General features: G+C 40.4%; 29 protein-coding genes. 6 read left to right on the forward strand and 23 right to left on the reverse strand.

The genetic code is table 11. The features are described from left to right. Window positions 1-360: 360 nt before the first annotated feature. From ACESQI_RS20075 to ACESQI_RS20185, 23 genes are all read right to left on the reverse strand, one after another. Window positions 361-3,201 carry a glycoside hydrolase family 2 TIM barrel-domain containing protein gene (locus tag ACESQI_RS20075; RefSeq protein WP_195660504.1) on the reverse strand — a complete coding sequence of 947 codons (2,841 nt, stop codon included), beginning with the start codon at window positions 3,199-3,201 and terminating at the stop codon, window positions 361-363. Between the two features lie 241 nt (window positions 3,202-3,442). Further along, entirely contained in the window at window positions 3,443-6,517 is a 3,075-nt protein-coding gene (locus ACESQI_RS20080; protein ID WP_373126918.1) for a LamG-like jellyroll fold domain-containing protein, read from the reverse strand. A 4-nt stretch (window positions 6,518-6,521) separates the two neighbouring features. Continuing rightward, the gene (locus tag ACESQI_RS20085) at window positions 6,522-8,234 is read right to left on the reverse strand and encodes a RagB/SusD family nutrient uptake outer membrane protein (protein ID WP_002559069.1); all 1,713 of its coding nucleotides are present in this window, start codon (window positions 8,232-8,234) and stop codon (window positions 6,522-6,524) included. Window positions 8,235-8,252: 18 nt separating this feature from the next. Then, complete coding sequence (locus ACESQI_RS20090) at window positions 8,253-11,339, reverse strand: SusC/RagA family TonB-linked outer membrane protein (RefSeq protein ID WP_373126920.1); 3,087 nt, start codon at window positions 11,337-11,339, stop codon at window positions 8,253-8,255. 69 nt (window positions 11,340-11,408) lie between these two features. Beyond that, entirely contained in the window at window positions 11,409-13,031 is a 1,623-nt protein-coding gene (locus ACESQI_RS20095; protein WP_373126922.1) for a fasciclin domain-containing protein, read from the reverse strand. A gap of 11 nt (window positions 13,032-13,042) precedes the next feature. Further along, on the reverse strand, window positions 13,043-14,596 hold the full coding sequence (locus ACESQI_RS20100; RefSeq protein WP_373126924.1) for a fasciclin domain-containing protein: 1,554 nt from the start codon (window positions 14,594-14,596) through the stop codon (window positions 13,043-13,045). Between the two features lie 16 nt (window positions 14,597-14,612). Further along, window positions 14,613-16,097: a RagB/SusD family nutrient uptake outer membrane protein gene (locus ACESQI_RS20105; RefSeq protein ID WP_007483744.1), complete on the reverse strand. Its 1,485-nt coding sequence runs from the start codon at window positions 16,095-16,097 to the stop codon at window positions 14,613-14,615. Window positions 16,098-16,113: 16 nt separating this feature from the next. Continuing rightward, on the reverse strand, window positions 16,114-19,380 hold the full coding sequence (locus ACESQI_RS20110) for a TonB-dependent receptor (protein WP_279209429.1): 3,267 nt from the start codon (window positions 19,378-19,380) through the stop codon (window positions 16,114-16,116). A 16-nt stretch (window positions 19,381-19,396) separates the two neighbouring features. Beyond that, complete coding sequence (locus tag ACESQI_RS20115) at window positions 19,397-21,649, reverse strand: fasciclin domain-containing protein (protein ID WP_122201006.1); 2,253 nt, start codon at window positions 21,647-21,649, stop codon at window positions 19,397-19,399. Window positions 21,650-21,660: 11 nt separating this feature from the next. Further along, complete coding sequence (locus ACESQI_RS20120; protein WP_122201118.1) at window positions 21,661-24,576, reverse strand: LamG-like jellyroll fold domain-containing protein; 2,916 nt, start codon at window positions 24,574-24,576, stop codon at window positions 21,661-21,663. 170 nt (window positions 24,577-24,746) lie between these two features. Continuing rightward, window positions 24,747-26,741, reverse strand: a complete 1,995-nt coding sequence (locus ACESQI_RS20125) for a T9SS C-terminal target domain-containing protein (RefSeq protein WP_373126928.1) — start codon at window positions 26,739-26,741, stop codon at window positions 24,747-24,749. A gap of 673 nt (window positions 26,742-27,414) precedes the next feature. Next, window positions 27,415-30,417 (reverse strand): LamG-like jellyroll fold domain-containing protein, encoded by a 3,003-nt coding sequence (locus tag ACESQI_RS20130; protein WP_373126930.1) that lies wholly within the window; start codon window positions 30,415-30,417, stop codon window positions 27,415-27,417. Between the two features lie 240 nt (window positions 30,418-30,657). Further along, on the reverse strand, window positions 30,658-31,956 hold the full coding sequence (locus ACESQI_RS20135; protein ID WP_007483735.1) for a glycoside hydrolase family 105 protein: 1,299 nt from the start codon (window positions 31,954-31,956) through the stop codon (window positions 30,658-30,660). Window positions 31,957-31,976: 20 nt separating this feature from the next. Continuing rightward, window positions 31,977-32,786 (reverse strand): rhamnulose-1-phosphate aldolase, encoded by an 810-nt coding sequence (gene rhaD / locus ACESQI_RS20140; protein WP_002559058.1) that lies wholly within the window; start codon window positions 32,784-32,786, stop codon window positions 31,977-31,979. Window positions 32,787-32,938: 152 nt separating this feature from the next. Further along, on the reverse strand, window positions 32,939-33,970 hold the full coding sequence (gene rhaT, locus ACESQI_RS20145) for an L-rhamnose/proton symporter RhaT (RefSeq protein WP_195660566.1): 1,032 nt from the start codon (window positions 33,968-33,970) through the stop codon (window positions 32,939-32,941). A gap of 121 nt (window positions 33,971-34,091) precedes the next feature. Next, window positions 34,092-35,351 carry an L-rhamnose isomerase gene (locus ACESQI_RS20150; RefSeq protein WP_182416605.1) on the reverse strand — a complete coding sequence of 420 codons (1,260 nt, stop codon included), beginning with the start codon at window positions 35,349-35,351 and terminating at the stop codon, window positions 34,092-34,094. Next, window positions 35,345-36,802, reverse strand: a complete 1,458-nt coding sequence (gene rhaB, locus ACESQI_RS20155; RefSeq protein ID WP_007483728.1) for a rhamnulokinase — start codon at window positions 36,800-36,802, stop codon at window positions 35,345-35,347. Before rhaB ends, ACESQI_RS20150 begins: the two co-directional genes overlap by 7 nt. Window positions 36,803-36,819: 17 nt before the next feature. After that, entirely contained in the window at window positions 36,820-38,244 is a 1,425-nt protein-coding gene (locus ACESQI_RS20160; RefSeq protein WP_196039443.1) for a glycoside hydrolase family 28 protein, read from the reverse strand. A gap of 96 nt (window positions 38,245-38,340) precedes the next feature. Beyond that, the gene (locus tag ACESQI_RS20165; RefSeq protein ID WP_195660565.1) at window positions 38,341-39,870 is read right to left on the reverse strand and encodes a glycoside hydrolase family 28 protein; all 1,530 of its coding nucleotides are present in this window, start codon (window positions 39,868-39,870) and stop codon (window positions 38,341-38,343) included. A 45-nt stretch (window positions 39,871-39,915) separates the two neighbouring features. Then, the gene (locus ACESQI_RS20170; RefSeq protein ID WP_373126933.1) at window positions 39,916-42,957 is read right to left on the reverse strand and encodes an endo-1,4-beta-xylanase; all 3,042 of its coding nucleotides are present in this window, start codon (window positions 42,955-42,957) and stop codon (window positions 39,916-39,918) included. Window positions 42,958-43,262: 305 nt separating this feature from the next. Next, complete coding sequence (locus ACESQI_RS20175; RefSeq protein WP_373126935.1) at window positions 43,263-45,095, reverse strand: silent information regulator protein Sir2; 1,833 nt, start codon at window positions 45,093-45,095, stop codon at window positions 43,263-43,265. Further along, window positions 45,088-47,841, reverse strand: a complete 2,754-nt coding sequence (locus ACESQI_RS20180) for a glycosyl hydrolase (protein ID WP_373126937.1) — start codon at window positions 47,839-47,841, stop codon at window positions 45,088-45,090. Before ACESQI_RS20180 ends, ACESQI_RS20175 begins: the two co-directional genes overlap by 8 nt. A gap of 86 nt (window positions 47,842-47,927) precedes the next feature. Continuing rightward, complete coding sequence (locus ACESQI_RS20185; protein ID WP_373126939.1) at window positions 47,928-50,456, reverse strand: glycoside hydrolase family 88 protein; 2,529 nt, start codon at window positions 50,454-50,456, stop codon at window positions 47,928-47,930. A 224-nt stretch (window positions 50,457-50,680) separates the two neighbouring features. Between ACESQI_RS20185 and argR the strand changes: the two genes are divergently transcribed. The 6 genes from argR (at window position 50,681) to ACESQI_RS20215 (ending at window position 55,386) form a co-directional block, all read left to right on the forward strand. After that, a complete protein-coding gene (gene argR, locus ACESQI_RS20190; RefSeq protein ID WP_002559040.1) occupies window positions 50,681-51,154 on the forward strand; it encodes an arginine repressor in 474 nt (157 codons plus the stop codon). A gap of 36 nt (window positions 51,155-51,190) precedes the next feature. Further along, complete coding sequence (locus tag ACESQI_RS20195; protein WP_002559039.1) at window positions 51,191-51,748, forward strand: GNAT family N-acetyltransferase; 558 nt, start codon at window positions 51,191-51,193, stop codon at window positions 51,746-51,748. Window positions 51,749-51,763: 15 nt separating this feature from the next. Continuing rightward, entirely contained in the window at window positions 51,764-52,969 is a 1,206-nt protein-coding gene (locus ACESQI_RS20200) for an argininosuccinate synthase (RefSeq protein WP_002559038.1), read from the forward strand. Between the two features lie 6 nt (window positions 52,970-52,975). Beyond that, a complete protein-coding gene (locus ACESQI_RS20205) occupies window positions 52,976-53,188 on the forward strand; it encodes a PspC domain-containing protein (protein ID WP_002559037.1) in 213 nt (70 codons plus the stop codon). After that, complete coding sequence (argC, locus tag ACESQI_RS20210; protein WP_373126942.1) at window positions 53,181-54,149, forward strand: N-acetyl-gamma-glutamyl-phosphate reductase; 969 nt, start codon at window positions 53,181-53,183, stop codon at window positions 54,147-54,149. The genes ACESQI_RS20205 and argC overlap by 8 nt, the downstream gene beginning before the upstream one ends. Before the next feature lie 115 nt (window positions 54,150-54,264). Then, on the forward strand, window positions 54,265-55,386 hold the full coding sequence (locus ACESQI_RS20215; protein ID WP_373126945.1) for an aspartate aminotransferase family protein: 1,122 nt from the start codon (window positions 54,265-54,267) through the stop codon (window positions 55,384-55,386). The last annotated feature ends 342 nt before the right edge of the window (window positions 55,387-55,728 follow it).

The following is a 55,728-nucleotide window of genomic DNA, read 5'->3' on the forward strand; positions in this document are numbered from 1 at the left end:
TGATTTTGAATCCCATAGAGCCTACTTTGCAAAAGTGACTTATCAAACACGGTTCAACTAAATTGAAGAAGAACCACAAAAGTGTACATTTAACACATACTTAAGTACGTACTTTTATAGCATAAAGAATGCACTTTATTAATCAACTGTCTTTCAATAATATAGACAGAGATAAATCTAATTTTAAAAGAAGAAAAGACGTGGTGAGCATATACAATGAATGAGAGATAATGTTTATTTCGATAACTAATATAAATCTGAAGTATTGGATCTGATTTTCATTGCAATTAGTACATCCTAAACGATTCTCAAAATATTATACCCATTGGTATAAGGTACCAATGGGCACAACTTTCAATACTACATAAAGTCAAAAACCAATCTGATGCTTAGTCCTTCATCCCCTTTTTTAATACGCACAATTCCCGGCTGGCTGTGTGGTCCATGTTGTGATATCGGTTTAAATGAACGGATAGCGGGAATATCTAATAAGAAAGAGATGTCTCCGGAAGGAAAATCGGGCATCGTATTAATCCCATCCTGCCTACCGAAAGGCTCTTGTGGAGTAAACATACGGAGAAATAGTCCATCGGTAGAAGAATAAACAGTAAAAGGAGCAATGCGACTCTGCACTGTAGCCCAATAAAAATTAGCGTGATATCCTTTAAACTCTGGATAAACCAGATTCTCAAAACTCTCTCCGGTTATCGTATTGTTATACTCTTTTTGCCAAACAGCATAATTGGTTCCTTTCACCCGGTTCTTCCATACGCGATAGGGACCACGTCCAAACCAGCGCATCCCGGCACAAGCTGTCTCAGGATAAGAAAAGGTCAGACCAAGATTCAATACAGCCTCATCCATAAAAGCATCATCAAATCCACCCCCGCCTGAAGCACGATTGAGCAATACAGCATCCATAGATAACAGACCGGAAGCCGAGAGGCGCCACTGTATAGAGTCAACTCCACCCCGGTAATAAGCACAGAACACCGCATCGTTTCCCTCCAAACGAGTGGAATAACGGACCAATTCCATTTTCATACCTACCGGAAGGGGGCCATTAGTGAATGGAACGTCGACATGTGTTTCCTCTTTTACTACCTTAGCAATAGTGGCATTACTCTTCCGAAAAGAAACAGCAATCCCATTATTACTTAATGTCACCAGCGAATCACACTGACTTAAAGAAGCCATATTCTTATTAGCAGTTAGAAAGGAAGACATTTCACGCTTCAAATACTCATCAGCATAACGCACAGGCCATGTCCAGTTACAAAGGCTCTTACCATCCGGTCCGAAAGCTTCCAATTCCAACACATCTGCCTCCCAAAAGCAGGAAGGCAACTGCATGTGTGCATATCCGGTTTCACCGGGGGCGAGAGACGGTAAACGAACTTCTCCGCTATCAATGCAACAGCCATCAACCTCCTTTTGCAAAGGTGAAGGGTAACGATGAAGACGGTAATTCATCCGGCAATCACGGAGATTAGTATATAAATAGGTATTGGTGATAGCAAATTCTCCGCGAAAAGAAGGAGTGATATACAATTGCCGGAACTGAATGGGAGCCCAGACTTCGCGTACTGTATATACACTTCCTTCCCGCTCACGATAAGGTCCAACAATCCCATCGGGGGCATTGAACCGATCAGAATCCAATCGTCCGCCCTGATCTGTCCGGCGGACAGCTTCATCGGAAAATGCCCACATAAAGCCACCGGCGAAAAGAGGATGAGAAGTGTAGTTTACCCAAAAATCTTCCAGTCCGGCTCCATGTCCCTGATCGTACTGACCATGCATAAATTCGGTAGGCATAAAGACATTATAGCCATTAGTAAAACGGGCTACGCCGGTGAGATACGCCGGATAGTGATGTGTATCCAGCCCGTTAAAATCGGCCCAGGGATGAATTACATGCCGTTGCTGAGGATCATAATCCGAGAAATGCTTATCAAGAGTAGAATTCCAGCCTCCTTCGTTCCCATTACTCCAAAGTACAATAGAAGGATGATTTACGTCACGGACAATCATCTCCCGTTGTAAACGTTTGCCTACATTTTCATCATAAGCATTTTGCCAGCCAGCCAATTCATCAATAACAAAAAGCCCCAACGAATCACAAGCATCCAGGAAATGTGTATCAGGCGGATAGTGAGAACGGACAGCATTCATATTCATCTCTTTCAACAACAAAGCATCCCGCACGCTAATCTCTTTATTCGTAGTGCGTCCACCATCCGGGTGGAAAGAGTGACGGTTGATACCTTTCATTACAATCTTCACACCATTGACATAAATTCCGTCCCGAGGACGAAACTCTACCGTACGAAACCCGATGCGTTCCTGGTGTTGATGTAATAGTTGCCCGCTCCGATTGAGCAGTTTTAATTTAAGAAGATAAAGATTCGGAGACTCAGGGGTCCAGGGAAGAATATCCTCCCATTGAGTATCCAACCGGTAAAAAGTAGCACTATCTGTCAGTTGGAAAGAATGTTCTTTGAGTAATTCGCCACTCTTTAGATTCTCAACAGTTGCCAATAAACAATAACCGGATTTTGCTCCTGACAAATAGACATCCGCCAACAAATGTCCATCACACAAAGCATTCACTGCAACCCGATCGATATGTTCTTTTGGTTTTATTTCAAGCCATACCGGACGATAGATACCGCCAAACAGCCACCAGTCAGCTTTACGCTCGGCAGCATTTACCGATTTATTGGCAGAATGCTTACTGACGCGTACTTCCAACCGGTTCTTGCCCCCAAAATTCAGGAGCCTGGTTATATCATAGGAGAAACGATAAAAACCTCCTTGATGAATCGGTCCTGCTACACAATCGTTCACCAGAACTTCAGTATCAGTCATTACCCCATCAAAAACGATTTGCACTGTCTGTCCGGTATATTCCTTCGGTACCTTAAAAGAGTGTCGGTAAATTCCAGTTTCCATACTCGGATTCTTCACCCCTTTTTCTTTGTACCACCGTCCGTAGGTATAAGTACCAAAGCCTTGTAATTCCCATTGTGAGGGTACTTCGATTTTACTCCACCGACGGCTATTATTCCCATCGGAACAATAGAAATCCCACATCACGGTGTGATTCAATCCCGTACCGGAAAGATAGCGGCGATGTGTAGACTGGGCAAAGACCGCCTGAAAGAGAAAAATAAACCAGAAAGCTAATATATACTTCATCTCAAATAGGAAAATTAACAGTGTAAATCAGTTTACTACAGAAAGCACAGAATTTCAATTGTTTTAAACTCTGTATAGAACAATTAAAATTCTGTGTTTTTATATAGCACAAAGATAAGACAGAAAAGGCAGAAACAACGGGGATTTTATTTATTTATTAATCAAAAGTAGAGAATCTTATCCGTCGTCATCCGTCCTCTATCTGCCTTATCCGTGTACCATAGAAACAAATCAAATGTTATTACTTTAATAGTTTCTTCACAAACTTCGTTGTTCCTGCTTCCACTACAATAAGATAAGTACCTTTCGGCAAACTGTCCAATCCGCTGATGTACAGTACTGCTCCTCCGTCTACCACATAGGCAGTGCGGTGAACAAGTGTACCCGTAGAAGAGTACATCGAAACTGTAGTACATCCGGATATCTCTGCCGGGAACTCAACCGTTATTTCATCCTTGAAATAAAGCGGATAAATGTTCAGATCAGAGTGGAATGCCGTTTCTTCCGAGATGCCGGTTGGTTTATTAAGCTCATAACGTTCCTTTGCTTTGGCGGCACTCATGGCTCCTCCATAGACGTGAAGCTCATCAATTGCCCCGGTAAAGGGAGTATTGAAGTTCACATTACAGTTACCAATAACAAATAATTCCGACTCTGAAATATCACCGGTTTTGTCAGTCACCTCACCTTGGAAAACTCCATTAATATACATTTTCAACGTTTTGGTTTCACCATCACGAACACAGACTACATGATTCCACTCACCATTGAAATATTGAGTAGCAGGAATATCGAGATTGGATTTCGTAACATCATCGTCAATACCAAAGGTAAGATTTCCATTCTTGTACTGTAATCCTACCCATTTCCCGGTAGCACCGGTCGAAGCATTCTTCGCATGGCTACCTTTGTGGAACAGATACCAGTCTACCCCATCGCCTCCGTTGGAACGAAACCACAGTTCAACACTAAAATCCCCGGTGCCCAGTCGTAATTGATCGTAAGAGGGCTGTTCCATTCTACGGGTTGCAGGAGTTGCAGGCAGTTCCAATGCCTGTTGGCGAATCCCGTTTATCCATGTGGGAACGAAACCTACAGCCTCAGCCTTTCCATATACCGAATTGACAGCGGATGTACCGGTTGTTTCATCAAATGAGAAATAAGCTAACTCATTCAATACCACCGGAGCTTTCACTTTAATCGATCCGGAGAGAGTAGCTACGGTAAGTCCACCAACACTCTCTATGGTATACGCATACGTACCTGTTGCCTGAGGAGTTCCCTCAATCGTGAAGAAACATTCCTTCTTATCTACGACAACGTTAAGCCCTTCCGGCAGTCCTGCTATTTTTACATCTTCCGCATTCTTCCATGAATATGAAATCGGTGAAATCGCTTCACCCAGGTCTATCGACTGGCTCAGATAACCAATACCCTTCTTTGCGAATGAAGCATTTTCCGTATCCTGATCTCCCAGATAGTAACCCAAATGAGGAGGTTGGTTATAAGCCACATTTTGCCAGGCTATTCCCATGCGATAAACAGGGTCGTGCATCAAAGTGGTTATCTTATATTCAGTAGGAATAATAGTGGTAAAGACCAACAGATCGGAACAAGTCTTTGAATCCCATAAGATAATTTCTTCACGCCAATCCCCCAATATGTCAGCACTCAAATTGGGAGTGGCTTTGGTAGAGTTACAGGAAGCGGCATTGCTGTAATCGGACAGAGTAATCATACGGTTCGCTTTCGTGCCGTTCCATTTATCAATCTTAACTCCATCCAACAGTTCGTCCTGCAAATCACCGTCCCAATACACCCTGAAGTTAACTGAAGGGCGATTCTTACTGGCTATGATATTCCCTTTGCAATCGTATACATTACCATTGGCAGTCGACCACATTTCAAACCCACGGTGGGCAGGATCTATATCCGCAGCAATCCCACGTCCGACGTCCGTTCCGGTTTTCTCACCAAATATAATCTCGCCTGTTGCGGCAGAGTGCATCTCATACCCATAAGCTGCCGTTTTTTCTTCATGAGGAGAAAACACTTCCAAACCATCTAAATCGGGATCCAAATCGGACAAGTGAATAGCATCTCCGTGTCCTAAACCGGTACGATACAGTGTTTTCCCATCCTGATCGATGACACACGCTCCGTAAACGATCTCGTCACATCCGTCGCCATCTACATCTGCTACCGACAAGTTGTGGTTTCCCTGTCCATAAGCTCCCGAACCGGATACTTTAGAATCATGAGCCCATCTCATTGTCAGTTTTGTTCCGTCAAAATCATAAGCGGCCAGTGCTGTACGTGCATAATATCCACGGCACATCACTAAACTTGGTTTTACTCCGTCAAGGTATGCCACACATGCCAGATAACGTTCCGAGCGGTTGCCGTACCCATCTCCCCAATCATTAATGTTTCCACGAAGAGGACTGTAAGCAATGGTCGAAATCTCCGCTCCTGTCTGTCCGCTAAAAACAGTCAGATACTCAGGGCCATTCACCACAATTCCCGCTTTACTACCGGAAGAGCGGTAGTCGGCATTGGGATCATCACTCCCCATAATTACAGATTTTCCCTGCCCATCAATAGTTCCCGGCGCCGTTTTACAGGCTACTTCGGCTTTACCGTCACCATCAAAGTCATACACCATGAATTGAGTGTAATGGGCTCCGGCACGTATATTCTTACCAAGATCAATCCTCCACATGAAAGTTCCGTCCAACTTATAACAATCCAGATAAACATTGCCTGTGTATCCATAGAAAGAATTATCGCGTGAGTTGGTCGGATCCCATTTCACTATAATCTCATATTCCCCGTCTCCGTCAACATCCCCCACGCTGCAATCATTCGGAGTGTAAGTATATTCCTGCCCATCCGGATAAATTTCACGCGTTTTATCTTTATCCGTTTGAACAACATCGTAAGGTAAAGTCACTCCACCTCCCGGACGCTTTAGAGGAATTCTTTTATATTGTTCCGCCCAGACGGACACTTCTTTTGTAGTTTCAGTCTCTGTACCATCCAGTATCCCTTTAAGCATATAGCGAGAAGCTATAGTACCGTCTTTATCTACATAATTGGTTGTAGTTACCACAGGAGTAGTCGTGATTTTGACTCCATCCCGATAGATGTCAAAGCCTAATTTTCTGGCATCAGTAACTAAACTACGCCAGGACAGAAACACTCCGTCGGAAGATTTTACGGCAACTACTCCTCTATCCAATTTTTCCTGCCCCCACAGAGGTATCATGATACCTCTAAGAAGCAAAAAACATAATGCTATACTTATTTTTTTCATTTGATTACTTATTCAGCTTCAAATCATATTTAATAAACCAGTTCTCATCAGAAGTCTCTAAATTACTACCCACAGAAGTAGCAGTGACATACTTTTCAGCGATTTTATCTGCCCATATCTTACGCGCCTTATCCCCCCAGCGCCTTGCCGAACGCAACATCGTATAGTAAGTACGTGCTTCACCGGCAGACTCTAACCTTGACTCTTCAACCAGTAATGAATCTACCATCCAATGGGCATACTCCGGTTCAACGATCACCTCGTTGGTTTCTTCGTCTTCACCTAAAATCCATTCACCCAAAGCCGGAGCCGCAATACGTCCACGAACTCCCTGACAGTTCAACTGGCTCTCTTTGCCTACACATTGATACAGGCAAACAGGATAGTCAGAGAACGGGGGTGAAAATGTATTAGTAGCTTTATTATAGAGCGAACCGAAATTCTGTCGGGCAGAAGACTGACCATTAAGGAACTGTAATGCTTCACGATAGCGTCCCAATCCGGCACAGGCCTCTGCCAGCCACAAATGAATATCAGCAGCTTTGTAATAACATAAAGGCACATCATTACGATAAATATAATCACTGGTAGTATGAGCTCCCAGGAATTTATAAAAGATCAGTCCTTCCGTACTTTCTTTATAGGATTTATTAATTCCTCTATTTTTCTGATCATTGGCACCACTTATTTCCCACCGGGTTACAGATGTCGCAGCCGGACGCAAATAATATTTATTTGGATAAGTATTAGAGAAGTACTCAATTACCCGATTCGTTTGTTTTTTACTATAATCATAGAAAGCTACAGAAATATGATCCTGCCGATTATAAGTTGTTGTTGAGAACAATTGGCTCCAGGAACCCTCGTACTTCGATTTGTTAAGTGTAAAACTTGCTTCTTGCTCTCCACCGGTACGAATAATACTAACACAGTTGTCCCATACTTTCTGATAATAAACGGCATTTTCGTCTGCAGAGTTTTCCTTCTTTGTTTTATACAAATAAAGCTCAGCTAACAAACATTCGGGAGTAGGGCAAATACGATTCCACTCTAAAGATTCAGGGGAGTCACCCTGCCCCGGGTACAACACAGTAGACCAACGTATGTCTCCCTTACCATTAATACCATTCATCCCATTTTCAACCAAACTGATACACTTATCTATCAACTGATCGAATTTTAGTACGGGATATTGTGACAAGTCCTGATAAGTAGCCAAAGGATCGTCCAGATAAACGGCTTCACCATATATCTTGGCAAGCATCAGATAAGCCCATGCTTTATATCGTAATGCACCACCAATAATACCTTTATAATCACTATCGGACAATACTGTCGGATACAGCTCTCTGTATTCAAACACATGCTTCAAATAATCATTACTATTCATGATAAGAGCGTAAAATCCTTTGGGATCTGCCAATTCATTATCAGTAAACGGAGTTTGCAAATCTTTGTAATTATAAACATCCCACATATCTATTGAAGCATTGGTAGTAGGTTCCAACAAGTCCCCTCTCAATCCTTCCAAAAATATGGCTTGGTCCACTACATCTTGTACACAAGCAGCCAATCCCATGTAACCTGTATATAGCTCATAAGAAGTTCCTATATAGTCTTTTTCCAGCAATATATCATCAGTGTTCGGCGTAAAAAAATCATCACAACCCGTCAACAAAGGAAACAATAATGCCAAAAAATATATTCTTTTTTTCATAACTTACCTTTATATAATTTAGAATTGAACCTTAAAACCTAATTTTACTGTACGCGGATTGGCTACCTTTCCATAATCAAAACCACGTATCGAGCTATCATAAGAATACATTGTTTCGGGATCTAATCCGAGATAGTCGGTAGCTGTAAACAGGTTTTCAGCAGCAGCAAACACGGTAGTACCACCAAACAATTTAAATTTATAGCTTACCATCAGTTCTTTTAATTTTAAATAAGAAGCATCTTCAATCCAGCGATCAGAGAAACGACTATTTTCCATAGGATCATCATAAACAGCACGAGGCATATCGGTGATCTGACCTTCGGCCATCCAACGACGGTTAACGGAAGTCAACTGATTAGAAAAATCGGACATAGACTCCATAGAACGCCTTACAGCATTGTACATTTTATTACCCTTACTATAGCCGAATGTGAGTGACAGTTGTATTCCCTTATATTCCACAGAAGTAAAGAAACTACCATAAAAATCGGGAAGTGGACTTCCTAAATTAACACGATCATCCTTATCTATTTTTCCATCATTATTCTGATCTACAAAGTGCATATCGCCCGCAGCGAAAGGTACACCAATCGCATTAGTCAATGCCTTTCCGTCCTTTCCTGCTGTTTCTGCCGCAGCATCAGTAGCAAATACACCAGCTGTCTGATACCCATAAAAAGAATACAAAGGTTGGCCAACCTTGGAAATCACAGCCGAACCGTCACTCATAGAAAGAACAATCTCACTTTCCCCTCCCAATGATTTCACTTCATTTTTGCAAGTAGAAAGTGTTCCGCCTATATACCATTTAAAATCACGATTCTGTATTAATCCTATTTGTGCCCCAATTTCAAAACCTTGATTCACAACTTTTCCCATATTACGATACATATAATTCGAACCATATACAGACGAAATCTCTACCGGCATAATCAAATCCGAACTTTTACTATTGAAGTAGTCTACAGTCAACATCACGCGATTATTGAACATGGCAAGATCCAAACCGACATTGAATGTATTGGTTAACTCCGGAGTGATTTTCGTATTGGGGACTCCCGCACGTACCAACCCTGACAATCCCTTGAACACACGGTTCAGATAGTAGTATTCTCCGATAGTAGAAGCAAAACGGCTATTTCCGGTCATGACATATTCAGCACGTACATTCAGATTATCCAGTTGTGGCATATTTTTTAATAATGAATTACTCACACTCCATGCTACATTTACAGCCGGATAAATCTGTATACGAGAAGCTTCGGTACCTACAGATGACGAACCGTCAGCTGAGAGATTAATACCTGCAAACAACTGATGATTATAATTATACTTAGCAGAAACATGATAATTCATCCAGTTCCATTTATTTATATAACCATAATATGAACGTCCGATGGTCTGCACATTATTCAATGTTTTATAATAGTCATTTGCTGTATTCCATCCCGAACCGGCATTATAATCAATACTATTCATTGCAATTTGAGCACCTGCCGTTGCAGAAACTGTATGTATACTTGCAAGTACTTTCTGATAGCCCAGCTCAAGAGCATAATAAGTATTTAAAGTCGTTCCTTCCGCTGAACGTATCGTATTCTCTGCCAACCGATTTTCTAACGGCATAATAGTAGTAATACTTACCCCCGGAACAAAAGCATCTTCTTGTGTCAAATTATAATTTAAACCAAAATCGGCTTTAAAGTTCCAATTATCATTTATGGTATATAATAAACCAGCATTCATCAAGACATCATAAGCGTGCTGTTTCATTTCTACATCATTGACTACAGAAAGCGGATTGCTTACACTATTATTCTCTATCAGGTTGCCATCAGCATCACGAATGGAGGCAAAATCCGGTAACAGATTATTCTTACTGTCTTTATTATAAGGAGAGAACAAAGGCCCCTTACGCAAAGCAGTCAATATCGGATTCGTTTCTGATATCATTCCCTGTTCTGCCACACGGCTGTTTGTATAACCGAATGAAATCGTCGAAAATAATTTCACGTTTTTACTAAGATTCACATCGGCATTCATACGGGCATAATATTTGGTCGAGTTTGTCTCCTCAACCACTCCTTGCTTATTCTTCACACCAATAGAGAAATCATATTTAGCGATCGCATCACCACCTTTGATTTTTAACACATTATCAGTGACAAAAGCATTCCGATAAATCAAATCTTGCCAATCAGTATTATTATTGTAGAGATAATTGTAATAATAATCCGGATCTTCTTTTAAAAAAGGAAAAGCCGCCAATGCATCAGACATATCTTCATATTTTGTCAAAGCTATATTCCCCATCAGACTCTTGTAATCGTTTACTCCTAAAACCGGTAGTGTAGCACTGTTCCATGAAAGCCCGTATTGCCCTATAAATTCGACTTTTGTATCAAGATCCGCAGCTTTATCTGTTTCGATCATAATAACCCCATTTGATCCCAACGAGCCATATAAAGCTGCATCTGCCCCTTTCAAAACTGTAATATTCTCAATATCCTGTACGTTCACTACACTGAAAATATTCTTAGAGTATCCGCCAATAACCCCAGATTCGTTCATATCGGGCATATAAGGTATACCATTTATTACAATCAATGGAGAAGAGTTGGCTATCATCGTATTAGCCCCCCGTAACTTGAAATAGTTTCCTTCACTATTCTGTCCCCCTTTTGAAATGAGTTCTATTCCGGGGATGTTACGAAATCCTTGTTCTACATCTGTTAGAGCTAAATTAAGTTCATTTTTACTAACCGACGTAAGATTGGTTTGTTTCACATCTTGTCTCACCAAGCCCACAGAGGGTAACGTAACTTTATCGGTGTACCCTTTCATATCGTCCGGTATCAACACAATATGTAGTTCCGTACGTCCTGCTACAGGCTCTTCTTTCGTATAAAACCCCGGACACCATACGGATATAGTAGCTTTATCAGACACATTATTAACTACAAATCGCCCGATACTATCACAAGTAACCGTCTCATCCATACCCGATAATGTAATCACCGCATCGGATAAAGGCTGATTATCATAGGAACTGACCACTGTACCCGAGATTTTCACTCCACCTTTTTGTGCTTTCAAACTCATAAAGCAAAAGGTAGAAAGAAATATTATCAATATTATTTTATATTTATTCATTATTCTAATGCTATAGGATTAATAATTGTTTGCCGAAGGCTTCAAAGCCCAATGGTAAATGCGCAATTTCTTACTGTCTCCTTTGTAAAATTCCACACGGATACGGAAGGAACTCATACCTTCACCTTCTATTTTTACAGTGCCAACCGGACCACCAAGTCCATCCCATTTCACCACTTTATCTCCATACAAATCAGCAGTTGTCTCATTTACACGATCAAAATTCCACGGATTAGATGAAACGACAGAGAGATTAGAACCTATCAATTTCATATTAGCATCCAATGAAGGACTTTTCCCATCGGTATTACCATCAAAATAGACATTGACATACGGGTGTCCACTACTATGAAATCCCATGTATAGATCATATTCACCACAAGGAACCTGCATCACCCTCGCTTTATAAGGATCATTTTCTTTTTCTCTATACCGTTCCAATGGAGGAAACTCAACCCAAAAAGGAGAAGCGTCTTCATCGCCATTTAAATCCAAAATATAATAGTTTGACAGAATTTCTGGTTTGGGAGTAGCAGAATCTTTAAAAATAGCAATCTTGGTCGTATTCATAAAGCTATAATACGATTTCTGTTCTTCTTCCGTAAGATATTCATAATAATGCACTAACGACTTAATGCGTGTCAGAATATAGTTAGTTGGTATCTTCACATCCGTCATTTTATACATAATACCATTACTCAACTCTTCCTGACTGCTTTCATCTATTTTTTGAACCGTAGTACGCCAAATTCTATTAAAAGAAGATTTTATATCTACGGTACTAAAATCTTTCAATTCTCCGCTATAAAATGCAGCTTCTTTAATCCACGTCATAGCTGTAGCCGAATCCAACGCTGTCAATGTTTTTCCCATGGCCTTATATTGTACCTCCAATTTATCGAAGCAGCTCTTCATCACATTGTTATCCGGTAAGAAAAGAGTAAACTGTTTAAATTCCGAATTGAACTCCGCTTTCTCAAACAACGGATTATACACATAGAAAACAGAATCATACACTGTATTACCAGTTATATCTACCCCAGTAGGAATAGAATTTACTTTATCGAAACGCATTTCATTATTCTTCATAACAGAATCACGAAATATAGAATACTCATCCGGAAGATTCTTTATGTAATCGAACATATTAATTTTTGATTTCATTAATTCGTCAATCACGTGAACAACCCCGTTCTTCAAACGATAGGAGCGTTGTACTTTAGACTTATTAACGTAGGTATCTTCCCCCTGTTTGGTTATTTGAAGATACACCCCATTCAGTGTAGGAATACGCAAACCATTTTTCAAATCACTCTGCAGAAAAGGCAAATAATTAATATGATACTCCATTCTTAGAGTGTCCTTAGAGTCAATTCCCGAAGCAATCATTGCAGCATTATCTACTACCCAAAAAGTAAGTTGTTGTTGCTCCTTAGTTAGCTCTTTATCAAGACCACATGCTTTAAGTTGATTGTAAAATTCACTATATTCAGGATTTCCGTCAAAAAACTCCCTCAAAGTCTCATCCAAAATTTCTTCTGATAATTTATTACTCCCATGATAATATTCATCCCATTTATCCGAACAAGAAATAAAAATCAGGGTTAGCAATGCACATATAGATAAGATATACTTATTCATAATTCCTCCTTTTAATTAATTGGTTCAAATATCAAGCAATCCAAATAAGAGTAATAATCATCACCCGCCATAAAACGTACTGTATGAGGAATCGATTCTGTGAACTCCACCTCTCCTATGGTTGTGGTAATCATCTCACTTTTGGAAGTACTATTTCCCCAGGTAGTAACCTGTACTCCCACATATTCACCGTCAACAATTACTGACCACCGCCCCTCCTTAGTCTTGAGAGCCTGATTGTAATGTACTAAAGACATTTTATATTTACCGGCAATGATCATCGGACTTTCCATCTGTATCCACCCATATTTTCCGAGATTCAGAAACATACAATCGTGATTCGAAGCTTTATACATCACCTCATTCTTATTAGCCAAATGATAAGTGTAGTCACTACCATATCCACCAGAAAGTTTATAACAGTTCAATATATCATATGCCAGACTACGAGTGTATGTTTTAGACTGATTTTCTAACTGATACTTCTCACATACACCTGCCAACTCCGGATAATCGGTCAAATCCCAAGTGACTTTAGTTGCTTTCGGTTCTGTTATTTCCATCATCCCATCTACCACATGAATGACTCCATTCTTACAATTCAGATTTTTTCGAGTGATACTGATACCCTTCTTTGTTTCTTCATTATAGTTCAGAAAAAACATCTCATTTACCAATCTCATACTGATAAGGGTATTAGATGCCATCATAGAAACATTTTTCGATGTATTATTATCTATATCAGTATTCATATCGGCAAATGAATAAGCAGAATTTGCAATATGATAACCTACATATCGATTTACCTTATTGGCTGGGTCAGTATAATTAGTATTTGTTTCACCCAAATAAGCAGCCAACGATGCTACACTATTTATACCGGCTTCGGCAAACACATCATCCGGTACAGCAAAAAGAGTGTAACGGTATTTTACACCATTCATATAAATACTACTCAATAGCTTCTCATAACCTGTTTTATTAAGTAAATCAAGCATTAAAGTATAATTCTCATCCAGATTATCAACAATAGTACCTGTCACAGGCGTTAAAACACTTTCCAAAAGATGAATCACTGCATTGGTAGCTGTAATATTCAACTCCTTAATACGTGCTTCATCATTAATATAGAATGCCTGAAACCCACCTTCACGCATTTCCAGACTTAAATAATCTCCACTTGCTGTAGAATCCGGAAACATACCATCAGGAAAATCCGAAGTTGTGTATTGTTTAGAAGCTATCGTATGATAACGAACCAGGTTAGAAGCTTCCTCCATATCCAACTCCCGTACTGAACTTTTTCCTTTTGCCTGAAGATATTTGTGCATCGCTTCATTATCAGGTACAAAGCAAGTATAATCCATATTCAGATTCACTGTATTAAACAGTCCGGTATACTTCAATAAATCCACCCATAAGGAATATACATCCTCATTAGCTTCCATAAAACTGGCAGCGGGCATTTTATCTGTATCTTTGAACACCTGATCGGCATACGGGTCGGAACAAGCCCCCCACATAAGAGTAAATGCCGCCGCTAATAGAATTACTACGCGTTTCATATTGTCCTTCTTTTTTTTAATTACTGATACTTTCATAATATTCACTTTGTACTAACAATGGGTTTTTCTGTAACTCAGACTCTGAGAACGGCATATACCATGACCCTTCGTTGGACAACGTAGCTCGTCCCAATGATTGCGACGTGGCAGCCACAGCTTTCAGAGCTTGTTCTATGAATAAGTTTTTATACCGTACATCTGATAACTGTTGGCTTCTTAAACCGATACGTAACATATCAAACCAGTTTTTACCTTCAGCAAAGAACTCTTTCTGCCGCTCCACCAATAAATATTCCAACATGATTAATCTGTCTTCACTTAGTGTCATCTTTTCCAAGCCTGCACGTTGACGAGTTTTATCTATAAGCTCGCCCGCCATTTCATAATTATCTTGCATGATCAGTGCTTCTGCTTTCATTAAATAGACATCAGCTAAACGATAAATCAAATAATTCTGATCATTTTCTGAGGCAACACGTGCCGTAGCATTATCTACCCCAAGATACTTCCAAATATAACCAGCCTCATTATATGAATAATTCAATCCACGAGATTCACTCTCGTTTTGTTCAAAAAGATTAGTCATATAATCGGAAGCTTTGTAATATCCGTCAGTACCTGCTTTAAACCAAGTCAGGAAACTATTCGTTTGACTCTTCGGATTGCTATATTGTATTTCAAAAATTCCCTCATTACTATTTCCCGGATAATAATTCAAAAATCCATTACCAATCAGTCCTACACGTCCGGAATTAATTACTGAGTTACAATGCTTTATACTATTTTCATAGTCACCTAACCAAAGATACATATCAGCAAGCAGAGCATGAATCCCCCAGCGTGTGGCACGTCCTTTCGTATTGATAGGATTATCATTATCTACTTCAGGAAAAAACTCCTTTGCATTAGGTAAATATTCTTCCAAATCAGCTATACATGATTTTAAAATAGTAATACCATCCTCCTTTGGCATAATATAAGGAGCACTATCATCTACATACGGCTCCGTAACAAAAGGGGCATCTTTAAATGTACGAACGATGTAAAAGTAAGCAAGCGTCCGCTGAAAGAAAGCCTCTGCCATAAACGAACGGCACATATTCATATCGAAAGACGGATCTTTATCAACTACATCCGGTGCGTATTTAATAACTGCATTAGCCATAGCAATGGCTGCATAAGGTTTACTCCAATCAGCCAATCCATTTGTAGGCAAAATATCGAAAGCACGCAACTTCACCGCTGCTTTCTGTAAATCTGAACCAGAAGTAGACCAAAAAGAGAGCCCATTCCCCCTACCTTCTCCCCAAAGCAGGAAGGTTTCTACCGAGCTTCTCAAATTAATATACCCAGAAGCAAGAACCGCTTCCACTTCTTCTTTGGTTTCCCAATATTCAAAGCTACTCTGGTTATTTTCCGGTAACACAGTCAGATAATCTTCACACGATATTTGAGATAACGTGATTAGAAGTAGCAAAATATAATAACTTATCTTTTTCATTTCCTTCTTTTGTGAATTAGAATCTCAAATTCAAACCAAATGCAAAACGCATAGCTTTCGGAGTATTATTACTATCAATAGCTACCTGGGCTGCAGAACCATCCGGATTCTTCAGATTTATTTCCGGATCTTGTCCGGTATATTTCGTCCAGACAAAAAGGTCATAACCCGTTGCATAAATTTCAAGCTTATTAATACCTAACGGCTTCATCCAATTTTCAGGGAACTGATATTTTAAAGTAATAGTCTTCAGCCGAAGAAAAGAAGCATCCTCCACAAAACGGTCGGATCCTAAATAATTGTATCCTTTATCATACAATGCACGTGGAATATCAGTATTATCTCCTTCACTACGCCAACGACGTAATACAGCTACGCTCTGATTGTTTTTACCATACATATTTTCCATATTAATGCGTGACTCATTAATAACCTTTTGCCCAGCACGTCCATGAAGTGCTGCTACTAAACTCAACTTCTTATAACGAAGTGTAAAATTCAAACCACCAGTCAACGTAGGATTACTATTGCCCAGATAAACGATATCGTTTTCATCAATTACCCCATCACCGTTGACATCTTCATATTTAGCATCACCTGGATATACTTTTTGATCACCATTCTTTACAACTACCGGTGCCCCATTTATATCCATGATCTGTTGTCCTGTTTTATCAACCGCATAAGTTTCCTCTACATTTTGATACACACCTTTATAACGATATCCATAGAATGAACCTAAAGGATCGCCCATTAGCACACGATATGCATATTTTTTATTACCGAAAGTGTAAGTTTCATCACTTTGATTTTCGGGGAGTTCCAAAACTTTATTCTTATTTTGTGAGATATTGAATCCAAAATTGAACCCCCAGTCTTTTGTACGAACAGCAGCTACATCAATATTAAATTCCCAACCTCTATTCTCCATTTTACCAGAGTTATACCAGGCTACAGTAGACAGACCTGTTGAACTGGGTACTTTAATTTTCTTTTGCAACATATCATCTGTTACCTTCGTATATAGCTCTACAGCAAAAGTTATTCTATCCGAAAAAAGCCCTACATCTACTCCAATATTATTTGAAGTGATCGTTTCATATTTTAAATGTGTCAAATCCGGACTTTCCGGCTTCACGGCACTCATATCTCCATAACCGGGTGTGACTGCCGAAAATTTACCGATATAAGGTGATGTTCCGGTAGGCGCATTACCCGATTGTCCCCAGCTATAACGCAGTTTTATTAATGAGATAAATCCTAATCTTTGGATAAACTCCTCATCACCTAAATGCCACGCTACACCAAATGTGGGAAATCCACCCCACCGTCCACTGGCATCCATTGCCGAACTTGCTTCCCAACGGTATCCCGCATTAAACATATATTTCTCTTTAAAGATATACTGCCCGTTAAGAGTTAAGCCCATATCTCTATTAATCGTTTTTCCAGAACCTCCTTTAGCTGTAGTAGAACCTGCAATGGGAGAAGTTATACCGGAAGAAGCCGTATTAGCGGATCTGCTACTATATGTACTCGTTGTCTTATCCGATGTCTGAAAAATACCACTAAGTAACAATTTATGGTTATCATTAATAGACTGATTATAAACCAGACGATTTTCCGTAGTCAAATAAAGAAGGTCTTTACCAATGTCATAATTCAAAGCAGATGATTCATGCTCATAAGCAACCCCTGTTACGCTTTGCGGAAGGAAACGATTTATTTTTGTGAACTGTCCGTTAAAACCAACTGTACCAAAATAGTCTAAACTTTTAAAAGGTTTAGCATGAAGAACGAAAGTCATACGACTATTTGTAGCAATCGTTCTGTTCTGTGCCTCATTTGCCATTGCTACGGGGTTGTATACCTTATCATTTGAAAAGGTCATACCAAACGATTCATATGGAGTAAAATACTCACCCGTACGTTGTCCATTTGCTCCGATCACATAAGGACTCATATTAGGCATCTTAGTTAAAGCGTGTCCACGAATCGAAGCTTTCTTCAATTCATCTGTATCATCTACGTAATTGGCATCCGTAACTCCACGTGTGAAACTGTATTGCAATGCAATATCAAGTTTATCTGAAAAGCGATAATCTGTATTGAACGACGCATTAAAACGTTCATAACCCGTACCTATTGTAGTACCCTCCTGATTCAGATACCCAAGTGATAAACGATAATTCGCTTTGTCACCCCCACCCGACACAGAAAAAGAATTATCAGAAATAAAACCAGTCTGGGTAATTTCATCCAGCCAGTTCGTATTTTGATTATATTCATCAAAATACTGCCAGTCCGGATCAAACCCAATTTCTTTCGTATTATAAAGCAGCTTAAGGTACTCCTGAGATTTGGCTGCGCTCGACCCCAAATCAGACACAGTATTATAAACAGCATCCTGAATCATAGATATATACTGGTTAGCATTCAGCATAGGGATTCCGGAGCGTTCCTTACTGAATTCATACTTTGTATTAAAATTAAACTGCAAACGTCCTTTGCTACCTCTCTTTGTCTTTATGATCAAAACGCCATTGGCACCTTTTGATCCCCAAACAGCTGTAGCCGCCGCATCTTTTAAAACTTCAATAGATTCAATATCAGCCGGAGAAATATTCAACAGAGACCCATAATCATCAGAATTTGCAGAAGCAAAACTAAAATCATCTGAAATATCAACAGGTAAAGGTACACCATCTACAACGAACAAAGGTTCATTGGAAGCATTTAAAGAAGCTGTACCGCGAATACGAATTGAACTTCCGGAACCAGGATCAGCGCCTGTAAGAATATCCACATTAGCCATAGCACCTTGTAAAGCTTCTGTTACAGAAGTCACCGGTGCGGTTTCCAAACTACCAAGAGTAAGTTTCTGAGTAGCAGAAATCATCTCTCTGGCAGATTGTCCCATAGAATTCCGCTCTATTTTTTTAGCAGTCACCTCCACAGTTTCTAACGCCATACCTTCTTCGTCTAACGTGACATTAATCACTTTCTGACCCGTATATTTTATGGTTTGTGTTTTATAACCAATAAAAGAGAATACAATAGACAGATCTTTTTGATCAGGTATCGACAAACGGTAATTACCATTTACATCGGCAATGCTACCACCTAAAGAACGATTAGATGCATTTGCAACATATACGTTGGCTCCCACCAAGGGTTCATTAAAAACTTTATCCATCACCGTACCTGTCAACACATGTTGTGCCATAATCATCTGCGCACATGCTAACAATAATAGTAGGATTATATTGCGATTTCTTTTCATCTTTCTTTATTCTATATTAATTCAATAAATCCAATACGCCGTCTATTACATAAGCTGCACCATCAGCATAGATATAAGGAAAATAAGAAGTCACATTTACTTCATTTCCTTTGCTGTCTCTTAGTTTCATCGAGCCATCCGCTTTATTAATAAGCGTAATTGTTATATTTTCTTTCTTACCATTCACTGTTTTAGTGCCAAATGTAGTTAAGACTTTCTCTGTATTTTTACCAGTGGTTGCAAACGGATAATCAACCAAACCACTGGCTGACATATCGACAAAAAGACTTTTTACAAACATATCTCTCTCCTCCTGAGGAGCCTGTCGATCAAATTTAGGATTACTTCCTATAAGATCAGCTAAAACAGATGCCTGTGTTGATACAAATACAATAAAACGATTACCTTGCAGGAAATTAAAAGCCGGTTCCGTATCATCTACAGAGGCCATTCCTAAATATATACCGAAGCCCGAATAATCATTTGTGCCTTTAATCTGTTTTACACGATCCTTAAAATTACTCTGGTCAGCTATTAACGAGGTAGTTCCTTTATCACCTTTCAATGCATACGCATTTCCCATGTTATAACTCTTGATTAGCTCTATTTCCGCTACAGAAACCTCATTATCAAATCTTTCTGAATTCCAGGTAGCTGAAGAATATATTTTATTCCCCTTACGATAGAGATATTCATAATCATTATAAGTTGAATATATCATTTCTGTTTCTCCCTTTTGAGCCATAATACCATCCGCAATATGTGCACCGGCAATGGCTTTCGCCTGAGAAGTTGTAGCATTACTCATTGTCCCATCGGTACTGTTAGCTACTTGTACCTGTTCATCAGTAATGATATAAGGATTCCCTTTCAAATACTGAATGTAATCACCATTATATTCACTACCCAATAACATTTCATCGGTAGGGAAAAACACATCAAAGTCTTTATCCAGTGATTTACTAAATATATCAAAAAGAGAGCCTTTATGACATAGTAATGCAAACACATTGTAATCTTTATTGCAAAGCGCCGGTGCAATAGGTGTTTCAAATACTTCAGGAGTTATCACATTATCTTTCATTCCTCCTAAAATACCATTTGAACATACTTTCACATCAGTAGGCATTGCTAATTGGTGGTCATCCCAGATGTCATTATTGACAATATAACTTCCCAAAGCATAAGCTCCAATCATACCACCACCATATCTGATAGCATGCTCATTCATAAAATGATAGAGTGGCACAAAATTCACTTCCTCTAATGAACTAAATGAAGCAGACCAGTACTTCTGGAAGAATTGATTAATAGATTTATTATCAGGAGCAAGTACTGCATATGAAACACTTGTCAAATAATTCATTTGAGCATAATCTGGTGTAGATAAATTGTAAAAGTTCGTCCATTCACATGCAATAGGTGGTAATATGTTGTGTGAATGTACAAATAGAGAATCCCCATTACCATAATCTCTTGTTGCATCCTCATCATACTGATAAACCACAAAACGATCATACATCTTGGCAAACTGTGTGTAATCCGAATTCTCCTTATTCATCTCTGCATAAATCGTTTCCAATGGCTCAATCACTTGATTTATGGTATATAAATAACCATTATCCGTCACCACTTCATCTCCGATAACAGATGCATTAGCTACATTGAAGCTTCCGGTTCCACCTGTATAAACCGATCCCGGAAACATCGTTTCATAATCTTCTTTTTGGGATGCACTAATACTGCTCAAAGAATATTCCGAAATGATCGGAATAAAACGTTCTTTATGCATTATTTTACGTACAACGTCATTGTTCGCACGATCCACTACCGTAGAAATAGCATCACGGCTCTTTGTCCTGAATTTAAAGTAATGACCAGGCTTCTGTATTTCATTATCTACACCATTCGGATTATAAAACAGAAAATCACGTTTGCTATAAGAATAATACACCAGATGATATCCTACTAATTTATTCAGTTCCACTTCCGGAATATCATCTATCGAGCTATAATTATGTTTAGACAGATAGGCAGTAAAAGCCTCATCAGTAGGTGCCATAACAGTCACAATACCTTTCCCTTTTACAAGATCAGCATAACTACTTCGCTCTACAGCTCTCATGAAAGTAGAGAATGTCCCCTTATCTTTCATTACTTCATAAGCATTCCCTTTCAACCAATCAGGAATTTCATAGTACTTATCCATTTCCGACTGACATGCCGCCAGCGAACAAAAGAAAAGACCTATCAGAAAGTATTTCTTCATCTTAAATTATATTATTTCACAATTTTACCAACCAATATCCTTTGATCAATTTTCAACGTATAAACATAGTATCCTTTAGGCAGAAAACCGACGTTAGCCACATGTGCTATACCTCCTTGAATTATTACTTGTGCCTGATAAACAGTTTGCCCAGCAGTATTCATCACAGACACCTGGGCTGTCAAATCTTCGGCACCCATTACAGATATGTAGAAATCATCTGCAAAAGGCATCGGATAAGCACATCCTGTATTTGGAGTAATGATATTCTCAATATGAGTACTTGTACCTTGTTTATAATGATCACTTACCTCTTCAGCTGTTAACGCTTCATTATAGATCGTTAATTCATCCATTAATCCTTGAAAGCCATTCTCATAAGCTGTGTTACAATTGCCTATTGCCATCCTCTCAATAGTACCAATATCTCCAGTTTTATCAGCACCGGAAGCTACTAATATACCATTAGCATACATTTTTAGCTGTTTTTCTTCCACATCACGTACACAAACTAAATGTACCCATTCATTATTAAAATATTTAGTTGTCGCCCCGGTCACATTGATATCTGTCTTCGTTACATCATCGTCAACAGCCCAAGTCAAACGATCATTCTTACTGTTCTTCTGATACTGAATACCAAACCATTTACCAGTAGCTCCCTCATAACTATTAGTAGCGTGACTTCCCTTATGGAGCAAATACCAATCGACAGATCCACCTGCAGATTTAAACCACAATTCAATGGAAAATGATTCATTACCCAAAGTCAATGCATCATAATGTTCCTGTACAAAAGCAGCATTCGCTTTATCAAACTGCGCAGCATTATTTTGAATACCTTTCACCCATAGTGGAGTGAAATCTTTGGCAGTAGCATTTTCACCATACATATTTTCAAGTATAGTACCTTCTGTTTCATTGAAAGAATAATAAGCAACCTTACCACGCTCGGGTTTTGTTCCGGTTGTAAAACTCCACACATCTCCTTTACAATCCCCTAACAGATTTTTTGCATCTACGCGCCAATAATAAGTAGTGGCAGCCTCTACGTTAACCGTTACTACATTTGCAGTAGATGCTGTCAACACAACATCCATATCCTCTACAGATTTTCCTAAATATACTGTATACGAAAGAGCTCCTGCCCAAGCACCAGTCTTGTTCTCCCATGAAAGGCGAACAGATGTATAATCGGTAATAGTAGTTTCGTTTCCAGGTATCGGATTAACAGAAGCAATTGGAGGTGCAGGAACACCACGTGTAGCAAATTCCTGGGTGGAAGTATATAATGATTCCTTCTCCCCGTTCACTGTTTTTAGGCGAATGTAATAAGTGGTATTAGGAGCTAAGGACTCCAATTTATGAGTAGTTGTACCGGGGGCTAAAGAAATTGAAGTAAAATCTTTATTATCGATGGAATACTCAAGAATTACTGAAGTAGATTCCGGAGCATTGTTCACCCACTTAAATGAAAGATAGTCTGTGCTCAAAGAAGTCAGTTGCAAATTAGTAGGATATTTAACATATGGCATTGGTGCCGTAATACTATTAACATAATTCTCAATATTCAAATATCCATTTTCAGCCATTAACAAAGCATCATTCGGGTTATTTTTATCCAATCCATTGGCATCTTCCCAAACGTCGGGCATACCATCATTATCGGTATCCAACATTTTTTCACCATCAAAAATATTTCCAACCCCATTGGGAAGCCCCAACTCTGATTCTCCACTAAGTAAAGCTCCTTTAGTTCCTAATGATAGGAGTTCATCAATCATATAATTATCAGCTTCATCACGTACCGGTAAAGATGCTCCTACCCTATTAATAATCCAATCATAAGCCTCAGCCGCTGTTGTTTCTCCTTCAATAACAGGATGTTTTTCTGGTATCGTTGTAACTACTACTTTCTCACCATCGACTAATTTTCTTCTATCATAGTCCGAATAATCAAATTCATCAATCGATTTTACAAAAGTAACATTCTCACTTTCCGGATTGGACGCATCACGGCGATAATCATCTTCTGTGGCCTCATATCCATTAAGTATCCCATCCTTATTGTAATCAATCATATTACCTTTTTGGTAAACCTGAAAAGCTGCTTTTGCACGCGTAAAAGCCTTAGTACCTTCAACCGGACCTTTAATAAAGTAATTATTAGTAATAACTCCCCATGAAGAGGCTTCCGTATCTCCTAAAATATAGGCACCACCTTCTCCCCAATTATAAACCACATTATTGACAAACTGATTCAATCCTTTTACTTTAGGATTACGAGTTTTATTATCAATATAAAGATTACGATACAAAGTAACTCCCCCATTTGTCTGGATAAGACCTCCGCATGCATGTACCATAATTCCTTGCCCAATGATAGAATTCTGAATAGTAATATTATAAGGTTCAAAACCTTTACTATCCCAATTTATTGAGAAATTCTCATCCAATCCCCATGTAGCAGATACATGATCAAATATCATATTACCACCATTAGCAATACCCGCAGCATCGGCCCCACTAGTACCGCCAATGCCCATTCGTATACGCAAATAACGAACAATGATATTCTCGGCAGCAGAAAAAGAAACTCCATTACCATAAACCACCACTCCTTCTCCTGGAGCCGTTTGTCCGGCAATTGTAAGATTCTTTGAAAATACCAGACGAGATTTCAATTTTATCACTCCTGCCACATCAAATACGATAATGCGATTGGGTTGACTTACAGCATCACGTAAGGAACCTTTACCTGAATCATCAAGATTGGTTACATGGTATATTTCCGGAGATTCACTAGCTCTTGCCCCTTTGGCAAAACGTCCATAGCCTTCAGCACCAGGAAAGGCCAACTGTTGTGCATACATTGTTCCCATACAGAGTGGGAGGAGCAATGTAGTAATAAGTTTCTTATACAACATAGTTTTATCATTTATTTGAAGGTTACGCAGGAAAGAAATCAAATATCTCTCAATAGTACGTAGTAAGATTAATTTTTAAAGGCAATTAAGAATAAATATCAAAATTAAGAAGAGAAAAACGGTTCTTCTTATCGAAACCGTCTCTCTTCTTTTCCTTTTAAACAAAATGTTTATAAAACAATCTTTTTAACAACTATCCCCTTAGATGTTTTAATTTTTACAATATATAAACCCTCCATAGCATTCATTGGAACAACAGTTGAGTTGGAGTTGGCAACCGGTATACCTTGATTATTCACTACTACAACATTCTCAACATCGACACCGTTCACCACAATACTACCATCTTGTGCATAAACCACTACTTCTTCAGCTGTTTCGGCTACTTCAATGCCAGTACCTGTACCTGATCCGTTAGCAGTCAGTATAATTTTGTAGCCCATTACCGGAACCTCCGTAGCTTCTTCACCTTCACCCTCTATTTTTGTACCAGACTGATATTCTTGTCTTTCAGCAGTAAACGTAAGTCCGGCCGGGAATCCCTGATATTCAATCTCATAAGTATCACCTGCAGAGACAACCGCAGCATCTAAAATAGTAAATGTATCACCATTCTTTATATCAAAAGATTCAGCTGCTTTCACAATAATCTTGTTGCCGTTGAATGTAGCTACATTATTTGTAGTCAGTTTATCATAACTTGTTGCAGAGGCAAGTTCAAATTCAACTATCCCCCCATCTTTTACCGTTAACGGAGATTTCTGAGTTTCACCATTAATATCAGCCAATACCAGTTCGCCAATACCCATATAGCCTACTTCAAGTTTACCACCTTCTACAGCTATACCACCTACAAGACGCCCGTTACCACCACCAACTGCATTAGCATAAATAGTCATGGCAGCAGGAGCTTTTGTTACTCTATCTAATGCCACTCCAGTTTCAGTAACAGGAATATTAATATAAGCACGCCCAGAGTTTACGAACAAGCCCTTGAATACAGCAGCCGGACTTTCATTCACATGAGTAAAAGTATAGGTTCCTGTACCTGTCTTTATCAGACGAACCCAGTTATACGATTTTTTTCCGGGATCAAAGATAGCGACCGGTGTTGTTACATCTGTATTAGAATAACCCACAGCATAAGTAATATCCGGAGAAGTTGAATTCTTCACATATCCACCAAGCCATCCGCCTTCTTCTGCATTCAATTCGCCGATTGCATAGCAACGGTTTCCACTACCACTTGTAAATCCAGCTCCTTCCAGCAAAGTAACTTTCGTGTACACAAATGTAGAATCTACTCCATATAAATCTCCGCTAAAGTTTCCAGCTGCAACAAAATCATCAAATTTCTTTGTAGTATTCAAGAATACAGCTTTATATCCGGGTGAAAGAGCTTCATTGTTATTAGCACCTATCAGCAACTCACCTTCAAAACCTGTTAAACCTGCCATATCTGTTTTCCCTGCAAAATCTTCAGTAAAACCTACACGTTCACCACCGGAGTAGATAGTCAGTTGACCTTTACCGCCAAATTCATTTAATAAATATACATAACGTCCGGCTGTTATAGCTCCTGTGCTTTTATCTGGGACTACAATTGACGCAGCAGAAAATTTGAGGGTATTCTTATTATCGCTTATAGCCATACCTATACCTCCACCTTCTAGTGAAACTTTACGACCAAACGCATTAGGGGAATCAGCTTTTTCCATAATAACACATCCGCCACGTACCACCGTTCCACCTTTCAATTCATTGAGAACATTTAAAATAAAATTTCCACTACCCTCTTTCAAAAGAGTACCTTCACCAACAATCTTATCAGTAGTCTTTTCTGCCTGATAAGAAATAGAGTAATTCTTATCTCCACTTACCTTTATATCAGCCACTTCCATTTCACCGGTTAACTTAATGGTTTCTGTATTCACATCATTCCCATCAGCATCCTTAAAGTGGCCTCCGCCATTAAAAATAGCCGTAGAACCATTATCCCATCCGTTAGGAAGCAAAAAACCACCTCCGTAATCTTTTCCCCACTCTGACGATGAAACTCCCCAAACACCTGTCCCATACGAATTTTGCCAAATAAGTTCCTGTGCATTGACAATTGATACAGACGCTGCTAAAAGCGCTACACTAAGAAAAGTATTCTTTCTCATAGTTTTTAAATTATTAGTTTAACAACAGTTCAATATTAATATATTAACACCGATGCAAAAATACGCAGTTATCGAACACGGAACCATGTAAATTTTGGCTGAATTGATACAAAAATTGATTTTTATGATTTGAAATTAAGAAGAAAGATAGCAAACTATCTAAAACTTCTTAATGAATTTTCAACAACAAAAATTGTTTTATGCCGGAATAGGTAGTTCTAATACAATTTAATTTAAAAGTTATGCTTCCTACACAGAGAAGGGAGAAAGTTACATTTGGCAGTTATTTTGCAACATCCCTCACACTATGATAAAACATACAATATGCAGAAGATACATAGCGTGAGGGAAGGAAGGTAAAAGTATAACGACATCAAAAAAAATAAAATGATTGTCAATCTATTAGGGTATACTTTGTTTTATACCGGAGTACATTTTATATCTTAAAACACTAAATATCCTACCAAGATCAATCTGCTTTCCTGTAGAATATCGCCCTTCCCCTATGAGGAGATACAACAATCAATGATTATTCTTGATACATAGGATCAATACAGATTTTCGCAAAGAGTAATACAAATAATGTACCTACCGAATTATCATTCCGTTTTTAAGTACTTAGCAGAAATTCCGTTAAAAAATAGCCTAAAGTAAACCAACGAAGTAAAGTGTGTCATTTTTTCAAAGCTGTCTTAGTTATTACACCTGTAGAAGTTTCTACAGACACAACATAAATACCGCCAGCCAATCCATTCAACTCACCGATGTAAGCTGTACCATTATCAGCCTTTACTTCACGGGATAATGCCAGCCGACCGGAAGCATCGTACAGGCATATCTTAACCGAAACCTCTTCTTGCGGAACTACTATATAAAAGTGATTGAAGAACGGAGAAGGATAAATGCCCAGTTCACTGTTTATAGCGAGTTCCTGGTTGATACTGGTAGGAATACCTGCTGTATTTCCTGTTTCAAACAGATTGGCAACTTCCTCTGCCATTAAAGTTCCACGGAACAGCTTAAGTTCGTCTAATGTTCCAGCAAACGGTTCATTGAGTTTTTCCATCACATTACCAAAAACAATGCCCACTTCAGAATTCATATAAGCACGATTGGAATCTCTTTTTCCCAAGAGTTTGCCATCACAATAAGCAATCAATGCCTGTTCCTCATGGCTACGTACAAATACTAAATGATGCCACTCATTATTAAAGATATTTTTGAATACATCACCCGATACCAACTTTATCTCATGCTTTGTTCCGTTCTGACTAACTGCAAAGTAAAGTTCATTGTTACGTATTTCCGCACCGCACCATCTTGCCTTGCCTTTACTATCTTTAAATGTACCTTTATGGAATAAGAATCCTTTTCCATCTACGGGACAAGAACCATCAGACTTCACCCACATAGATACAGAGAACGAAGCTGCCGGGTCTGCCGTACCACTCCCCCCTTCAAATTTCATTCCTTCATAATAGGGTACAGAGATACAAGAGCCGGTCACCACGTTTTCCAACAAAAGTCCCTGTTCATTTTTTCCTGCTACGTAAGTTGGCTCCAATTCAACCAATTCGGCATCCTTTGCTCCAGCAACATCCGCAAAATTCTTTAATGTCCCGTCTAATGATAAATACATGACCGGTTCTTTTGCATCCAATGTTTGAGTCATGAAACTCCAAACTGTACCTGTTGTTACTTCGTTTTTCACATTAAGAGCATCAACACGCCAATAATAAGTCTTTGAAGGATCAGCTTTCAATGTTAATGAAGTAGCTTCCTGTGCTTCTGCACCAGAGATACATTCCAATTTATTCTTTTCTGTACCGGCATATACCTTATAAGTAGTAACACCATTATCAGGATGCGTTTCGTTCTTCCAGGAAAGTGTGATATCTTTCGAAGCATTAAAAGAAAGGATAGCATCTATCTCCGGAAATGGTTCAATACATTGATCAGGTGCTACAAGCAAGCGCTTTGTTGCTACTTCCAACACATCGGAATATACCGACTCCGTTGTAGTATTATAAGCCTTAAGACGGAATGCATACAGTACGCCCGGTGTCAGATCTGAAACAGTATGAGAAGTAGTATTAACCGGTAATTTTGCCACTTCTGCAAAGGTACCCTGTGCATCACGTTGCTCTAATATATAACCCTCTTCTTCATCTGAATAATCTTTCCAGGAAAGTGTAATAGTAGTATGATCCGCTGTTGCTTCCATCGTTGAAGGGCATGCCAAGAAAGGCATCGGTGCATCAATACTATTAATGTAATTTTCAATATTGGCATAACCGTTAGCTGCAATCTTCATAGCGTCTGTCGGATCATTCTTGTCGAGACCATTCTGCTCCTCCCAAGCATCAGGTATACCGTCACTATCAGTATCCGGAAGTTTTACGCCTCTCAAGATTTCACCCGGGCCACGGGTCGGCAATGACATTTCCGTATCTATTATCTGCCCTTTAGTACCTAAAGACGTCAATTCATCAATCATATATGCATCCACCTCATCACGTACAGGAAGAATCGCTCCTACGTTATCAACAACCCAATGATAAGCTTCTTCAGCGGTCATCTTAGCACCAATTACCGGATGTTTCTCTGAGGGTCCATCCAAAAATGTAGGTGTAAGTTGCTGACCTCCTTCAGGGATAGCACTGTCTGGTTGATAACGGTTACAATCCTCACGTGTCAATAAACGTCCATCCAACTTACCATCTCTGTTATTGTCAAAGTAATTACCTGCAAAATAAGTTACAAAAGCAGGTTTAGCACGTGTAAAAGGGACAGTCGGTCTAAAAGACTGGGTAACGGGATTTTCAGGAGTCCCTCCATTATAACGTACCAGATAGCGTTCACTCTTACCTTCAATAAAATAATTATTCTGAATATCAGCAAGTGAAGCCGCATCTGTATCCCCCATAATATAAGCACCACCATCACCCCAGTTATAGATTACATTATTAACGAACTGATTAAGCCCTTTCACTTTATTATTACGTGTTTTGTTATCAATATAGAGGTTACGGAAAAGTGTAATACCATTCTCATCAGAGGTCTGCATCAAGCCACCGCAAGAGTGGTCCCACAACCCCTGACCCATAATTGAGTTCTGAATAGTGATATTACGGGGCTGATCATCCGGACGTTTAGAGTCACCATTGATGGAGAAACATTCATCAGTACCCCAGGTCACCGACAAATGATCAAAAATCATATTTGAACCAAAAGCAACTCCAGCTGCATCTACATATCCACCCGGAGATTCCTCATAACCATAACGTACTCGCAGATAACGGCAGATAATATTATCTGCTCCCGAAAAAGAGACACGATTTCCATAGATCACAATACCATTTCCGGGAGCTGTCTGAGCTGCAATAGTCAAATTCTTAGCAAAAGGAATAACTGATTTGGCATGGATTACACCCGACACATCGAAAACCACAATTCGATTAGGTTGGCTCACTGCATCACGCAAAGAACCTTCACCCGAATCATTCAGGTTAGTCACGTGGTAAACCTCGCCATAACGACCACCAACAGCATAACGACCAAATCCTTCTGCACCTGGAAAAGCTAATTGTGGTTCGGTAACAGACTGTGCCGTCACAGGCAAGAGAGGAAAAAGAGCCAAAGCAAAGGTTCCCACGATTGAAGTAAAGTTTTTCATATTATTATATATTAAATGACGAGGCAAAAATAGGCAATGAGAGAAAAGAACATATTATTGTTTTTGGCACTTTAGATATAAATTTTGATTATCACCATACAGACACTAAATTCAAAACCAAAACAACACAACAAACAATAATTAATAAATACAATACTACCCCCTTCTTATAAGTATATTACACTTATAAAAAGAGGGTAATAAATAAAAAAGTAAAAAGCTATTTATTTAAAATATATATTACTTTTTCAATACTATTTTATCGTACTGCTCTTCCGCCTTTATTTCAGAATATTTCGGTGCATCAATCATTTCAATCAACGCACGAAGTACGGGGCCTTCCCCCATCGGATCATTCTCTTGAGTTGGACGATTGTAATAATAAGAGATAGAAGGCATAATACCTGTACCTACACAAATAGCAGTCACATCTCCCTCATCCGTTATCTTCTTCATCATGCCTTTCAAACCCTGCTCTGCTACATAAATAAAGTCAGGATGTAACCAACCTTCTTTTACACCACGGGCAATACCAAAAACAAACATAGCTGTCCCAGTGATCTCTTCGTACGAATCTTCTTTATCAAGCAACTGATGCCACAAACCATTTTTCCCCTGATAACGGGCGACACCGCTGGCCTGTTTACGGAAATTCTCAATAACCGCCTCACGCATCGGATGATCTTTCGGCATCATACTAAGCAAATCGGCCTGTGCCATAAACACCCACCCATTAGCACGACTCCAGTGAGCAACGCCATGTTCTTTGTTATCGGTATGGTAACAATGATAGTAGATATTCTTTTCCGGACACCACAAATAACGGGTGTAGTTCAACACCTGATTGGCAGCATCATTGAAATACTTTTCATCACCAGTCATTTTTCCCATACGTGCCAGGAAAGAGATAGCCATGAAAGCATCATCTGCCCAGACTGTATTCACGTGCGGCCACAGACGGGCAATCGTTCCATCTACCAGGCGAGGCTCGGCATAATTCAAATGATCTGCCGTCTCATTCACATAGTTAAGAAAGGCCTCATTAGGGTGACGCATCTGTAAATCAATCAAACTGGCACCCATCGGCCCATTATCATCCAAACGTTTAGCACGGAAAATCATATGCCAACTTAATTTGCGAATCGCACTCCAACCTCCTTCTTTGAAAGCTTGATCATACTGGCGACGGAAAAAATCAAGATTACCTTCATTGAAGACAAAATTCATATTCTTCAATACATACTTGTCATATTTCTGGTCGCCTACTTTATCGGCAAGTTCCATCAATGCGATATTAGTGACCCCATTCGTGTAGTGCCAGTTATTGTATTTACAAGCCACTTTCACATCCATTGACAGAGGAAGTTTTTTTACAGATTTGTAAACCTCTCCAGTCTTGGTGTTCTTAAATTCGTACGTAGTACTATCAAGTATCCGATCGGCAATTTTCACAGCAGCCTCTTTTGCACTCATTTTAGTCTGAGCGGAAAGAGAAATAGTACACAAGAAAAGAGCACAAGATATAAAGATTCGTTTCATGGATATAACTGCTTTGATGATTATTTAGGTAAATTGAACGCTGTTGTCATTTCACGCATTTGTTCCTGACTCATACCATCAGGAACAAAGCCCATATTACGTGCATTAATATAGATCTGAGCCGATTTGCTTAATACATCAATCTGATCAAACGCATCCATAATATCTTCACCAACAGCACAGGCACCATGTTTTTCCCACATCACTACATCATAATCGTCTAACTCTTTAATTGTGGCCTCAGCCAATGCTACAGAGCTTGGCAATGCATACGGAATAATACCCAAACCACGCGGACAGAAAGCCTTTGTTTCGGGTATCATACTCCAAAGCAGATTGGTCAGCACGTCCTTCTTCAGGAAAGGTTCATGATGCGTCATAGCAATTAGCTCAATAGGATGCGTATGAAGAGATGCTTTATAGGTAGATCCTTTACTAATCAGATAATTGTGCATGCACAAATGTGACGGAAGTTCAGAAGTCGGTTGTACAGGTTGGTCGGCTATAATGACATAGCTGGCACAATCATCGAGAATACGAATGACAGAACCGTGTTCCATTGGCCAACGAGCCAAATCACGCATACGCTTGTTGGTTCCTTTGCAATAAAAATAACACCCCTTCAAATAAGGAAGTACAGTACCAATAGCCTTCACTTCACTAATAGGAGCCAGAGCGCGGATTTCATCATCAACAAATTCAGTAATATTCACTACAATATTACCACCATTACGTTCGGCCCATCCTTTTTGCCAGAGGTATCCGGCTACCTCAGCGGCTTTGTTCACTTCATTTGTAAGAGCCGGACGATTTTCTAAAATTGATTTCATCTTTATTATTTACGATTTAACGATTTACGATTGAAAAACAAAATGATTTACGATTTGACGATTTACGATTTGACGATTGAAGTTACCTGATTTATTATTGGTTACAGACATTTTTCGATCGTAAATAGTAAATAATAAAATCGTAAATTCCTTTAGACTTGTGCCATAGCAACCACTATAATGGAAGAGATGAGTATCGCCAACCCTAAAATCAATGTCCCGATTGTTGAACAGCTTGCCCCTTTCCATTCTTTGAGAATAATCCCCCAAACATTACTGAAAGTAACATTTAAAGACATCAGGATACTCCAGGAGAATGCCAGCAAAACAGGACTATCTACCAGAAAACTCTTTCCCATTTCCAAACCAAAGAACTGAGAATACCATAGTACTCCAGCCAATGCACAAAATAACAAATTATTAATCAACTGACCTCCTTTAACAGAGAAATATTCTTTACCCGTTTTGTTTTTAATATTCTGTTGAATACAATATGCAGCATTAGTGCAGAAACCACCTAAAGTAACAAGGAAGATAACAGGCAGCCCTGCATACAGAGCTTCTACACCACCGTTAAGAGCTGCTTCTTTAATAGGAGTTCCCGCATCCAGCCCGAGGGCAAAACAAGCACTCATTACACCTGCCAGTAAAGCGACCAACAGACCTTTAGTTAATGCAAAGTCCTTTACGGCCACTTTTTTCTCTTCCTCAGTCATATTTTTGGAACGTAAACTACCGGCATAACCGATTACCGCAATACCGGCTAACGTGATACAGACCCCGATAAGCAACATCAATCCATCACCATGAAACAAATCCTTTCCGGCAAAAATAGCAGGGAAAAGAGTACCGAAGCCGGCACAAGTCCCTAACGCAATACTCTGCCCGAGAGCTATACCAAGATAACGCATACTAAGTCCGAACGTAAGTCCTCCAACACCCCACAACACCCCGTAGATAATAGCAGGAAGAGCTCCTCCTGAGCCCCATAACTCAATAAGGCTACTTCCCCCAGGAACAGCCAACAAAGCCCCTAACAAAGGAAATAAAAGCCATGCAAAAATCCCCTGCACCAGCCAAAAACTTTCCCAAGACCAGTTTTTTACTTTATTTATAGGCACATACGAGCTACTCTGTCCGAAGCTTCCAATGGCAATAATAATGAGTCCTATCAGTGTATTCATGTATATTAGTGATTAGTTGATTAGTAATTAGCGATAAATAAGTGACGAGTGACGAGTGATAAGTGATAAGTAACAGCGAAACCCGCTAATCACTCATCACTTATCACTAACCACTAATTCACTACGCCCCTCTTTTTGAAGTTACTTCTACCTCGTATTTCTCTATTTCTGCGATAAAATCTTCACCTACAGGAACATTATTCTTCAGACAGAACATATCCCAAACAGCATTCCACGGAAGTGATTTCGATTCTTCGAGCAGAGCAAGGCGCTGAAATAATTTATCGTCAGCTTCGTATTCACGAAGTTTAGCAATCGGTTCAAGTAAACCTTGCAGAAAACATTTCTGTGTGGCACGGCTACCAATAACATATGCTCCGATACGGTTAATGCTGGCATCAAAGTAGTCCAGACCGATATGTACACGATCAAGTGCATTGCAACGTACAACTTCTTTTGCCAGATCCAATGTTTCATCGTTCATGATAGTCACATGATCACTATCCCAACGAACAGGACGACTAACATGCAACATAATTTCGGGTGTGTAAAGCAGCAAAGACGAAATCTTGTCGGCTACACTCTCAGTAGGATGGAAATGACCGGTATCCAATGTTACCATTTTATTACGACTTGCCCCGTAACCAATATAGAAGTCATTAGAGCCTACCGTATAACTCTCCAGGCCAATACCAAATACTTTTGATTCAATACAGTCCTTCATATGCTTATAGTCAATGGCAAAAATCTGATCCAGAGAATCTTTCAGCAATTCACGATAACGTAAACGATTCACAGTAATATCTTTACTACCATCGTGTACCCACAAATTCATAATACAAGGATCACCCTGGCGTTTACCCATCTCCTCAGCTATAGCACGACAACGCTTAGTATGCTCTATCCAGAAGTCACGAATTTCTTTGTCCGGATTTGACAAGGAAAGGTTTCCACTTTTTGGATGAGAGAAAGAGGTAGAATTGAAATCCAATTTCATTCCATGTTCTGCTCCCCACTGTATCCAACTTTCAAAATGTTTCGGTTCTACCTGATCACGGTCTACAAACTGTCCTCCAAAATCACCATAGATTTCGTGCAAATTCAGACGGTGTGTACCAGGTATATATGAAGCAGCTTTCAGAATATCTTGTCTAACTTCCTCTATATTACGTGCTTTACCCGGATAATTACCAGTAGCCTGGATACCTCCGCTCAATGATCCGTTTGATTCGAAGCCAGCCACATCATCTGCCTGCCAGCAATGTAAAGACAATGAAATTTTCTGTAAATCCTCAAGAGCTTTATTAGCATCAACCCCCACAGCCGCATAACGTTCAACAGCTACGTCATAAGCTTTTTTAATCAATTCTTCTTTCATGATATTATATGTTTAAAGTGAATATAAGCCGTATCCCAATTCTCTGAATTTTGCGGTTTATAAGTTTTCAAAGGAATAGAGTTGTGAATAAGTTGTCGCATTCCTTTAATATCTTCCGCCTCACCTGCTGTCATAGCCTGTATCATAACATTTCCAATGGCAGTAGCCTCCGAAGGACCGGCTATAACCGGAATCCCGATTGCATTGGCAGTAAACTGATTCAATAGCTCATTCCGGCTTCCTCCGCCTATTACATGAAGCGTCTCTATAGGCATAGGAGACAAATTACGTAGATTATCCAATACCTGACGATAGCGAAGCGCCAGACTCTCAAAAATACAACGTACAATTTGTCCGCGTGTTTCCGGTACAGGCTGATTGGTTTCTGCACAGTACCGACAAATCGCCTCCTGCATATCAGCAGGATTGGCAAAACAAGCGTCATCCGGATTAATCAGACTACGAAAAGGTTCAGCTTTCTCGGCTTCAGCTATCAATTCCGGATAAGAAATGTTTTCCCAACCTGTACGACAACGCTCGAGTAGCCACATACCACATATGTTTTTCAACAGACGAATCGTACCTGCTACTCCACCTTCATTGGTGAAGTTCAACCGTTCTGTCTCTTCTGTGATTACCGGAGCATCTGTTTCTACTCCCATCAGTGACCACGTACCACTACTTAAATAAGCAAAGTTACGATTCAACGCCGGAACGGCAGCTACAGCAGAAGCAGTATCATGTCCTGCTACAGCGATAACCGGAATAGCTCCCAGGCCAGTGAGTTTCTGTATCTCTTTTGTCAACACTCCTACTTGTTCACCCGGATAAACAAAGCGTCCAAAATGTTCTTCAGTCAGTCCGACCACTTTCAACAATTCCGGCTCTAACTTCCGGGTTTGGGCATTGACCAACTGTGCCGTACTGGCGATAGTGTATTCTGTCACCATTTCGCCTGTCAACATATAACTCAAAGCATCCGGAATAAATAATATTTTATCGGCAACAGCCAACGCACTGTCACTATTGCCACGCAGCGTATCAAGTTGAAACAAAGAATTAAAATTCATCACTTGAATGCCTGTCAAACTATACACCCGGCTGCGGGGAACGCGGGTAAAGAGAGCTTCCGGCGCTCCATCCGTATGAGGGTCACGATAAGCATAAGGCTGACGCAGCAAATGTCCGTCTTTACCTACACAAACAAAATCAACACCCCAGGTATCAATGCCAATAGAAGTTATAGATACATTCCGTTTCGCCACCAGTTTCAGTCCATCTATAACAGACTGGTATAGAGCATAAATATCCCAATAGTAATGTCCTCTTACTTCAATAAGCTGATTGGGAAAACGATTTATCTCTTCCAGCTCCAATCCCTTATCCGAAAAGGAGCCTAAAATAGTACGTCCGCTGGTAGCACCCAGATCGACCGCAAAAAAAGAGTTCTTCATGTCTGTATTATACGTGTTTATTTTGTGATATCTACATTCTTGTTATGTTCAAGTTTCAGTTTACTTTTAGCATTTACAGAAAAGTTATTCATCTTCCAGTCTTTTGCCCATGAAATGGTTCCTGCGTTCTCTCCACTGAAATGTACATTATCAAAGTCAAATCCATCAATTGTACTATTCTCTATACCAGACACCTTGATACAGGTTTGTGCGTTAGTGGCAGTAACATTCATAAAATGTACATTACGGAATTTGGGAGTTCCTTGTTTAGGATCTACCGGAGTCAACATCTTAATCCAGTGTGTCGGAACATTTTTTTCATCGTAACCTTCAGGCAACTTTGAAGTACTGTAAGCCGGATGCCAGTTTAAATCAACCACAAACGGATCGCGTACTCCAATCATTTCAATGTTACAGAGATAGATATCCTCTATTACACCACCACGCTGACAAGTACTCTTGAAACGTAATCCGTATTTTGTGCCCATACCTGTCATATTATAAGCCACAATATTGTTGATACCACCCGAAGTTTCGCTGCCACAAGTAAACAATCCGTCTCCATGTCCGGCAATGCAATCACGAATCACGACGTAACGGCAAGGACGATTCACCCGGAGACCATCACTGTCACGGCCTGCTTTCAGACAAAAATTATCATCATTGCAATTGATATTCGAGTTTTGTACCAATATATATTCTGAAGAGTCGATGTCTATGCCATCTGTACTGGGACCACGACCTTCAATATTATTACTAATAATAATTCCGTCAACAGTAACATATTTACTATATAAAATGTGTAAACTCCAGAAACCCGGCTGATAAAGCACTATGTTTTCTACTGTTACATTCTCACATTCGGCGATAAGAATACCTCGCGGACGTTCACAATCATAGTCAACAATCCAGCGTAACCCTTTCGGATCGTATTCTTTCCGCATCGAACGATACTTATCCCAGAAAACTTTGCCGCGACCGTTAATTACTCCATCACCGGAAATCGCGGCATTCTTCTTACCTATTATATTGACCAATGCCGAAGGCCAGTTCATTTCTACACCGGCCACCCGGGTATCTATTTTCTTATAATCATCAATGTCCTGCGAACCGATAAGCGTAGTTCCTTTAGGGATATTAAAATTGACATTATTACCTACAAAGAGAGCACCGGTCAGATAAATTCCCGGACTAAAAGTAACAATACCTCCTCCTGCCTGCTCAGCAGCGTCAATTGCTTTCTGAATAGCAGTGGTATTCATTTCCAATGCATCTCCTTTGGCACCGTAATCGGTTACATTATAAACGGTTTGTTGTACAGGAAAAGTCTTAGCGCCAACCTCCTTCATCCAAGGGAAATCGGGGATATTAGCAGTTTGTGCTGTAACGTTGAAACTTATAACAGACAGAAATACTCCTATCAGGCAAGTCAGGTTCTTCATGGTATACATTCAATTATTGTGAGTAATACTTTTAATGATACAAAAATAGGGGATTCCTCCCCTATTTGTGCTGCACGTTTTGATATAAAGGGTATCTTATTTGACAATTTGGCTCACTCCTTCACAAAAGCGGATAATGAACTTTTCACCTTCTTTATTATGTATTGTCACATTCTTCAAAGTAATATTGCGACTATAAATAAATTCGGCTCCTATCTGAGAAGTAATATCCAGATTCTCAAGCGTTATACCATCAATTGGCATCTCTGGTATACCATTAAAAAACAGCGCCCGGCGTGCATTGGAACATACCAGATTCGAAATATGAATATTACGAAAACAAGGAGTAGTATCGTCTACCGGCAACGGGTCAACTTTAGCAGGAATCTTCTCACCACTCTCTAATACTTCAACAGCAGACTTACCTCCATAGTAAAGATTGAAAGTCACAGGTTCCGTCGGAATATCCATCATAGAAACGTTACGTATCCAGATATTCTCAACAACTCCCCCGCGTCCCCGCTTACTCTTGAAACGCAGTCCGACATCCGTCCCCAAAAACTGACAGTTACTAACGGAAACATTACGTACTCCACCACTCATCTCGCTGCCTACAACAAAACCGCCATGTCCTTTGAATACCGTACAGCCATCTACTACAACGTTCTCACAAGGACGGGCACGACGACGTCCGTCTTCATCCTTTCCACTTTTCAAGCAGATACCATCATCTCCTACATCAAATGTAGAATTCACAATCAGTGCATTTTTACAGGATTCCAAATCAAGCCCGTCGCCATTCTGAGCATAACTCGGGTTACGTACCTGTATATCCTCTATCAAAACATTCTCACACATCAGAGGGTGTAGGTTCCATGCCGGAGAATTTTGAAAGATCACCCCTTGGAACCAGACGTTTTTACACTCTATCAGACTTACCATCACCGGACGCAGGAAATGACGTACGCTCTGCCACTCTTCCTCCGTCTTTAAATTCTGAGGTACATTCATATTGCTGATAGTATCTCCTTTAAGTGTTTGCGGATATGGAAACCAATAAGTAGGACGTTTATAAACTCCTCCCCGGGCAATGGTTTGTTTCCAGACACTTTCTGTCACTTTCTCACGTTTCAAAGGACGCCAATAATGACCGTTTCCATCTATTGCTCCTTGTCCGGTAATAGCTACATTAGTCAGATTACGTCCCGAAATAGGCGACTGGCAACGGCGAGTGTCTAATCCTTCAAACACAGTTTCTACCAACGGATAAAGTTCAACATCCGGAGAGAAGAGAATCACAGCCCCTTTCTCAATATGAAGATTAATATTACTTTTCAGAACAATAGGACCGGTCAGCCAAATACCTGCCGGAACAATCAAGTACCCACCTCCACGAGCCGATAATGCTTCAATAGCCTTTGCAAAAGCATCAGTACAAAGTTCCACCCCATTACCGACAGCACCAAAATCCGGCAGAAACACCTTCAGACTAGGAAACTGGGGTGCTTCTACTTTTGGCATTGTAAAGGGAAGTTTTTGGTATATTTCTTCATATTTATAAGTTTGTGCCCAGGACGGCAATACCGTCCATGCACAAAGAAACCAAACAATTAAAATTCTCTTCATTCGACTTTATTTATAATTCATAGGATTCACGTTAATTATGGTATGCTATTTATACGTTTTGATAGTTTCTATACTACCATCATCATAAAATCTCCTTTCGATCCTAAAACCTGTAGGAGAGGTCGTTTCTTGTCCCATTACATTATAATAAACAGTGCGTAACAACCTTGCCGATGACTTACCATCTGTCTTTGGGCTTTCAAGACCTGTGGACAGTTGTTCCACTGCCTTTCGCAGTTGCGCATGTACATTATAATAAGCAGGCTTTGCTTGCAATTCATGGTTGAATAAAAGTGGTGCGTTCTTTCTCCAAGAGTGGTTATCCGAAATACCCCAAACCAACATCGAGGAACAATTTTCATTTCTTAAAAATATTCTTGTAATTGCACCATATTCTTTCGCTTGTCTCTCGAGTGCATCCTCCGCTGTAGGATCAGCAAGGGCAATATCCAACTCTGTAATGATACACTTGAGCCCAAGATTGTCATAACGGCGGATATTCTTCTCCAATTTCATGGTATCAAGTTCACCTGTAGTGAAGTGGCACTGCAAACCACATCCTTCGATGGCCAAACCTGATTCTTTCAGGCGCTTAACAAGGTTGTAATAAGCTTCCGTCTTTGTTTTTCCTACCATCTCTGCCCCATACTCGTTGATATACAACTTAGCATCGGGATCAGCCTGATGTGCCCAAACGAAAGCTGAGTCAATAAACTCTTCACCGATATAAGTAGCCCAGATAGAGGGACGAAGTTTATAGGCTGTAGGATCAGAACGAACAATCGACTGGTCATCATCGAGTACCTCGTTGCATACGTCCCATTCCGTAATCTTACCTTTATATCTGCCAACAACATTGAATATATGATTTTTCAAGATATCCAAAAGTTGACGTTTGGAGAAATTGTTATTATTCTTCTTTCCATCCGAACTTACCCACGATGGAACCTGCTGATGCCATGCCAAGGTATGACCACGTACCACCTGCTCGTATCTGTCTGAAAGCCATAGAATGGCATCAGAACCTCCGTAATTGAATTCACCTTGGTTAGGTTCAGTGGCATCAAATTTCATCTCATTTTCACCAACAATCATATTGAATTCCTCCCCCACAAGACCAATCTCACCGTTAGTCTGGCTGAAATCATATCGATAACTGGCAGCTGCCACACCAATATTTTTTCCTAATTTCTCAGCATAGAAACGAAGTGAGGTAGTCATATCCATATCCTCAACCCAGTCGTCATCAGGATAAACAGTCTCCCCATCATCTGGTTCGTCATCGTCCTCCTGATCACCTTGACCACTATAGGCGAGCGATGTCACTTTGGCCACTACGCAGAAACGACCGTCTTCTGCTTCTCGTTCATCCACTACCCATGTATAAGACTTGGGATAACGGATGTCGAAATCCCAACTATCCACATCCTCCTTCATAGCTGAAAGCAAGACAATCTCATCACCCACATGCAGTTCGGCATCTTCTGTCAACGCTATCTTCAAACGAGGCTGCTTATCAGAGGTTTCAAAGTCTTCAGTTATCGTACTAAAGACAAGTGTACCTTTGATGTCAATCGCCGAAAAGTTTTTCGCATCTTTAATATATGCAATAATATTGGCTTCGGGATGCAAAGTTACTTTCACTGCCAACGCTGCTTTAGTATAGTCCGCAAAAGTGAGTGTACCCAACGCTTGGTCAAGTGTGAACGGGTCTCCCCCCGTCAATGTGCCATACACCTCTGTAGCGGCAGCAATATTCCCATTTCCACAGAGTGTAGCCCTATGATATACCATCACAGTACTACTATTACCAGTCGCACCCGATAAATTCTTTTGTAAAGCCACTCCTTTGTCATTTGCAACTATGATACCACCTTGAAGAACGCACAATCCTCCGTTGATATCGTTCTCGTTGCCTGTCAGATAATAATTACCAATACCTTCCTTGAGGATGCCCACTTTGTTACCCGATGCTTGAGGGGCAATCAGACTGCCCAACACGCCATCAGTACCTTTGCCTCCAATGACATAATAAGAATTGGCTGTACCTTTTTTATAATACCCTCCCAACCAAGAGTTTTTACTACTGTGGATTTCACCGATACGGACGCCACGCGTACCAGACTCCAATGCCAACATCGTACCGTCTCTCATGATGAGAGTCTTGTCGGCAAGAAGATTATTGCAATTCGATGCAGCCAGATTATCGGGTTGAAAAGTACCACTACTCATAACCAGCCCATAAAATCCACAACTGCTATTCACATCTTTATAAGGATAGAGTTCGATACTTCCTTTAAAACCACTCCAATCCGGCGTAGTGGTTCCTTTACTGGCAGAGGTTCCCAAATACGAACGTTCACCTCCAGCATGTATTTTGAGCGTGCCTTCACCTGCCAACTTACCCGTCCATTCCGAATAGCGTGAGGTTAGCACATTGGCAATTTGTCCCGCAGAGATATAGATATTGTCAGAAATATTCCTATAGGAAGAAGCTGTGTTGTCCACACAATAATCGAAGGTACCATTATCTTCCACAGACACAAAATCATCATAGGTCCCAACCAATTGTATATCATCAATGTAAAAATCCGAATTGGCGTGATGGATGCCCAAGCGAAGTTTGTCGGAGACATTGTCAGGAGACAATCCCTTCATCGTATAAGTTTTCACTTGCCATTCGTTGTTATTACCCTGTTGGGGATAGCCTTCGTCACGATATACTTCCGTGTCACCTATAAAAGCTGCAAACTGCTTCCAATTGTCGATGTCGGTGGCACTGCGATACAAGCGATAACGTATGGAACCATAACGATCCGTTAATTCGTTGCCACGCAATGTACTGTTGATTATAAACTCAGGATGGCATCCCCAATCTTTCAACACGATATGGAGAACTTTGTTATCAGGGTTTGTTGGATCAGCTTCTACTATGGCAGTCGAAGTGATAGATCCACCGTTACTCTGCCATAGTTTCCATTCCGTTCCAATGGGATAATTCTCGAAATCGCACACTGTAAGGGGAGTGGCAACAGATACTACAGCCATTGTAGCTGTAAGCAAAAAAGCACAAATTTTCTTTTTCATCCTTAAATAATATATCGTTAAAAATTTGATTTACCATATAGGTTGATTCATGCAGTACATGCTACTGAAGCATCTATTTTATAAATTTTGTTCAGTATTATTTTAAAGTTATCATCGAGGACCTTTTACATTTCCAAGAAGAAGGATAGCGCACTATCTGACAAATAAAAACAGAAAAATGGCCCAAAAATAAACTCTAAATAAATCGAGAAATACTTTTAAGAGGAAGATTAAAACAGACTCTCAACTTCGTGGTATATTCCTTCAAAGCATCACTGCAAATATTCTTAGTTTATGTGACTCAATTATTCTCCAAGAAAATAAGAGGTTACCGGTGCCTGCGGATATCCCATACTGCGATGAGCCACATAGCTACGATAGATGGGATCCTGCATAAGCGTAATACGACGATCCTTTGCCGGAATAACAGTATGGTAAATGCGTAACTCTCCCGGAAGTGCAGTAATTAGCTCTTCACGCCAATCTCCTTCCATATCAGCCATCATCAGAATATCTCCCTCAATACCTTTGGTCAGGTCTTCGCCTTTCCACTTCCAGATACTCTGTTTCTTACCATTGGAAGAAGAGCCTGCTCCCCAACGATTATCATCGCCACGAAAGGTTTCACGAAGCAGATCGGCATCCCACCAAATCCAATTACGACAACCCGGAACCTCTTCACGGGTTACATTCAGTTTCTTTCCGCCTGAAGTCAACAAATACTTATCAGTACTCCCTCCTTTGCGGTCTTCACTGGCAAAGCACTCTAAACCGGGATATTCCGGATCAAAATCGGCTACCATACCATCACCTACGTGATAAGTTGTATGCCCAATGTCCCATATTAATTCTCCGGTACGGGCACTCACAACAGATACCCCACGTCCATCTTCTTTTTTGGGTTCACTTACCATGAATACCTGTAATCCTTCCATATCCGGATGTAATTTACACAAATAGGCCTTATCGCTATGTCCCAATCCCGATGACCAGAGTAAAGTCCCATTATCATCAAGCATACAAGAACCCAGCAGTATCTCATCACGCCCATCACCGTCTACATCTCCCGTCACCATACTATGAGCTCCCATACTACGCACAACCGGATTTTCTTCGTCTCCATCCCAACGCCACATACGTTGTAGCTTACCTTCTTTTAATTGCCAGGCGTCTACCACCATCAACTTATAAGTACCACGGGCAGCGAGTATACAAGGTGTTTTCCCATCCAGATAAGCCACTCCCATCTGGTTGCGGTTCTGTCGGATCAGATTGCCATAACGATCATTCCGTTCGGGCCAGTCCACACGATCAATCTCTTTACCGGTCATTCCGTCCAGCACAGACAGATATTCACTACCACCACAAACACGTCCTTTCTCATTTTTTACAAAATCAGAACCGGCTGTTTTTATAGCAATTTCAGCTTTACCATCCCCATTAAAATCATAAACGATAAAAGGAGAATACCAGATACCAGGCTCAATACCAGGGCCCATATCATAGGTCCAAAGCCAGGTACCATCATTCAGATAGGCAGATATCTTATACGTTTTTCCGGTAGTATCTCCCGGCATACCCGGATCTACATTGGTTTCAGGTGTACGGATAATGTAATCATAAGCACCATCGCCATTCAAATCGGCTAAAGCTACTTTACCAGCCTTCGCATTATCTTTCAGCCGGATAGAAGTATAATTAGTACATTTCCCGGCTTCAATCTCTACTCTTTCGGATGCAACAGGTGTAAGCCCTTTTACCAGGGGAACTACCCAATAAACCGCCTTTTCCTGTACAGGAGCATTATCAATAAAGTCGCAGGTTTGCATCACAGGTTTATTAGTGAGACGGCGTTTCTTGCCATTTACTTCCCGATAAACATGAAAGGCGGTAGCAGGAGTATCTGTATTCAATAACCGCCAACTAAGGTAAACTCCTTTCCCGTCTCGGGAAGGAGCGGCATAAAGTCCGCGATTCAAATGTTCCGTAATCCGCTCTTTAGCAAAACCCTCAACCAGTGGTTTGGGCTCATGCCGCGGATCAAGTATCTCATACATATATTGCCGCTCGCGAGGGTCCTGTGCATAAACAGCAACTACAGCAGACAAAAAAAGTATCAAAGCAAAATATTTATTCATAATAGAAAGTTCCTTTCTTCATTGGAATTACTTTTACCGGGCCAATCAATCCACTTGACACAGGTTCCCAGTTTCCATATCCCGTTTTTTTATAATCCAGGCTTACAATATTGGCATCTTTAAAAATACGCCAGGGTATTTCTCTCCGATCCATATCCGCAATGCGATTGGCAGGTAAGTTAGTTACTTCTACCTCCAGTATATTTTCACCGAGACGAAGATATTTACCTACCAGGCAACGATAAGGAACTGACCACAATGTGGCAACGTCCTTTCCATTAATACGAACACGAGCGCTCTCACGCACATCACCCAAATCGAGTCTCCATTCAGGAATAGAAAGATCGTTCAGGTTAAATTTAAATGAATAAGAGGCTGTTCCCATTGTATTCTTTACTTCTGCTACCGGAAGTTCAGTCCATGAGCCCAGCGTTACCGAATCAGGAGCAGCCGAAACAGCCGGAATACTTTCTACGAAACGAAAGCCCCATTTACCCGTCAAAGTCAATCCATCGGCTTTTGGCTCGTAATATCCCCATGCAGAAGCCTGTACATCGGCATTCGTAAACGTTTTCAGCAATATTGATTCCCCAGATGCTACCTGCAAATACACCTCTGTACGTCCATCCTTCTGACGCAAAAGAGCTTTTCCACTCTCTCCGTTCACAGGATTATAGATCAGGGCAGATGTAGCCTGAACTCCCAAAGGTATCCATCCTTCCGTATCTTCTCCTTTCAGGGCAGAAATAAAATAATGATATCCATCTTCGTTTGTACGACGGATACAACTCAAACCATAAGCTGTTTTCATCCTTTCGGGTTGTACACCTGTTTCCGCCAATGTGTAGTCATAATCCGTTCCAAACAAAATACGCCCTTTACGTAATTTGTCTTTTTGTGCCATCAATTTCTTAAAAGCAGCACGACGTTCATTCAACCGGTCATATCCTGGAACATCTTCCGGATATTGCTCCAGAAATACAATAGTAGCTCCCTCATCTGCCAACCGGAATAATTTGGCAAGTACATCATCCGGCATCAGTCTCGCGCCCGGAATGAGTAACGCCTGATACACGGTACCTCCGGAGGTAACTAATTTCCCACCCATACAAGTAAGACTGCGTATGAAATTATCGGAAATATAATCCAAATCATAACCTGCATTATAAATACGATGAACTGCATCGATAAAACGGGGCGCACGCTTTGCCATTTTATGAATATCAAACATCAAGAGACGTCCGTCCTGCTCCTGCCACATATCATATACAGGCAGATATACCAGAAAATCATTATCAGATTTCCCCATCTGCAGAAAGCTCTGACAACGGGTTATATAATCAAAAAATGCCGGAGCATCCCGCCAGATATTATTTGTAGGGCTCATATCAACGGAAGCATAGAACTTCCATCCCGGCCATACAGCCTCAACAGGCGAATAAGTGGTCCCATGAAAATAGGTGTGATTTACCCCTGAGATAAACATCAGATCAATATCGGGCTTACACTGAGAAAGCGACGTACGAAAATGTTCCGTCAGCCAGGTGAATGTTTCAGACGAAGTAAATGGTTTACCGGCAATATGAGCAGCCGAAGAAGCATATTTCAGCATCGACAAGTCTGAATCGTTAGGACGTGTTAATGAATCACGGCGTAAACCACGGATTCCAAAATCAGAAATACCGAAACCCTCGCATTCGGGAACATCTACAGTAGTATACAGATCTATCAGATTACCAGGTGAGCCATGTGCTTGATTACGTGTTTTGGAGCCATGTGAATGCGCCCATTCTGTCCATTGTCGGGTAAAGTTCTCTAAAAGTAATTCGGCAATCGTCTCCCGGTAGTCGGAAATAATCCGGGAAACCATATCCGTACGTTTATCCGACAAAAATTCCGGAAGATGTTCTTCCAGTTTATATCCGCGGCGTGTGGCAAATTCGTCAAAAAGATTTTCAGTCCAATCTGCCTTATAGACTTCGTAAGAATCATTGAAGAAGTTATGCGGATAAGGTGCTCCTGATGCTTCAAAGGCACGTTCAAAACGATTCAGATAATTTTTCACAGCCCGGCCGGACAAATGATCCATCACGTATCCCTCTCCTCCGGGAGCAGCGCGCTTCACTTTCTGGAATGTCTTTCCGCAAAAGGCAGCTATCAATTGCCAGTTTCCTTTGGGAGCTTTCCATTGCAAAATACCGTCTTTCACTTTAGACGTCAGGTTTATGCATTTCCCTTTATCAGAAAAAGCCATCAAACGGCTTAGCTTAGCATAGGCACGTTGCTTCTCGTCAGCAACTTCTATTTTCTCTTTCAGTTGTTCACCACCCTGCAATGTATATTCCGATACGAAAAGCTTGCAGGCAGCGTCTTCTATGGTTACCTCCGGGCCTCCGAAAGGCCACCCGGTACCGGTATTCATATCAATCTGCATACCCAGGCGATTCGCTTCACCCTCAGTATATTGCAGCATCTCCATCCAATGAGAAGAAAGAAATGGAATATCATTTTCATCATTTCCTTTTACTCCATAGATAGGAGTTATCTCCATCGTTCCCATTCCCGCTTTCGCATAAGCATTCAGATTATGAGTCAGATTTTCTTTATCTACGGCGCTTCCCATCCACCACCAACGGGCAGCAGGTTTCGATTCAGTGGTTATCTCCGGCCAACTTATTGTTTGTGCCGCTGCAAAAGGGCACAATAACCAAGCCAGTAACACTATTCTTATTTTTTTATCCATCATCCTAAGTAATACATTACAATTAAATGATTATTTAGCGGTATTATTTATACTAATTTTAAATCAGTACTCATCATTATTTTTATCACCTACTCTCCCAGTTCGATACATCCCATGATAAAAGGACCCGTAGCTTTGGCATCGTTATCACGCATTTTCTCACCGATATAATATTCAAAACTACCATCCCGGTACGGATGTCCTCCCAGACCACCTACCTGACAACAACGCGTCAACGTAAGTGTACCATCAGGATTCTCAATAAGCAGTTTGTCTTTCAATCCCTTAAAAGCTTTCTCCGCTACCTCTCTGTATTTCGCATCAATATATCCTTTATTTACCGCTTTTGCATAAGCATACATACACTGTGAAGTTACAGATGCTTCCGGAAAGTTGCCTTCACGCTTTGGCTGATCAATCACCTGGTACCATAAGCCGGCCTTATCCTGGTATTTAGGAAGTGTATCGGCAAGCCCTTGTATCCAGCTTATCATATCGGCACGTCCGGGATGATTCTCCGGAATATAGTCCAGAGCATCCACCAAAGCCATAAACCACCAGCCGATACTGCGCCCCCAGAAGTTAGGTGAATGTCCCGTTTCCGGATCTGCCCAACGCTGGCTTTTACTCTCGTCCCAAGCATGATGATACAAACCCGTTTTAGCATCATAAGTATGCTTGTGACAAAGTGTAAATTGTTTCACTGCCTCATCTATCCACATCGGTTGATTGAACTCCGCCCCATATTGTGCCAGAAAAGGTGAAGCCATATACAAACCATCCAACCATATTTGGTGCTGATAAATCAATTTATGCCAATATGCACCCTCCAGTGTACGAGGATGGTTCTTCAACTGTTTTATTAAAAGGTCCATTGCCATTTTATACTTTTCCTTACCTGTCTCACGATAAAGATCAAATAGCACTTTACCCGAATTAATGTAATCAAGATTATAAGTAGACACATCATACAGATGGATTTGCCCTGTTTCATTTATCAGCGAATCCGCCCATGCCTCTACATAATCAAAATAACGCTTCTCACCTGTCTGTTTCCACATCCTTAGCATAGCGCAACAACCTACTCCTTGTGCATAGCCAAAAAACAAACGCTTTCCATGATCCAGTTGATAAGCCTTCGGAAACCGGCGCATCTCAGAATCAGCAAACCAGCGGGCATACGTATCCGGAGCAAAATGATCCGTACGGAAAGGTATGGCCGGGAAACCGGCTTTATTATAAAGATTCACACGGAAAAAGTTTCCGTAACCATAACGCACGGCTGTAGGCTGAGGAACCTCAGGAGCATAGAGTTCTACCTTATTGCCCTGGATCATTGCCGTTGCCGGATAAAAACGAGCATCTGGACCTGAAATAAAGAAACCTTTTACAGGAGTATCATCAGGGGTCTGCAATCCACTTTCTGCATAATCAAAAGTAAGTGTAACTTTTCCCCCTTTCACTTTCATATTCTTATAAAGCGGACCGGAATAAGCCCCCTTTTTACCATATTGTTTAGCCAAAGCCCAAGCTGCCAGACGTTCCCCTGTCACCTTTTTATTACGCGGATGAATATCGGTAGAATCAGCAGCATCTGTAATTACCGCCATACCCACATTGCGCAAACCACTCTGCCAGGTATTCAATTGTGCTTCACGAATGCCAGCAGGTTGTTTATAATGTGGAGCAATCTGCACAAAATAGAAAGGCATATCGGCCTGTCCCCATTCCTTACGCCAACTATTGATAAGGTTTGTAAATACCTCCTGATACTTTTCATAACGAATGGAATTAGATTCTCCCTGATACCAGATATTCCCTTTTATTGTATAACCCAGAATCGGAGCAATCATACCATTCCACAAGGTAGCCGGTACTTTACATTTATCTTTTTCACGTTTCACGTTTTGCACAGCAAAATCTTCCAGAACATCAGAATATAATGGGTTATTTTTCATAACCTCCATCTTCGTCCATGACTCAGCATGTGTACCTCCCCAGGTAGACTGGATCAACCCAACCGGAATTTGTAATTCTTTATAAAGTTTACGCCCGAATGTGAATCCAACAGCCGAGAAATCTTTTAAATTCTCCGGATTACAAATCACCCACTGCCCTACACAATCCTCTTTTTCATCCTCAGGCGCAAGTTGGTGCTCTACATGAAAAAGTCGAATAGAAGGATAATCAGCATCTTTCATCTCTTCCGCTTCATTTATCATCCCCGTTTTCCATTTAACTTTAGGATCACGTGCCACCGGAAACTCCATATTAGACTGTCCCGTACAAAGCCATACTTCACCTATTAATATATTATGTATGATAATCGTGTTTTCTCCTTTTACAATCAGTGTCTGATTATCCATCACCCCAGGAGTTTTCAACTGTAGCTTCCAATGTCCGTCAGCAGATGTCTGCACCGCATAATTTCTTTTATCCCAAGAAGGAGAAACAGTCACCTGTTCACCCGGACGGGCTTTTCCCCAGATATTCACCTGAGTTTTTTGTTGCAACACCATGTTGTCTGAGAAAATAGAAGGAAGCGTTACTTTACCTTGTACCGGAAACGAAACAACATATAAGAATAGAAGTATAAAGTACCAAAACTGCTTTTTCATGTGCTTTTGATAGTTTAAGAAAATTAATAGATTTATTGATGATGCAAAAATAGGCAGAATCATCCAAAGCATTGATCTGTTTTTTGACTGTAATCTTAACCTTTTTGTCGTTTCAGGTTCAAAATACACTTTCATGTATAAAAAGAATAAAAAAGTTTGGTTTTATGCATCAAATCTCCAAAATATTGCATACTTTTGCACCATTCTTAGAATAATTATACAAGATGAAAAAGAAAGCAAACCGATTAGATGCTATTAAAATGATTATCTCGAGCAAAGAGGTAGGGTCACAGGAAGAACTTCTGCAAGCACTTGCTGCTGAAGGTTTCGAACTGACTCAGGCTACTCTTTCTCGCGACCTGAAACAATTGAAGGTAGCCAAAGCAGCCAGCATGAATGGTAAATATGTGTATGTATTGCCCAATGACATCATGTATAAACGCGTGGGTGACCAAAGTGCCACTGAGATGTTGATGAACAATGGTTTTATATCCCTACAGTTTTCTGGTAATATTGCTGTTATCAAAACACGTCCCGGATATGCCAGCAGTATGGCTTATGACATTGATAACCGTGAGTTCGGAGATATTTTAGGTACCATTGCAGGAGATGATACTATCATGTTAGTACTGCGTGAAGGGGCTGAACCTAAAATGGTACGAAACTTCTTGTCGCTCATCTTCCCGAATATACAATAATCATATAACAATATACTCGACACACGAATTAAAGAAATGGAGACTCAAAAAATAGATGTGATGGTAGCCGACGCCTCACATGAGGTTTACGTTGACACTATTTTGGAGACAATTAAAAACGCAGCGAAAGTGCGCGGAACAGGGATTGCAGAACGTACACATGAATATGTTGCTACCAAAATGAAGGAAGGCAAAGCTATTATCGCCCTTGAAGGAGAAAAATTTGCAGGCTTTACTTATATTGAGTCATGGGGTAACAAACAATATGTAGCAACGTCAGGACTTATTGTACATCCCGACTACCGTGGATTGGGACTGGCAAAACGTATCAAACAAGCCTCTTTCAAACTGGCTCGCTTACGTTGGCCATGGGCTAAGATATTCAGTTTGACCAGCGGTGCTGCTGTAATGAAAATGAATACAGAACTTGGTTATGTACCTGTAACATTCAATGAGCTGACTGATGATGAATCATTTTGGCGCGGTTGCGAAGGTTGTATCAATCATGACATACTAGTGGCAAAAAACCGTAAGTTCTGCATCTGTACAGCTATGCTTTACGACCCCGAAAAACATAAAGAAGATATTATATAAATAAGGAGATATATCATGGAACAGAAAAAGAAAGTGGTAGTTGCATTCAGTGGAGGATTGGATACCTCATATACTGTAATGTACCTGGCCAAAGAAAAAGGCTATGAAGTATATGCAGCATGTGCCAATACAGGAGGTTTCAGCGACGAACAACTGAAACAGAATGAAGAAAACGCCTATAAGTTGGGAGCTGTGAAATATGTTACACTCGACGTAACACAAGAGTACTACGAAAAGAGCTTGAAATACATGATATTCGGAAATGTATTGCGTAATGGTACTTATCCCATCTCTGTCAGTTCAGAGCGTATTTTCCAGGCACTTGCCATTGCACGTTATGCAAATGAAATCGGTGCGGATGCCATCGCTCATGGTTCTACCGGAGCCGGAAACGACCAGATTCGTTTTGACATGACTTTCCTGGTACTTGCACCGGGTGTGGAAATCATTACACTAACCCGTGATATGGCATTGAGCCGTCAGGAAGAGATTGACTATCTGAACAAAAATGGTTTCAGTGCCGACTTTACAAAACTCAAATACTCTTATAACGTAGGTTTATGGGGAACTTCCATCTGCGGCGGTGAGATACTGGATTCCGCAAAAGGATTGCCCGAAACTGCTTATCTGAAGCAAGTTGAAAAAGAAGGTAGCGAACAGTTACGCCTTGAATTCAAACAAGGAGAACTTCATGCCGTAAACGGAGAAGTATTTGAAGATAAGATTGCCGCTATTCAGAAAGTGGAAGAAATTGGTGCCGCTTATGGTATTGGACGTGATATGCACGTTGGCGACACAATCATCGGCATTAAAGGCCGTGTTGGTTTTGAAGCTGCCGCTCCCATGCTGATCATCGGTGCTCATCGTTTCCTTGAAAAATATACATTGAGCAAATGGCAACAATACTGGAAAGACCAGGTAGCCAACTGGTATGGCATGTTCCTTCATGAAAGCCAGTATCTGGAACCTGTGATGAGAGACATTGAAGCTATGCTACAGGAATCACAACGCAATGTGAACGGTACGGCTATCCTTGAACTCCGTCCGCTCTCTTTCTCTACCATCGGAGTAGAATCTGAAGATGATCTTGTAAAAACAAAGTTTGGTGAGTACGGTGAAATGCAAAAAGGCTGGACAGCCGAAGATGCAAAAGGTTTCATAAAAGTAACTTCCACCCCACTACGCGTTTATTACGCAAACCATAAGGACGAAGAGATTTAGTCCCCGATGAGTAACGAACGTAAACTGACACGCTCACGTAGTGATAGAATGCTTGCAGGTGTTTGCGGCGGGTTGGCCCAATTCTTCGGATTGGATGCCTCTCTCGTACGCATCGCCTATGCTATACTAACAATATTCACCGCATTTGCCGGTGTCCCTGTATATATTTTAATGTGGATTATCATTCCCGAAGAAAAAAACAGATATTCAAATGATTAAAGTAGGAATAATAGGCGGAGCCGGATATACCGCAGGTGAATTAATACGCTTGCTTCTGAATCATCCTGAAGCCGAAATTGTATTCATTAATAGTAGTAGCAATGCCGGAAATAAAGTAACCGACGTACACGAAGGACTTTACGGAGAGTGCGATCTGACTTTTACAGACGAACTTCCATTGGATGACATTGATGTACTTTTCTTTTGCACCGCTCATGGCGATACAAAGAAATTTATAGAGAGCCACAACCTCCCGGAAGAGCTGAAAATCATCGATCTCTCTATGGATTATCGCATTGCTTCTCCGGATCATGACTTTATCTACGGACTGCCCGAACTGAATCGGCGCGCCACTTGTTCTGCCAAGCATGTAGCCAACCCCGGCTGTTTCGCAACTTGCATTCAGTTAGGGCTGCTTCCACTTGCCAAACATTTGATGCTGAATGATGACATCATGGTGAATGCCATAACCGGAAGCACAGGAGCCGGAGTAAAACCCGGTGCAACCAGCCATTTCAGTTGGCGCAATAACAATCTGAGCGTATACAAAGCTTTCAATCATCAGCATGTGCCTGAAATCAAACAGTCACTGAAGCAACTGCAAAACAGCTTCGAGGCAGAGATAGATTTCATCCCTTACCGGGGAGATTTTCCACGCGGCATCTTCACTACAATTGTCGTAAAAACAAAAGTTGCTCTGGAAGAGATCGTACGCATGTATGAGGAGTATTATGCCAAAGACTCTTTTGTGCATATCGTAGAAAAGAATATCGATTTGAAGCAGGTTGTCAACACCAACAAGTGTCTGATACACCTGGAGAAACACGGTGATAAGTTACTCATCATCTCCTGTATCGACAACTTACTGAAAGGTGCCAGCGGACAAGCTGTCCACAACATGAATCTAATGTTCAATCTGGAAGAAACAGTAGGTCTCCGGCTAAAACCATCGGCCTTTTAGATTGACGATTGGACGATTTACAATTAGACGATTGGGGTTACTTCAATTGTAAATCGTAAATCAATAAAAGTAACTTCAATCGTAAATTGTAAATCGTAAAATTGTAAATATCATGATGAATTTATTCGATGTATATCCTCTTTTCGATATAAATATAGTCAAAGGAAAAGGCTGCCATGTATGGGACGAAAACGGAACAGAATATCTCGACCTTTATGGGGGGCATGCCGTTATTTCCATCGGGCATGCTCATCCGCACTATGTTGAAATGATTAGCAATCAGGTTGCAAAACTTGGCTTCTATTCAAACTCAGTGATCAACAAGCTACAACAAGAAGTAGCAGCACGTTTGGGAAAGATTTCAGGTTATGATGATTATTCGCTTTTCCTTATTAATAGTGGAGCAGAAGCGAATGAGAATGCTCTTAAACTGGCTTCATTTCACAATGGAAGAACAAAAGTAATCTCTTTCAGCAAAGCTTTTCACGGACGTACTTCATTAGCAGTAGAAGCTACGGACAATCCAAAAATCATTGCTCCAATCAATGCCAATGAACATGTAACCTATCTCCCATTGAATGATACGGAAGCAATGAAAGCCGAACTGGCTAAAGGTGACGTTTGTGCCGTTATTATCGAAGGTATCCAGGGAGTAGGCGGAATCAAGCTACCTACTACAGAATTCATGCAGAAACTTCGCAAAGCATGTACCGAGAATGGTACGATACTTATTCTGGATGAAATTCAAAGTGGTTACGGACGTAGCGGTAAATTCTTTGCTCATCAATATACAGGTATCAAACCCGATATCATTACTGTAGCCAAAGGTATTGCCAATGGTTTTCCTATGGCAGGAGTACTTATCAGCCCGATGTTTACACCGGTTTACGGTATGTTAGGTACCACTTTCGGAGGTAACCACCTTGCTTGTGCCGCTGCACTTGCCGTATTGGATGTTATAGAACAGGAACAACTGATAGAAAATGCTGCTACAGTAGGTACTTATCTGATAGAAGAGTTAAAGAAGTTCCCGCAAATTAAAGAAGTACGCGGTGAAGGATTAATGATTGGTATGGAATTTGAAACTCCGATCAAAGAACTACGTACAAAATTGCTGAAAGAACAAAAAGTATTCACTGGGGTAAGTGGTACAAATGTTATTCGCCTCCTGCCACCTCTCTGCCTCAGTATGGAAGAAGCAACAGAGTTTCTGAACCGATTAAAGAAGATACTTTAGTACTTTATTACTAACGTACCCCAAAAGCACTTTTAGAAAAATAGTTTCTTACGATATCAAAACAATTATTAAGCCGTATTGATTTTTTCGATACGGCTTAATAATTTTAACCGCCCAAAGTCCCGCCATCCTTTTTAATTACAAAGCAACACATTCCTTTCTCTTTCGTTTTATTTCTTTTGTCACATCTTATAAACATCAACAAGTTTCTCTACGATGATCACTTCGTTTCTCGTAGAGTTTCGACCCGATCTCCGTAGAGAAACGACCCGTTCCTCGTATACTCTATTAAAACCAAATGTTTCCGCAGAATATTGCTTTAATAAATGTTAACTACGAAAG

This window comes from Bacteroides sp. HPS0048, assembly GCF_964240755.1.
In the GTDB taxonomy this organism is placed as follows: Bacteria; Bacteroidota; Bacteroidia; order Bacteroidales; family Bacteroidaceae; genus Bacteroides; species Bacteroides nordii.

Bases quoted from the DNA above. Each gene is read 5' to 3' on its own strand.
- rhaB (WP_007483728.1), bottom strand. From the start codon at position 36,802: ATGAAGAACTCTTTTTTTGCGGTCGATCTGGGTGCTACCAGCGGACGT.
- argC (WP_373126942.1), top strand. From the start codon at position 53,181: ATGATTAAAGTAGGAATAATAGGCGGAGCCGGATATACCGCAGGTGAA.
- ACESQI_RS20080 (WP_373126918.1), bottom strand. From the start codon at position 6,517: ATGAAAAAAATAAGTATAGCATTATGTTTTTTGCTTCTTAGAGGTATC.
- ACESQI_RS20205 (WP_002559037.1), top strand. From the start codon at position 52,976: ATGAGTAACGAACGTAAACTGACACGCTCACGTAGTGATAGAATGCTT.
- ACESQI_RS20095 (WP_373126922.1), bottom strand. From the start codon at position 13,031: ATGAATAAGTATATCTTATCTATATGTGCATTGCTAACCCTGATTTTT.
- ACESQI_RS20125 (WP_373126928.1), bottom strand. From the start codon at position 26,741: ATGAGAAAGAATACTTTTCTTAGTGTAGCGCTTTTAGCAGCGTCTGTA.
- rhaD (WP_002559058.1), bottom strand. From the start codon at position 32,786: ATGAAATCAATTTTAGAAAATCGTCCGGCTCTTACAAATGAAGTGAAC.
- ACESQI_RS20215 (WP_373126945.1), top strand. From the start codon at position 54,265: ATGAATTTATTCGATGTATATCCTCTTTTCGATATAAATATAGTCAAA.
- argR (WP_002559040.1), top strand. From the start codon at position 50,681: ATGAAAAAGAAAGCAAACCGATTAGATGCTATTAAAATGATTATCTCG.
- ACESQI_RS20110 (WP_279209429.1), bottom strand. From the start codon at position 19,380: ATGAAAAGAAATCGCAATATAATCCTACTATTATTGTTAGCATGTGCG.
- ACESQI_RS20105 (WP_007483744.1), bottom strand. From the start codon at position 16,097: ATGAAAAAGATAAGTTATTATATTTTGCTACTTCTAATCACGTTATCT.
- ACESQI_RS20160 (WP_196039443.1), bottom strand. From the start codon at position 38,244: ATGAAGAACCTGACTTGCCTGATAGGAGTATTTCTGTCTGTTATAAGT.
- ACESQI_RS20120 (WP_122201118.1), bottom strand. From the start codon at position 24,576: ATGTTGTATAAGAAACTTATTACTACATTGCTCCTCCCACTCTGTATG.
- ACESQI_RS20185 (WP_373126939.1), bottom strand. From the start codon at position 50,456: ATGAAAAAGCAGTTTTGGTACTTTATACTTCTATTCTTATATGTTGTT.
- ACESQI_RS20135 (WP_007483735.1), bottom strand. From the start codon at position 31,956: ATGAAACGAATCTTTATATCTTGTGCTCTTTTCTTGTGTACTATTTCT.
- ACESQI_RS20200 (WP_002559038.1), top strand. From the start codon at position 51,764: ATGGAACAGAAAAAGAAAGTGGTAGTTGCATTCAGTGGAGGATTGGAT.
- ACESQI_RS20195 (WP_002559039.1), top strand. From the start codon at position 51,191: ATGGAGACTCAAAAAATAGATGTGATGGTAGCCGACGCCTCACATGAG.
- ACESQI_RS20130 (WP_373126930.1), bottom strand. From the start codon at position 30,417: ATGAAAAACTTTACTTCAATCGTGGGAACCTTTGCTTTGGCTCTTTTT.
- ACESQI_RS20165 (WP_195660565.1), bottom strand. From the start codon at position 39,870: ATGAAGAGAATTTTAATTGTTTGGTTTCTTTGTGCATGGACGGTATTG.
- ACESQI_RS20100 (WP_373126924.1), bottom strand. From the start codon at position 14,596: ATGAAACGCGTAGTAATTCTATTAGCGGCGGCATTTACTCTTATGTGG.
- ACESQI_RS20090 (WP_373126920.1), bottom strand. From the start codon at position 11,339: ATGAGTTTGAAAGCACAAAAAGGTGGAGTGAAAATCTCGGGTACAGTG.
- ACESQI_RS20075 (WP_195660504.1), bottom strand. From the start codon at position 3,201: ATGAAGTATATATTAGCTTTCTGGTTTATTTTTCTCTTTCAGGCGGTC.
- ACESQI_RS20170 (WP_373126933.1), bottom strand. From the start codon at position 42,957: ATGAAAAAGAAAATTTGTGCTTTTTTGCTTACAGCTACAATGGCTGTA.
- ACESQI_RS20175 (WP_373126935.1), bottom strand. From the start codon at position 45,095: ATGAATAAATATTTTGCTTTGATACTTTTTTTGTCTGCTGTAGTTGCT.
- ACESQI_RS20085 (WP_002559069.1), bottom strand. From the start codon at position 8,234: ATGAAAAAAAGAATATATTTTTTGGCATTATTGTTTCCTTTGTTGACG.
- ACESQI_RS20180 (WP_373126937.1), bottom strand. From the start codon at position 47,841: ATGATGGATAAAAAAATAAGAATAGTGTTACTGGCTTGGTTATTGTGC.
- rhaT (WP_195660566.1), bottom strand. From the start codon at position 33,970: ATGAATACACTGATAGGACTCATTATTATTGCCATTGGAAGCTTCGGA.
- ACESQI_RS20115 (WP_122201006.1), bottom strand. From the start codon at position 21,649: ATGAAGAAATACTTTCTGATAGGTCTTTTCTTTTGTTCGCTGGCGGCA.